General features: G+C 51.5%; 50 protein-coding genes, 6 tRNA genes, 1 pseudogene and 1 riboswitch. Of the genes and pseudogenes, 39 read left to right on the top strand and 18 right to left on the bottom strand.

The genetic code is table 11. The features are described from left to right. Window positions 1-87 precede the first annotated feature (87 nt). Window positions 88-1,053: a cation diffusion facilitator family transporter gene (locus CBW46_RS08185; protein WP_089199530.1), complete on the bottom strand. Its 966-nt coding sequence runs from the start codon at window positions 1,051-1,053 to the stop codon at window positions 88-90. Window positions 1,054-1,566: 513 nt separating this feature from the next. Between CBW46_RS08185 and CBW46_RS08190 the strand changes: the two genes are divergently transcribed. Continuing rightward, entirely contained in the window at window positions 1,567-2,304 is a 738-nt protein-coding gene (locus CBW46_RS08190; RefSeq protein WP_089199531.1) for a tRNA(His) guanylyltransferase Thg1 family protein, read from the top strand. A 1-nt stretch (window position 2,305) separates the two neighbouring features. After that, entirely contained in the window at window positions 2,306-2,746 is a 441-nt protein-coding gene (locus CBW46_RS08195; RefSeq protein ID WP_089199532.1) for an ATP-binding protein, read from the top strand. A gap of 395 nt (window positions 2,747-3,141) precedes the next feature. On the opposite strand, the gene CBW46_RS08200 is transcribed toward CBW46_RS08195, so the two are convergent. After that, window positions 3,142-3,993, bottom strand: a complete 852-nt coding sequence (locus CBW46_RS08200; protein ID WP_089199533.1) for an AraC family transcriptional regulator — start codon at window positions 3,991-3,993, stop codon at window positions 3,142-3,144. Window positions 3,994-4,142: 149 nt separating this feature from the next. Next, entirely contained in the window at window positions 4,143-5,012 is an 870-nt protein-coding gene (locus CBW46_RS08205) for a UbiA-like polyprenyltransferase (protein ID WP_089199534.1), read from the bottom strand. A 501-nt stretch (window positions 5,013-5,513) separates the two neighbouring features. Between CBW46_RS08205 and CBW46_RS08210 the strand changes: the two genes are divergently transcribed. From CBW46_RS08210 to CBW46_RS08245, 8 genes are all read left to right on the top strand, one after another. Next, window positions 5,514-6,287: an SDR family NAD(P)-dependent oxidoreductase gene (locus CBW46_RS08210; protein ID WP_089199535.1), complete on the top strand. Its 774-nt coding sequence runs from the start codon at window positions 5,514-5,516 to the stop codon at window positions 6,285-6,287. A gap of 312 nt (window positions 6,288-6,599) precedes the next feature. Continuing rightward, window positions 6,600-6,676, top strand: a tRNA-Met gene (locus CBW46_RS08215). 203 nt (window positions 6,677-6,879) lie between these two features. Beyond that, window positions 6,880-6,952: transfer RNA gene (locus tag CBW46_RS08220), tRNA-Lys, on the top strand. A 14-nt stretch (window positions 6,953-6,966) separates the two neighbouring features. Next, window positions 6,967-7,050 (top strand) — tRNA-Leu (locus CBW46_RS08225). Window positions 7,051-7,058: 8 nt separating this feature from the next. Beyond that, a tRNA-Gly gene (locus tag CBW46_RS08230) sits at window positions 7,059-7,133 on the top strand. A gap of 7 nt (window positions 7,134-7,140) precedes the next feature. Continuing rightward, window positions 7,141-7,214: transfer RNA gene (locus CBW46_RS08235), tRNA-Arg, on the top strand. Between the two features lie 110 nt (window positions 7,215-7,324). Next, window positions 7,325-7,401, top strand: a tRNA-Pro gene (locus CBW46_RS08240). Window positions 7,402-7,630: 229 nt separating this feature from the next. Further along, window positions 7,631-8,050 carry a tellurite resistance TerB family protein gene (locus tag CBW46_RS08245; protein WP_089199536.1) on the top strand — a complete coding sequence of 140 codons (420 nt, stop codon included), beginning with the start codon at window positions 7,631-7,633 and terminating at the stop codon, window positions 8,048-8,050. 189 nt (window positions 8,051-8,239) lie between these two features. Here CBW46_RS08245 and CBW46_RS08250 read toward each other — a convergent pair whose 3' ends face one another. The 4 genes from CBW46_RS08250 to CBW46_RS08265 form a co-directional block, all read right to left on the bottom strand. Next, window positions 8,240-9,088: a sugar phosphate isomerase/epimerase family protein gene (locus CBW46_RS08250; RefSeq protein WP_089199537.1), complete on the bottom strand. Its 849-nt coding sequence runs from the start codon at window positions 9,086-9,088 to the stop codon at window positions 8,240-8,242. 44 nt (window positions 9,089-9,132) lie between these two features. Then, window positions 9,133-10,296 carry a Gfo/Idh/MocA family protein gene (locus CBW46_RS08255; RefSeq protein ID WP_089199723.1) on the bottom strand — a complete coding sequence of 388 codons (1,164 nt, stop codon included), beginning with the start codon at window positions 10,294-10,296 and terminating at the stop codon, window positions 9,133-9,135. 465 nt (window positions 10,297-10,761) lie between these two features. Further along, window positions 10,762-11,241 carry a ferritin-like domain-containing protein gene (locus CBW46_RS08260; protein ID WP_089199538.1) on the bottom strand — a complete coding sequence of 160 codons (480 nt, stop codon included), beginning with the start codon at window positions 11,239-11,241 and terminating at the stop codon, window positions 10,762-10,764. 259 nt (window positions 11,242-11,500) lie between these two features. Continuing rightward, window positions 11,501-12,826, bottom strand: a complete 1,326-nt coding sequence (locus tag CBW46_RS08265; RefSeq protein ID WP_089199539.1) for a pectate lyase family protein — start codon at window positions 12,824-12,826, stop codon at window positions 11,501-11,503. 386 nt (window positions 12,827-13,212) lie between these two features. Between CBW46_RS08265 and CBW46_RS08270 the strand changes: the two genes are divergently transcribed. The 3 genes from CBW46_RS08270 (at window position 13,213) to CBW46_RS08280 (ending at window position 16,504) form a co-directional block, all read left to right on the top strand. After that, window positions 13,213-14,229, top strand: coding sequence for a zinc-binding alcohol dehydrogenase family protein (locus CBW46_RS08270; RefSeq protein WP_089199540.1), 1,017 nt, complete (start codon window positions 13,213-13,215; stop codon window positions 14,227-14,229). A gap of 311 nt (window positions 14,230-14,540) precedes the next feature. Next, the gene (locus CBW46_RS08275) at window positions 14,541-15,665 is read left to right on the top strand and encodes a sensor histidine kinase (protein WP_089199541.1); all 1,125 of its coding nucleotides are present in this window, start codon (window positions 14,541-14,543) and stop codon (window positions 15,663-15,665) included. A gap of 287 nt (window positions 15,666-15,952) precedes the next feature. Further along, window positions 15,953-16,504 (top strand): glycerol-3-phosphate responsive antiterminator, encoded by a 552-nt coding sequence (locus tag CBW46_RS08280; protein ID WP_089199542.1) that lies wholly within the window; start codon window positions 15,953-15,955, stop codon window positions 16,502-16,504. 68 nt (window positions 16,505-16,572) lie between these two features. On the opposite strand, the gene CBW46_RS08285 is transcribed toward CBW46_RS08280, so the two are convergent. Continuing rightward, a complete protein-coding gene (locus CBW46_RS08285) occupies window positions 16,573-18,246 on the bottom strand; it encodes a glycerol-3-phosphate dehydrogenase/oxidase (protein ID WP_089199543.1) in 1,674 nt (557 codons plus the stop codon). Window positions 18,247-18,528: 282 nt separating this feature from the next. Between CBW46_RS08285 and glpK the strand changes: the two genes are divergently transcribed. After that, window positions 18,529-20,007, top strand: coding sequence for a glycerol kinase GlpK (glpK, locus tag CBW46_RS08290; RefSeq protein WP_089199544.1), 1,479 nt, complete (start codon window positions 18,529-18,531; stop codon window positions 20,005-20,007). Between the two features lie 294 nt (window positions 20,008-20,301). On the opposite strand, the gene CBW46_RS08295 is transcribed toward glpK, so the two are convergent. The 3 genes from CBW46_RS08295 to CBW46_RS08305 all read right to left on the bottom strand — a co-directional run bounded on the left by CBW46_RS08295 (window position 20,302) and on the right by CBW46_RS08305 (window position 22,737). After that, a complete protein-coding gene (locus CBW46_RS08295) occupies window positions 20,302-21,108 on the bottom strand; it encodes a histidinol-phosphatase (protein WP_089199545.1) in 807 nt (268 codons plus the stop codon). A gap of 5 nt (window positions 21,109-21,113) precedes the next feature. Continuing rightward, window positions 21,114-22,016: a LysR family transcriptional regulator gene (locus CBW46_RS08300; RefSeq protein WP_089199546.1), complete on the bottom strand. Its 903-nt coding sequence runs from the start codon at window positions 22,014-22,016 to the stop codon at window positions 21,114-21,116. A 169-nt stretch (window positions 22,017-22,185) separates the two neighbouring features. After that, entirely contained in the window at window positions 22,186-22,737 is a 552-nt protein-coding gene (locus CBW46_RS08305) for a Chromate resistance protein ChrB (protein WP_089199547.1), read from the bottom strand. Between the two features lie 324 nt (window positions 22,738-23,061). Between CBW46_RS08305 and CBW46_RS08310 the strand changes: the two genes are divergently transcribed. Beyond that, window positions 23,062-23,688, top strand: a complete 627-nt coding sequence (locus tag CBW46_RS08310) for a DedA family protein (protein WP_089199548.1) — start codon at window positions 23,062-23,064, stop codon at window positions 23,686-23,688. A gap of 95 nt (window positions 23,689-23,783) precedes the next feature. Here the strand turns inward: CBW46_RS08310 and CBW46_RS08315 are convergent, their stop codons facing one another. Next, complete coding sequence (locus CBW46_RS08315) at window positions 23,784-24,575, bottom strand: HAD-IIA family hydrolase (RefSeq protein WP_089199549.1); 792 nt, start codon at window positions 24,573-24,575, stop codon at window positions 23,784-23,786. A 348-nt stretch (window positions 24,576-24,923) separates the two neighbouring features. Between CBW46_RS08315 and CBW46_RS08320 the strand changes: the two genes are divergently transcribed. From CBW46_RS08320 to CBW46_RS08345, 6 genes are all read left to right on the top strand, one after another. Continuing rightward, window positions 24,924-25,634, top strand: coding sequence for a class I SAM-dependent methyltransferase (locus tag CBW46_RS08320; protein ID WP_089199550.1), 711 nt, complete (start codon window positions 24,924-24,926; stop codon window positions 25,632-25,634). 518 nt (window positions 25,635-26,152) lie between these two features. Continuing rightward, window positions 26,153-26,920, top strand: coding sequence for a hypothetical protein (locus tag CBW46_RS08325; RefSeq protein ID WP_133253946.1), 768 nt, complete (start codon window positions 26,153-26,155; stop codon window positions 26,918-26,920). Next, window positions 26,917-27,264: a hypothetical protein gene (locus CBW46_RS08330; RefSeq protein WP_165842233.1), complete on the top strand. Its 348-nt coding sequence runs from the start codon at window positions 26,917-26,919 to the stop codon at window positions 27,262-27,264. The genes CBW46_RS08325 and CBW46_RS08330 overlap by 4 nt, the downstream gene beginning before the upstream one ends. Beyond that, the gene (locus CBW46_RS08335) at window positions 27,257-28,555 is read left to right on the top strand and encodes an O-antigen ligase family protein (RefSeq protein ID WP_165842234.1); all 1,299 of its coding nucleotides are present in this window, start codon (window positions 27,257-27,259) and stop codon (window positions 28,553-28,555) included. The genes CBW46_RS08330 and CBW46_RS08335 overlap by 8 nt, the downstream gene beginning before the upstream one ends. Window positions 28,556-28,861: 306 nt before the next feature. Continuing rightward, the gene (locus CBW46_RS08340) at window positions 28,862-29,320 is read left to right on the top strand and encodes a chemotaxis protein CheX (protein ID WP_089199554.1); all 459 of its coding nucleotides are present in this window, start codon (window positions 28,862-28,864) and stop codon (window positions 29,318-29,320) included. 87 nt (window positions 29,321-29,407) lie between these two features. Beyond that, window positions 29,408-30,184: an SDR family NAD(P)-dependent oxidoreductase gene (locus tag CBW46_RS08345; protein WP_089199555.1), complete on the top strand. Its 777-nt coding sequence runs from the start codon at window positions 29,408-29,410 to the stop codon at window positions 30,182-30,184. Between the two features lie 136 nt (window positions 30,185-30,320). Here the strand turns inward: CBW46_RS08345 and CBW46_RS08350 are convergent, their stop codons facing one another. Further along, window positions 30,321-30,578 carry a DUF2573 family protein gene (locus CBW46_RS08350; protein WP_089199556.1) on the bottom strand — a complete coding sequence of 86 codons (258 nt, stop codon included), beginning with the start codon at window positions 30,576-30,578 and terminating at the stop codon, window positions 30,321-30,323. Window positions 30,579-30,809: 231 nt separating this feature from the next. Here CBW46_RS08350 and CBW46_RS08355 point away from each other — a divergent pair, with 231 nt between their 5' ends. From CBW46_RS08355 to CBW46_RS08365, 3 genes are all read left to right on the top strand, one after another. Then, window positions 30,810-31,727, top strand: coding sequence for an alpha/beta hydrolase family protein (locus tag CBW46_RS08355; RefSeq protein ID WP_089199557.1), 918 nt, complete (start codon window positions 30,810-30,812; stop codon window positions 31,725-31,727). Window positions 31,728-31,753: 26 nt separating this feature from the next. Further along, window positions 31,754-33,190, top strand: coding sequence for a DEAD/DEAH box helicase (locus CBW46_RS08360; protein ID WP_089199724.1), 1,437 nt, complete (start codon window positions 31,754-31,756; stop codon window positions 33,188-33,190). Window positions 33,191-33,508: 318 nt separating this feature from the next. After that, window positions 33,509-34,048, top strand: coding sequence for a hypothetical protein (locus CBW46_RS08365; protein WP_089199558.1), 540 nt, complete (start codon window positions 33,509-33,511; stop codon window positions 34,046-34,048). Window positions 34,049-34,108: 60 nt separating this feature from the next. Here CBW46_RS08365 and CBW46_RS08370 read toward each other — a convergent pair whose 3' ends face one another. Then, window positions 34,109-35,713 carry an FAD-dependent oxidoreductase gene (locus CBW46_RS08370; RefSeq protein ID WP_089199559.1) on the bottom strand — a complete coding sequence of 535 codons (1,605 nt, stop codon included), beginning with the start codon at window positions 35,711-35,713 and terminating at the stop codon, window positions 34,109-34,111. A 315-nt stretch (window positions 35,714-36,028) separates the two neighbouring features. Here CBW46_RS08370 and CBW46_RS08375 point away from each other — a divergent pair, with 315 nt between their 5' ends. Together CBW46_RS08375 and ilvA are read left to right on the top strand one after the other, a co-directional pair. Then, window positions 36,029-37,027, top strand: a complete 999-nt coding sequence (locus CBW46_RS08375; protein WP_089199560.1) for an S-layer homology domain-containing protein — start codon at window positions 36,029-36,031, stop codon at window positions 37,025-37,027. Window positions 37,028-37,335: 308 nt separating this feature from the next. Then, entirely contained in the window at window positions 37,336-38,592 is a 1,257-nt protein-coding gene (gene ilvA / locus CBW46_RS08380) for a threonine ammonia-lyase IlvA (RefSeq protein ID WP_089199561.1), read from the top strand. On the opposite strand, the gene CBW46_RS21240 is transcribed toward ilvA, so the two are convergent. Together CBW46_RS21240 and CBW46_RS08385 are read right to left on the bottom strand one after the other, a co-directional pair. Next, complete coding sequence (locus tag CBW46_RS21240; protein WP_165842235.1) at window positions 38,576-38,737, bottom strand: hypothetical protein; 162 nt, start codon at window positions 38,735-38,737, stop codon at window positions 38,576-38,578. The two genes, ilvA and CBW46_RS21240, sit on opposite strands and share 17 nt — an antisense overlap. Before the next feature lie 184 nt (window positions 38,738-38,921). Next, the gene (locus CBW46_RS08385; protein WP_089199562.1) at window positions 38,922-40,229 is read right to left on the bottom strand and encodes an aminotransferase class I/II-fold pyridoxal phosphate-dependent enzyme; all 1,308 of its coding nucleotides are present in this window, start codon (window positions 40,227-40,229) and stop codon (window positions 38,922-38,924) included. A 285-nt stretch (window positions 40,230-40,514) separates the two neighbouring features. Here CBW46_RS08385 and kduI point away from each other — a divergent pair, with 285 nt between their 5' ends. Then, entirely contained in the window at window positions 40,515-41,348 is an 834-nt protein-coding gene (gene kduI / locus CBW46_RS08390; protein ID WP_089199563.1) for a 5-dehydro-4-deoxy-D-glucuronate isomerase, read from the top strand. Window positions 41,349-41,696: 348 nt separating this feature from the next. Here kduI and asd read toward each other — a convergent pair whose 3' ends face one another. Then, window positions 41,697-42,479 (bottom strand): archaetidylserine decarboxylase, encoded by a 783-nt coding sequence (gene asd / locus CBW46_RS08395; RefSeq protein WP_089199564.1) that lies wholly within the window; start codon window positions 42,477-42,479, stop codon window positions 41,697-41,699. Between the two features lie 815 nt (window positions 42,480-43,294). After that, window positions 43,295-43,401, top strand: a riboswitch (TPP riboswitch). Window positions 43,402-43,524: 123 nt separating this feature from the next. Between asd and CBW46_RS08405 the strand changes: the two genes are divergently transcribed. The 6 genes from CBW46_RS08405 to CBW46_RS08430 all read left to right on the top strand — a co-directional run bounded on the left by CBW46_RS08405 (window position 43,525) and on the right by CBW46_RS08430 (window position 49,552). After that, window positions 43,525-44,112: an ECF transporter S component gene (locus CBW46_RS08405; RefSeq protein ID WP_089199566.1), complete on the top strand. Its 588-nt coding sequence runs from the start codon at window positions 43,525-43,527 to the stop codon at window positions 44,110-44,112. Further along, entirely contained in the window at window positions 44,112-45,656 is a 1,545-nt protein-coding gene (locus tag CBW46_RS08410) for an ABC transporter ATP-binding protein (RefSeq protein WP_089199567.1), read from the top strand. Before CBW46_RS08405 ends, CBW46_RS08410 begins: the two co-directional genes overlap by 1 nt. A gap of 312 nt (window positions 45,657-45,968) precedes the next feature. After that, entirely contained in the window at window positions 45,969-46,766 is a 798-nt protein-coding gene (locus CBW46_RS08415) for an energy-coupling factor transporter transmembrane component T family protein (protein ID WP_089199568.1), read from the top strand. A gap of 14 nt (window positions 46,767-46,780) precedes the next feature. Then, window positions 46,781-47,449 carry a thiaminase II gene (gene tenA / locus CBW46_RS08420; RefSeq protein ID WP_089199569.1) on the top strand — a complete coding sequence of 223 codons (669 nt, stop codon included), beginning with the start codon at window positions 46,781-46,783 and terminating at the stop codon, window positions 47,447-47,449. Between the two features lie 252 nt (window positions 47,450-47,701). After that, complete coding sequence (locus CBW46_RS08425; protein WP_207802262.1) at window positions 47,702-48,016, top strand: DUF485 domain-containing protein; 315 nt, start codon at window positions 47,702-47,704, stop codon at window positions 48,014-48,016. Window positions 48,017-48,031: 15 nt separating this feature from the next. Beyond that, window positions 48,032-49,552 (top strand): solute symporter family protein, encoded by a 1,521-nt coding sequence (locus tag CBW46_RS08430; protein WP_089199571.1) that lies wholly within the window; start codon window positions 48,032-48,034, stop codon window positions 49,550-49,552. A 417-nt stretch (window positions 49,553-49,969) separates the two neighbouring features. Here CBW46_RS08430 and CBW46_RS08440 read toward each other — a convergent pair whose 3' ends face one another. After that, window positions 49,970-50,722, bottom strand: a complete 753-nt coding sequence (locus tag CBW46_RS08440; RefSeq protein ID WP_089199573.1) for an EcsC family protein — start codon at window positions 50,720-50,722, stop codon at window positions 49,970-49,972. A gap of 207 nt (window positions 50,723-50,929) precedes the next feature. Here CBW46_RS08440 and CBW46_RS08445 point away from each other — a divergent pair, with 207 nt between their 5' ends. The 6 genes and pseudogenes from CBW46_RS08445 (at window position 50,930) to CBW46_RS08470 (ending at window position 57,313) form a co-directional block, all read left to right on the top strand. Beyond that, a complete protein-coding gene (locus tag CBW46_RS08445; RefSeq protein WP_089199574.1) occupies window positions 50,930-52,537 on the top strand; it encodes a spore germination protein in 1,608 nt (535 codons plus the stop codon). Window positions 52,538-52,542: 5 nt separating this feature from the next. Next, complete coding sequence (locus CBW46_RS08450; RefSeq protein WP_165842236.1) at window positions 52,543-53,730, top strand: Ger(x)C family spore germination protein; 1,188 nt, start codon at window positions 52,543-52,545, stop codon at window positions 53,728-53,730. Beyond that, a complete protein-coding gene (locus CBW46_RS08455; RefSeq protein ID WP_089199576.1) occupies window positions 53,727-53,945 on the top strand; it encodes a hypothetical protein in 219 nt (72 codons plus the stop codon). The genes CBW46_RS08450 and CBW46_RS08455 overlap by 4 nt, the downstream gene beginning before the upstream one ends. Window positions 53,946-53,959: 14 nt before the next feature. After that, complete coding sequence (locus CBW46_RS08460; protein ID WP_089199577.1) at window positions 53,960-55,033, top strand: GerAB/ArcD/ProY family transporter; 1,074 nt, start codon at window positions 53,960-53,962, stop codon at window positions 55,031-55,033. Between the two features lie 194 nt (window positions 55,034-55,227). Beyond that, entirely contained in the window at window positions 55,228-55,800 is a 573-nt protein-coding gene (locus CBW46_RS08465; protein ID WP_089199578.1) for a DNA-3-methyladenine glycosylase I, read from the top strand. 290 nt (window positions 55,801-56,090) lie between these two features. After that, a pseudogene (locus tag CBW46_RS08470) lies at window positions 56,091-57,313 on the top strand (CynX/NimT family MFS transporter). Window positions 57,314-57,671 lie beyond the last annotated feature (358 nt).

Genomic DNA, 57,671 nt, shown 5'->3' on the forward strand with positions numbered 1-57,671 from the left:
TGACCACTGGTCGATGCGTTGGTGTTACTTGCATGGTTGGCCGTGAAGAAATGTGGTCATGACTGCGGGCGGCCAATCACTATATGTTTAATGGTACTGCGTAATTTCTGGTTTAATTCTTGTCTCTTCCCGGTGGCGCAAGAACTCTTTGCCGTAGTCCCCGTGAGGGTGAATGTTGGCATGCTCCATCTGGATGGTGGAATGCTTGATGCCATATTTTTGCTCAAGTGTCTCGTTGATTGCAAGAATGATACAGAAAGGCTGGATCTTCTCGTCGATGAAAACATGCGCTGTGAGCGAGTAATGATCGGAGGAAATAGCCCAAAGATGCATTTCATGCACGTCTTCCACACCTTCGACTGCGGCGATCGCCGCACGTATCTCATCCAGGTCATAGCGGGAAGGCACGGATTCCATTAGTATCATGTATGCTTCTTTGATAATTTTCCATCCGCCGGCAAAGATGATCGCACCAATCACCATACTGATTAACGGGTCGAACCATAGTAGGCCGGTAAAATAGATAATGACGGCTGAGACGATAACCCCGATCGAACTTAACAGGTCACCGATAAAATGCCACAAGGCGCTTTGCACGTTCAAGTTTTCTTCTTCTTTGATGCTGCGACTCAGCACTAATGTCAGGACCAGGTTGACCACCAACCCGACCGAAGCGATTAGCATCATCAGTTGGAAACCGATTGGTTCGGGATTGAAGACACGGCGTACAGCTTCGATAAAGATACCTATCGCTATGATCGCGAGAGCCAGCCCGTTCAGGAATGACGCTACGATCTCGAACCGCAGGTAGCCGAATGTGAATCTCGCATTGGGCGGCCGTGTCGCCAAATATATGGCCAGCATGCTCAGGCCCAGAGCGAACACATCGGATATCATATGCGCTGAATCGGACAACAGAGCCAAAGAGTTGGAAAGTAGTCCGCCGATAATCTCAACAATTGTAAAAAATAAGGTCAACAACAGCGTTATCCATAAAGTCCTCTTGGATTTCGTCTGCTCTTTGACGTGATGCAGATGGTGGTAATCATACATAATGGTTCACCTCAGTATGCAATTTGCTATTATGCTTCGGATTATACGTCAAGGTCGGAATTTTGGCAAATACTTTAATTGAAAGCGTTTATCAGTGTTTTGAGAGCAATTATCACTCGTTTGAGAAGTTTTATCAGTTATTTGAGAGTTTTTCTCAACAATACAAGCCGGGGAAGGAAAACGCTTACAAATTTGTTACATAACTGAAACATACGTGTTACGGATTTAACATGTTGTTTGTGTAATATAATAAGCAAGACCCCCTTTTTTAATATAAAACCTTTCAGGCCCGCCCCGTTGGCGGGTCTCTTTTTTTGTCCCCGCCCACCGCCATTAACGTCACATTATCGTATGACTGCGAACGTCATCGGGTGAAAAGTTGGCGACGATCACGACTCTTCTAAAATAACCTAAACACATCAAAAATGTTTCCAGGTACACACACGCCTTGATTATGAGATAGGAGCAGTTGGCTTACACTAGTAATATTCGAATCAGGAAGGGGACGGTTGCGTGAACAGAGACGAGTTCGGCAATCGCATGAAGGGGTATGAGAATGTGTTTCGGCACAGCTTACCGCGGCGGCTGCCTGTGCTGCTTAGAATCGACGGCTCGCATTTCCACACATACACGCGCGGTATGGGGAAGCCTTTTGACGAACGGTTGACGAATGCGCTATGGGAAACCTGCAAATACCTTGCGCAGAACATTATGGGCTGTAAGATCATTTACCACCAAAGCGATGAGATTTCTGTTCTCATTACCAACTACGACAAAATTAGCACGCAATCTTGGTTTGATAATAACATTCAGAAAATGGTGTCCGTCTCAGCATCCCTGGCCGCGGCTAAGTTCAACGACGAGATCAAAAAAATCTACCCGGACAAAGAGCTTGCTGTTTTCGACAGCAGGGCATGGGTGCTGCCTCAGGACGAAGTTACGAATTACTTCATATGGCGCCAGCAGGACGCTATGAAGAATAGCATCTCGATGGTGGCTCAGGCGCATTTTCCGCATCAGGAGCTGCAGGGGCTCGGCGGCGGGGCCATGAAGGCAAAGCTGCTGAGGGAGAAGGATATTATTTGGGAAGATATACCCATATGGCAAAGGCGCGGAATCTGTGTAACCAAACAGTTTTATTTTAAAGGGGAAGCGCAGAGGAGCCAGTGGGAGGTCGACCCGCAGACACCGGTGTTTTCGGAAAACCGGGACTATATTGACCGTTACGTATACCTCGATAAGGGTGAGTAATATGGAGTGTGTCATTTTTGTAGGCATTCAAGCTTCGGGCAAATCCACTTTCTATAAAGAGAAATTTTTTAACACACATATGAGGATTAATTTGGACATGCTCAAGACGAGGCATCGGGAGAACATCTATTTGGCAGCGGGTTTTCAGGCGAAGCAGCCTTTTGTGGTGGACAATACGAACGCAACCATCGAGCACAGAAAAAAGTACATTGAGCTGGCCAAGCAGCAAAAATTTAAGATAATCGGATATTACTTCGAGCCGGATTATGCGCAATCTATTAAACGAAACAATGCTCGCACAGGCAAGGAGAAAGTGCCGGTGGTGGGCATCAGCAGTGTGATGAAAAAATTGCAGGCACCCAATTGGAACGAGGGTTTTGATGAGTTGTATCGGGTGACGAGCGAAAATGGACAGTTTTATGTCGAGCGGATGGGAGAGTGAGAGTTATGCTGTAGCTCTCTTTGGCGCCGCCTGAGAGCGGCTGAACGATTCTCGCAGGTGCAGCTGATCTGAGGTTATCGCAATAATGCTGTGCGGAGCAGGCATCAGAAGCAAGGTGCGACGACGTCGCGCTACCGTTGTCTGGAAATAGCGAACGCCAGCGTGGAAGAAAACTGGATCGAAACACGGCAGCTGAATGTGGAGGCGCCGTTGGGATGCCACTCATCGCATCCTGGGGCTGAAGTAGGCCTAGGCACGGCCTCTGCTTCCGCCTGCGTGACGTTCCACGCAGCGGTGGGCGTGTGCTCCCAACACGACGTTGCAGTACCGCGATTGCGCTCCTGGGAACACCCATCGGGCAGTTGCGGTTGGCGCCGGACAGCGTCACAGACGGACTAATGCGCTGGAGTTCGCACCGACTTTTTATACTGCTCGGGGGTTAAGCCAACCTGTTTTTTGAAGATGCGGCTGAAATGTGCAAGATGTTTAAATCCGACCTGGAAACACACTTCAGTGACCGAAAGCGCAGGGTCGAGTATGAATTGGATTTTGGCCTGGTTGATCCGACGCTGGTACAAGAAATCGAAGATGGTCACGCCTGTAATTTCTTTGAACATTTTGGATAAATAAAATTTGCTGAGATGCAGATGCTGCTGCAGCTGTTCCAGGTGGAGGTCTTCCGTATAGTTGCGTTCGATGAATGAAATAATGCGTTGGACGGTTTTTTCTTTTTCCGAAGGTAAATCGACCAAATCTTTCAACGGTGTCTGGCAGTGCTCGTAGATGAAGTAGAGGAAGTCAACGAACGCAAGAAGAAAGCGGTTATAGCCGATCTGATCGCGTCTTATGTACTGGCTGTGCATGCCTTGGAGCATCTGTTCCGCCTCATCCTTCGCCGAGCCGCGGAAGCTGATCCGGTAATTTCCAAGCTCTTCGAACGGCTGCAAAATGTTTACCGCATGCTGGGGCTCCAAGAATGGTTGCAGTGCGGCCGGATTGTAGTGCACGATGGAACGGATGTAGTCCACGCAAGGATCGGTTTTGGCACAGTGCAGCGTCATCCCGTTCATCAAAATGAGATCCCCCGGAGACAGGGAATAGATTTTGTCACCGATGAGATAGTTGCAGGATCCTGAATGGAAATAGTATACCTCGTATCTCGAGTGCGAGTGGAAAATGGGTTCAATCGGGCTGTTGTTTCGATAGTTGAACTGGATGGAGTCTGTATAGGCCGCAAAAAGGGACATAGGCTCGCTCTCCCACCAAAAATGTATGATGATCCCAGCATACCATGCCTGTCGGGGCAGGACAATGCAAGCGCTGCCGAAAAAATCATTTATACTGCAGCACATGGAAAAGACCCCGCAGCGGCAGGGTCTTACGGAAAACGTCCTTTTTACAGTATGTTTACCAACACATTGGCAAAAGTGAAAATGAACGCCACTGATGCGATGTAGCTATTAATTGTAAAGAACGCCGTGTGAATGTTAGACATATCGTCCGGCTTGACCAAGCGGTGCTCCATTATGAGCAGAATTGCTATTAACACGACCCCTACGTAATAAATCCAGCCTAGATCGATGACTTGTGGCAGGCTGAGGAACAAAATAATAGTCAAGATATGAAGTGCTTTTGCGATAAGTAAAGCATTTTTCACGCCGAATCTGGCAGGGATGGAGTGCAGTCTATGGGCCCTATCGAACTCTACATCCTGACAGGCGTAAATGATATCAAAACCTGCAATCCATACGGCCACAATGCCGCCTAGAATCCACGCCGCCGGGTGAAAATCTCCGGTAACTGCAATCCAGCCGCCGAGAGCGGCCAGAGCATCCGTGACGCCGAGCACGATATGGCATGTCCATGTGTACCGTTTGGCATACGAATAACCGACAAGAAAAACTACGGCAATCGGCAGCAGCTTGAAGCATAAGTCATTCAACGCCCAAGCTGAAATCATTAACACAACCAGAGATACGGTCGAAAAGATGACTGCTTCCGTCACCGACACAATCCCTCTTGGAATTTCCCGGTTTGATGTTCGCGGGTTCTTTGCGTCAATCGCACGGTCTATCAATCGGTTCAACGCCATCGCAGAACTTCTCGCACCGACCATCGCCAAAGTCACCCAAAAAAATACACGCCAGGACGGCAGAGTGCCATAGGCTTGAAAACTGGCTAAAATCATCCCCAGATATGCGTAGGGTAAAGCAAAGATCGTATGTTCGAACTTGACCAGACGTCCGAACTTTACTAGTACATTCACAATTACTCCTCCTCTGACTCCACTCAATTTGACTATACAACAAATTTATTCTTATTGCGCTATGCCGCACCACAGCATTAAAGCGACAAATGTCTATACAGCCTGCTGTCCAGTGTCAAGGCTTATCGTCCGAGCAGCTCGCGTCGATCTCAGGTGTGGTGACGATTATCTCAGGATTTATTCCATTCTGACGGAAAAGCGTGAAGTCCGCCACGGCGATGGTGACGAAGGGCTCGATTATTTTGCTGTATCCATTCGTGCAGCGATATTTTATCAATGGGCTTATGATGGGCACAAACAAAGGTTGACATAGGGCTGCCTACTCTACACCAGGTCAAATGTCATTTTTGGAAGGCTGCTCGCATATGTTTCGTAAAAATGGATGTCGGGATTCATCCTGCTGACTGCGCTTTCGACGTTGCTCCCCGCTTCTCTGAGGCGGTTGTCACATGGCTGAACTGGGTATATGAAAGTAAAGAAAAATGAGGAGGGCATCAAACAATGAGCAAAAGACTATTGGATAAAGTTGTCGTGATAACCGGAGGAACCAAAGGCATCGGCAAAGGTATCGCGTATATGGCCGCGGCGGAGGGAGCCAAAGTTGCTATCAATGGGCGGAATGAACAGGACGGCCAGAGGGTCACTAGCGAAATCGGCGAACGCTACGGAACGGAGGCCATCTTCATCAAAGCCGATATCAGCAGGGAGGCGGCGTGCAAAGAGCTGATGGACCGAACGGTGGCGAGATTTGGCAGAATAGATGGTCTCGTCAACAACGCCGGCATTTTTCCACGGGGTACGATGGTGGATACGGCGGAAGAGTTATTTGATTCAATCTTCACGGTCAACATGAAAGGCGCGTTCTTTTGTTCGAAATATGCAATTCAGCAGATGCTGAAAAACGGTGGAGGCTCCATCGTGCAAATCGGCTCCACCAATGCGTATAAAGGCGCGAAAGACCTTGCGGCCTACTCGTGTTCCAAGGGCGCCATGCTTACACTAAATCGTCATATCGCCGCGCATTACGCTGGGTACAATATTCGTTCCAATTGGATAACGGTCGGCTGGGTCGCTTCAGAGGGGGAAATAGAACTGCATCAAGATCACTATGGAAGAAGTCTTGAGGAGTTAAAGGAGTTGGCTAACACACACGTCCCTAGCGGACGCATGCAGACACCGGAAGACATGGCGTACGGCGCGATCTTCCTGCTGTCCGACGATGCCAGTCAGGTGACCGGCACGGAGCTTGCCATCAACGGCGGGTTAGGTCTGTAAGTGAAAGGCGATACATCTAATTTCTGCGCGGGCTTATAGCACATGAGGCGAATCACTAAAAGCAAGGCAGCTTAGAAATATTCTCGCCAAAACCTCAACTCCCCGATCACCTGCGAGAGCATACCTGCTTGGGATATGGATTGAGTTTTCCTACTTGACGTTGACTCAATCCACTATCAACATGGTAATAATTTCAACTTGTTTGATACAATAAAATATGATAAATTAAATTTCTGGCTGTAAATTGATTAATGCGAACATTTAGTTGATTTGGTTCGAGCCAGTTTTCAAGGGAATAATGTTCACAACTGACGCGGGGTGGAGCAGCCCGGTAGCTCGTCGGGCTCATAACCCGAAGGCCGCAGGTTCAAATCCTGCCCCCGCAACCAAATCATTATCGAAGCGGCCAAGCGTGGAGCCGTAGTGTAGAGGCCTAACATGCCTGCCTGTCACGCAGAGAATGTGGGTTCGAATCTGGCTGGCTGCGCCATTGTAACAACGGACAGGCTCGGGATAGAGCAGAGGACTGAACATCCTCATGTCGGTGGTTCGATAAGGCTCTCAACACCATAATGATATGGGACAATATTATGAGCCATTAGCTCAGTTGGTAGAGCACCTGACTTTTAATCAGGGTGTCGTAGGTTCGAGTCCTACATGGCTCACTTTTTCCAGGTATGCGTTCGTGGCGGAATTGGCAGACGCGCTAGATTCAGGTTCTAGTGGGGTAACAGCCGTGGAGGTTCGAGTCCTCTCGAGCGCATATTCTATGCGGAAGTGGCTCAGCGGTAGAGCATCGCCTTGCCAAGGCGAGGGTCGCGGGTTCGATTCCCGTCTTCCGCTCCAATTACCTGTTCCCTTAGCTCAGCTGGATAGAGCGTTTGACTACGAATCAAAAGGTCGGGAGTTCGAATCTCTCAGGGAACGTAGAACATTACGCTGGTATAGCGGAGGTTCACAGCACAGCACGCGGCTGAAAATAGGAGAGAACCGCCGCCGTGTCTGATTGCACGCTCCACCGGCATGTATTGATATTTCGGGACGTAGCTCAGCTTGGTAGAGCACCTGGTTTGGGACCAGGGGGTCGCATGTTCAAATCGTGTCGTCCCGACCAGTATATGACACTATGAATCGCCACATTGGTCATACATAAAATTCGATCCGCAAAAAATTGCGGATTTTTTTTTTCGTAGCGAGGCTCCGTGCGTGCAGCGGAGTTTTTTGTCTGCGAATATGCAGATATGGAACACTCAATCCGTTGTATTTTTCTAAGATATGGGCACCTTAGTATAGACCGCGCTTTAATTTAAATAAATGGGTGACAACCCGTAGGAGGTTTCTAAGTGGACATTCCGCAGCTGGATGAACGACGAGAAAAGCAACTGCGAGAGACATTTTCCGGGATGAAAAAGGCAATTGATGACCTGCAAAATCACATGAATCGATTCGATTACACTATTGTGTTTCAACTTGCTCACCGCTTGAAGAGTAATCCTGACTTGTTACATGAGTTTATGGATTCACCAGCGGCCGTATTCGAACGGGAGACTGGAATGTCACCTCCTCCAGCAACGCAGATACATTTTGTAAATAACCAAAATCAATATTATCCCGCGGAAGGCAGCGCTGAAAAACAAGATGGACAAGCAGATGATACGCCATGGGGGCGAGTGGAATATCGTTTTGCAATGGGCCCTGGTTGCATTGCTATAGGTAGCGTCTACCATGGTCATGGTGATGGCGGCGGAAATGCACCGGCATGAGAAGCATTGAACCGTATTGATCACGTTATACATTATTGCATTTCGCACAAGACAAGGCTAGAGCTGTTCTTTCGCTGGTCGAACGCAAAAAGGTAAGCGGACATTAGACGTCTAATGCCCGCTTGCCTTGTTACGCATGTCTGGCCTCACTAATAAAACGGTCAGCCTCGCTGCAGCTATCCTCCATACCTACATTAGGCTCCGCATGTATGAGGCGAACTGTTGGAGCATTTCCCGTGAAGCATACTGCTTGCTGAAGTCTTCCACGCCCAGATACCCGTCGTACCCGACAGATTTTAAATCGTCGATAACCTGCTGCCAAGGCACGACGCCCTGGTTTATTCCGGTCCAGCCGCAGCTCCAAGCACTGCTTCCATCTTCTGTAGTGCCGTTCGACTGCCAGGCTGCGTTCTTCACGTGGACATGGGCGAGGTAGGGACCGAGAAGCTCCATGCCCATACGGTAATTCTCAAACCCTTCGTGCACCATGTTACCGGGATCGTACAGGACGCCGATGCTGTCCGGATCAAAATGCTCACACAGCCGGTACGCAGCGCTGGCGCTGGCGGCGATCGTCTTGTGATGTGTCTCCAATAAGCCCTTCACGCCGTACTGCTTGCACAAAGGCGCCACTTGTTTCAGGTATTTGATCTGTTGCTCATACAAATCGTTGAAGTGTGTGCTGCCATCGTATCTCGCCACTGCCAGCCGAATGAACGCCGCTCCCAGCTTTTTGGCGGCGCTTAGCACCTGCTCGGTGCCTTCGACATCGTTAACGGATAAGTAAGGCGTGACACTGATCACGCTGAGCCCTTGTTCACCGGCGGCTCGTTGGAATTGATCCAGCTGCCCGTCGCCCAAACCAGGCTGTATCGTGCAAATGTTGTTTCCCCAGAAAGAGGGAGGGTCGCCCAGCACGGACGGGTCCGTATCTTTGTACCGCCATTCGATGCCGTCGATTCCTGCTTGTTTCGCTGCTGCTGCAAGCTCCTCAGGCGTAAGGTCGGGCGTGGAAACGGTGAATACGGATAACTTCATTGGCTTTAGCCTCCTTGTCCCAACGGGCACGTGCTCCGCCCAAACTAATGTGTGCCGCTGAGATCCAGCTTCCTGTATTCATCGGCTTCTTTGGCCGTGCTCGATTTACTAATTCTTTCCTGCAGCAGTTGGTAAAATAGATCCTCGTCAAGCGGAAGGTCGACCCAGCTATCCGTCCAGGAGGACAGCAGCATAGCGTTTGAAAGAGTGAGCCCGTGGATGCCTTCTTCCCCGGATGCGAGAAGCGGGGTGCCCTGACTGATTGCATTCACCCAATCCCGCATAATGCCCACATGCTGCGTGGCCGTCCCGCGCACTGGCACTTCGCATTTCCAACATTCCGGCTGGCCAAATCCGCCTTGGTACGTGCGGTTAAACTCGGGTTCCGGCACACGGAGCCGCCAAAACGTGAGCTTATCGTCCTCGACCACAATCTTCCCGCGTTCACCGGCTACTTCAAAGCGGTTGGTTCCCGGTGCTTCCCCGGTGGTTGTGATAAATACGCCGGTACCCCCGTTATCGTACTCCACGTAAGCGGTTACCTCATCCTCCACTTCGATATTGCGGTGCTTGCCGAAGTAACAGAATGCCCTGACCCGTTTCGGCATGAGACCTGTCGTCCATTGCCATAGATCAAGCTGGTGCGGAGCCTGGTTGATCAGGACGCCTCCGCCTTCGCCCGCCCATGTCGCACGCCAGCCGCCGGAATCATAATAGCTTTGGGCGCGGTACCAGTTGGTGATGATCCAATTGGTACGCCGGACCTCGCCCAGTTCTCCGGACGCGATCAGGTCCTTTAACTTCACATAAAGCGGATTTGTCCGCTGATTGAACATCATACCAAACACTTTGCCAGATTTGGCTGCTGCATCATTCATCAGCCGAACCTGCTTAGTGTATACGCCGGCCGGTTTTTCCACCAGCACGTGAAGCCCTTCCGCAAAGGCCTGCATTGCCATGTCGGGATGATAGTAATGCGGTGTAGCGATAATGACAGCATCGACTTGTCCTGAATTTATAAGCGCTTCCATGTTCTCGTACAAGGCAACATCTCCGCCGAGTTCCTGCCGGGCCCAATCCAAACGCTCGGCTCTAGCATCACAGACCGCGGTCAATACTGCGCCTGGCACTTCATTGTTAATTAAATTTTTGGCATGGGGTGTTCCCATGTTGCCAAGGCCGATCACTCCGATGCGTACGTCGGTCATAAATTCAGCTCCTTTTTCAGAAACAAAATGCATTGTGTGTCCACTTTCGATTCTAGCACAGGCGCACGGATGATCACTTCACCCCGGTTAATCAATATTACAGTTGTATTTAACTCTCATTGCTGTGAAGTATGTTAAACGCACTATGATTAGTAGGTATAGCCGGCACGTGAGACGGCAGTGAGGCTCGTCCGCTTCAGGAGAAGTCGGACCTATGCTGAGGCCCAGGCGGCGGATGGAAGCGAGCCTCTTGCGGCTCCGGGGTAAAATAAAACTATTGTGATGAGTACCGCACAACAGGTACAAACCGTCCGTCATGCATTGATTGACACGGGACCTCGTCGAAAATGCGTATCCGGGGCCAGGGCACTGCCGGTATTCTGACCGCCGGTCCCGTGTACTCTGTGAAGCTCAATCCGACGAAGCCGTTGTGAGCCGGGCACAAGCGAATGAGTTATTGTGCAGCTACTCGTGGCTGCTTAGCAAGTTCAAAGTAAACAGGTAATTATACTGGCTTGCATGCTTCAACTCATCCAGTATAATGCCGAACACAGTATCACGGTAAATGCCAACGGGCGCACCAAACCAGATCCTGCGGTACGTTTCGACGGCGGCTAACTCACCCTGCAACGCCTGCTGCAGGCCGGCGACATAAGACGTTACATGCTCATACTGCGCAGCATTGACAGGCTGAATGTCCTGCCCGGTGAGGTCGCGGAACATGTCACGGAACATACGGCGGTGCCCCCGTTCGTCATCTCGTATTGCAGCGATGACCTCAGCTTGCTCAGGTGACGGTGCCAGTGCAATCAGTTCTTCGTATAACAACTCATCGTGCCGTTCTCCCTGCACTGACTCCTTAATTAACTGCAGTGTGTTCCGCAAGTTTTCCGCCCAAATCGGCTGCAGCGCCGGCCGGTGATAGTTGGGATTTGTCCAATACATCCGAGAATCCTCCAAATGAGCCGTTTAACTCATCTTATGGGCGACAGCTTGGTTTGGTGCTATAAAAAAACCGGGATAAGCTACTCCCGGTCTGTTGGGCTATGCTATTGCGGAGTGGGTGCAGCGGCCCTGTTGTGTGCATCGCGTGGACTTAGCCGCATACATAACGCAGCTGCTCCTGCAGCAGCGGCGGTGCAGCTCGCTTCCCTGCGCGCGCCTTAGCCCCGGCTCACTGCAGCAGCAGGCTCAGAGGCACGGATCAACGCAGCTTGCCGGCGCCTGCTCGCGCTCGGACTTTACCACGCACCGCATCAGTGGTATCAATGTGATCGTGCAGGGTTGGTTCCCAGCCTACGTTTTCGTTCAGCTGCACGCTGTTTTCATCGTTATACGCTTTTACGAGATCAACATCCCGCTGGACACCGCCCGGTGTTTTCACGATCGATCCGGTTTCAAAGATAGAAGTGCCCTTGAACTGCCCGATCACCTTCGAGATATCCGCCTCGTAGTCGAACTCGAAAAAGTTGTTCTCCGCGTAGGTCTTTGAGTTCACCCCCACACCCCAAGCATAGCTGAAATCATAATCGGACCCTTGGTTGTATTGGTAATAATTATTGTAAATGTGCACTTCGCCAAAACGGACACGCGGCGTGCGCTGGCTTAAATTTTTCAAATGATTGTGGTGGAACGTGACTTTCAAATGCCCGCCATCGATTTTGCTTGTGTCGCTGGAGCCAACCAGAGTGACCTTGTCGTGATCCTGGAGCAGATTGTGCGACACAGTCACATAGTCTGAACCGTTTTTGATATCCAACAGACCGTCATGCTGCATAAATTTTCGCCCGAAATAAGTACCGGATTCGGTATCCGTATGATCCCCGTCGCCAAAAGTGTTCTGATTCACCCACACATGCGTAGATGCATCGATTGTTAAACCGTCGTATTCTGAATTCCAATTCCCTTCATCACCATCCAACGGATCCCACGCCGGGAAGTAATCGATTGGAGCGACAAACTCAATGTTGCGAACAATGACGTTGTCCACGCCTTTCACGGAAATCGCCCCGCCTATGATTTTCGCATTGTCCTCGACACCGATAAGTGTGGTATTGGAGCCAATGTTGATCACAATGTGATCCTTTTGGTTTTTTGCGGAACGCGCGCGCGCATCTTCCAGCGGGCCCGTCACTTCTGTCTTGCCCCACGCCTCCGGCGCGTACGTACTGAGATACTGCTGGAAGTCATAGCTCGGATCCTTATAATCCTCCATGCCAAGCGGTTTGCCGCTGTCATCCGTGTTAATGTCAATAGTGCCCTTCACGTAAATGATCTTCGGCGTACTGTTCATGCGGTTGGTTGCATTGTCGCCACCCAGAGCTTGCATAAGCTCAGTCCTATTCGCAGCGGTGAATACATGGGCTTCGTCCGCTGCTGCGCCTCCTGTCGTTCCGCTGGCGAAGGACGCCCAGCCATCGGTTTTCCCCAACACTTCCCGTCCGTGCCGGTCGGAGTTGCCCGCCAGAACCGGTGTAGAGCTGAACAACAGTACACTGCAGACTATCATTGACACTACCTGCTTGTTCATCAGCACGACTCCTTTAAGTGCAATTTTTCATGCTGCAAAATATGCCCCACCTAATTAAAAGACAAAATGTAAGCGTTGTCAATTTAATTCATGAGCGCGCACTTCGGGCCGGCGGCCGCTAGAATGGAGTATCGCTGTGTAACGCCGACGGGGGTTTGCGTTTTCTTTTTCACCGCGATTGCTGCTTCCGCAAGTTGCAGTTTAAAATCAGAACCGACATATCTGTAAGGGCGGAAGTATAGCCGGTGGTCAAAAAATAATTATCCGGATGGACCTTGGAAAGGAATAGTTTTTTACATATAATGAGAATTGTGTATTAACAAAATTTAATCGTTCGGGGACAGCATCGTTTCTGAAGAACATAGGATCCATAGGAGGCACATTGAATGAAAGCGATTACTTGCCAGCGCCCTCACCATTTTGCTATGACGGACATGCCAATGCCGGACAGGGCGGAGGGAGCCGCACTGGTTCGTATCCGTCGCATCGGAATCTGCGGCACCGATTTGCACGCTTACCGCGGGAATCAGCCCTTTTTCTCATATCCCCGTATCCTTGGGCATGAATTGGCCGGCGAAATCGTTGAGATAGGCGACAATGACAGCGAACTGCGCCAAGGTCAGCCCGTCACGATCATCCCCTATCTTGAATGCGGTGAGTGTATCGCCTGCCGGAGCGGAAAGACCAATTGCTGCGCCAAGCTGAGTGTCCTCGGTGTGCATGAGGATGGCGGCATGCGTGAGTTCTTGGCAGTCCCTGCCGACCATCTACTGAATGCCGACGGCCTAACCCTGGATCAGGCGGCCGTGGTGGAATGCTTCGGTATCGGCGCGCATGCGGTTCAGCGGGCTTGCATTGCCCGGGGAGAATTCGTGCTCGTCATCGGTGCAGGTCCAATCGGCTTGGGTGTGATGAAGTTTGCCAAACTGGCTGGAGCAAAAGTGATTGCTCTTGATATCAACGCTGAGCGCCTCAGGTTTTGTGAATCATGGGTGCCTGCAGATTTCACTGTCAATGCGAACGACGACGCTCTACGGAACGTACAAAATATCACTGGGGGAGACTTCCCGACCGTTGTGTTTGACGCGACGGGAAATGTGAAGTCGATGGAGCAGGCCGTGCGGTATACCGCGTATGGCGGCAGGCTGGTCTATGTAGGTCTGGTCAAAGCAGACATTACGTTCAACGATACCGAACTGCACAAACGGGAATTGTCAATCATACGCAGCCGCAACGCAACACGCCGCGATTTGGAACATGTGATTGACACCATGCGGGATGGCCGGATTGATACGGGTGGCTTCATCACCCATCGCGTACAGTTTGATCAGATGATCGACGCTTATGACGGCTGGCTGCGGCCGGACAGCGGAGTGATTAAGGCGATGGTGGAGCTCGAGTAGACACAGTGAGCACTGTAAAACAGGCCATAAGCCTCAATGCAAGTAATGATTTGGTAAAAAAAACGAAACTATTGTCTCATTCAATATGATACAATGCGATTTATAGAATAGAATTGTAAACATTTTCAAAACTACCCATCAGCCTGTCGAAAGATTGAGACACAGAGCTGAGGTCTCACAGCAAACTCCGTGTGTCGGCTGGCTACCGCAATCGTATCCATACCGGTAAGATTGCTCGGGGCTGGCAATGTCGGACAGTAGCTTTCTGTCCCTCGCACGCCAATACTTTTTTACAGGAAGGTTATTTCATCATGGAGAATGATCCCCTAATAGCACAATTTCGTGAGATGCGTCATGAGTTTGTCAGCACTTGGCTGAGCAACGTCAGTGAGCGCCTGCCTGATCGGTTTGACACGATCGAATTGTATCAACAGGGCACAGCTTATTTTACATACATAACGGATTTGCACATCCCTGCGGAGCTGCATCCTGCACTGCACTCGGCAGTAAATTGGTACATTCAATCGGATCAAAAAGAAATTCAATATTTTCAAATCATGTACAGCTCCCATTCATGGCGGCGTGCACTGTTAGAGGTGGGAGAACTGTGGCTAACCGTCAGCTTATTGAAGCAGCTGTTCGCCCGAATCGATTATTTTGAAATGGAGGTCTGTCGTTCCTTTAGACAGCATGAAGTGGTACGGTTTAAGCAGAGGGATGTAGCCATGGATGAACTGCATGAGGACCGGATGAACCTGGTGGGCAAAATGGCGGCCAGCATGGCGCATGAGATTCGCAACCCGTTGACCTCTATCAAAGGCTTCTTAAAGCTGCTGCGGTCTGGGATACAAAACAAGGTCGTGGATAAGCCGTTGAAATATCTCGATTTCATAGAACACGAGTGCGACAACATTCATATGCAGGTCACGGGCTTTCTGAGCTTCTCCAAAAAACCGATCATGGAAGAAGAATTGGTTAGTATATCCGTGAAACAGGTGCTAGAACACAACCTGTCGCTTCTGGGCCCGCGCCTGATCAATGAAAATGTAGACCTTACATTGTCCGTTCCGGCTGAGACTACGCTGCTGGTGCAAAAGCTAGCTATTCAGCAAGTGTTGTCCAATCTGTTGAATAATGGCATTGATGCCTTAACCGCGCTCAAATCAGAGAGGAAGATACACATCAGCGCATACGAGGACGCGAACCATGTCTACATCGAAGTGAGCAACAATGGGCCACGCATCCCGGCAGCGCTGCAGAAGACTATTTTTAACCCGTTTGTCACGGATAAAGCAAACGGCACAGGGTTGGGCCTCGCGATCTGCAAACAGATTATGGCCAAAAATCACGGAGATATTTCTTTTACCAGCAATGATACGGAAACATCATTCTTGCTGACCTTTGCGAAGACCGAGTCCGGCGTATGCGCGTCGTGAGTATTTGTTTCGGATATGGCTGTTGATCGGGGCGCAGCTGCTATCCGGCTGTCCCGGACAAACAGTTGTACAATAGAAAAACGCCTGGTTGCAGGCGTTTTTTTGTCAAAGGCGGCTGCTGTTCCGGAGTGACAGACTCACCCAGCCATATAACGTTTTCCCAGAAACTGTTATCCCCTTAATTGGTATTATTCAACTACGTTCCCATGTGGGCGGAAAATAATCGCGTGTGAACCGAGAAACTTTGGTAAAAAGCTCGGACTGTGAATGGATGAGGGGGCAAATCAATGAATTTGTTTGGGCAAAAGGTGCTTCCTGCGGTACGCAAGATGAGGGACTTGGAGACACTGGTGGACAGTCGATTTGAATACTTGGTGCTGCTGGACAGCCACATTTCACAGCTGATGAGTGTCTCGCAATTGGCTCGGAGCCGGGGGAAAAAGCTGTTGATCCATGCGGATCTAATCCATGGGCTGAAGAACGACGAATACGCTGTCGAGTTTCTTTGCCAGACGGTGCAGCCTGCGGGAATTATATCTACGAAGAGCGCCGCTATCGCTACCGCCAAGAAGAACAAGCTGCTAGCCATTCAACGGCATTTTTTGCTCGATACGATCGCACTGGAAATGACCTATAAATTGACGGAAAAAAATCAGCCCGACTTCATTGAAGTCCTGCCCGGGGTGATGCCGCATATTATAGCCGAAATGTGTGAGAGGCTTCAAATTCCCATTCTTGCAGGAGGTCTGATTCGGACCACGGAAGAGGTGGATTTGGCTTTGCAGGCGGGAGCAGTTGCCGTGACCACCTCCCGCAAGGAGATTTGGAGCCGATATTAGCCGTGACTGAGCGCGACGAAATGGCGAGCAGGAAGGGGCCGGCCTGTGAAGGAATAGACCGGCCCGACTTAGTCCGTCTCCTCAGGCAGCGGCTCGGTCGCGTCAGAGATAGACCGGTCCAGCACAGCTGTGTGCCGGGCGGTTTGCTGTCGGTCCCACCCGAATCGCTGCGCCATATATGCGGTGACAGGATGCTTCCAGCGCCTTACTGCGCTGATATCGAAGTAGAGCGCACCTGTGCGGCGGATGAAAAAATCTACCGGCGTAGCAGCCATTTCTTCCTCTATGCTATAGAGCAGCGAGGCGTACCATGCCGACGGTAGCCCATACCGACCGGCTTCGGCCTGGTGCGCGAGATACAGCTCCAGCACACCATCCGTGTTGGAGCCGTAGCGGCGCACCCACATACGCGCGTCGGCTTCGCTTATACCGTTGCGTGCACAGGCGTTGACCTTCTCCTCCATGTACTCGGCGAACCCCCGGGAACCCCCGACCTCGCCGCCCGACAGGCGGATACGTTCGGTAGCGCACGGAGGATAAGGTGCGTGCCCTTCCTGTTCCAACTGCTTGGCCGCGAGATCGACGATACGCTCGGCCATTTTGCGATAGCCCGTCAGCTTCCCCCCGGCAATGGTGATCAAGCCCGAGGGTGCGATGAAGATCTCGTCTTTGCGGGACAGCTCCGACGGCGATTTGCGGTCTTCATGAATAAGAGGCCTAAGCCCGGCCCAGCTGGATTCCACGTCTTTCGGGTGCAGCTTAAGCGATGGGAACATAAAATTCGCCGCGCGCAGTATATAATCCCTGTCCTCCACGGTCATCCGCGGACGGGCAATGTCACCGTGATAGTTAGTATCTGTGGTGCCAATATATGTTTTACCGTCACGCGGGATGGCGAAGACCATACGCCCGTCCGGCGCGTCGAAATAGACGGCTTGATTTAACGGGAAGCGTCCAGCGTCGATGACGAGATGTACGCCTTTGGTCAAATGCAGCCGTTTGCCTTGTTTGGAGCCGTCCATCTCGCGAATGGTGTCGACCCATGGTCCGGCAGCGTTGATGACACGCTTGGCCCGTACTGCAGCAGCAGTGCCGTTCAACTGATCAACCGCTTTCACCCCAACCACTTTGCCCTCCTCGTACAGCAGCTCTTCGACTTTTACGTAGTTCACTGCTTTAGTGCCCCGACGGACTGCTTCCTTGATTGTTTCAATTGTTAAACGCGCGTCATCCGTCCGGTATTCAACATAATAGCCTCCGCCCTTCAGCTTGTCCTTGCGCAGCAGAGGTTCCATTGCCAGCGTTTTGTCTTTGCTGAGCATGATACGGCGTTCTTGCCGACGTACTCCGGCCAATAGGTCGTAGATGAGCAAGCCCAGCGAAGTGGCTAACCTGCCATACGTGCCCCGTTCAATGATCGGCAGCAGCATCCATTCCGGTGTAGTTAGGTGCGGGGCATTATCGTATACGATAGCGCGCTCTTTGCCGACTTCGGCCACCAGCTTGAATTCCAGCTGCTTGAGGTAACGGAGCCCGCCGTGAATGAGCTTTGTCGAACGACTGGAGGTGCCCGCGCCAAAATCCTGCATCTCGATCAAGCCGGTGTTCATGCCGCGGCTCTGCGCGTCTAAGGCGATGCCCGCACCTGTAATTCCTCCCCCTATAACAAGCACATCAACTGGAGATGCACCCAGCTCCGTCAAATATTGCTGCCGCTGCACTGCCGAAAATGTATTAGTCATCGTTATCCCACCTTGTTTTGTCGTGTGTAGCATGTGACGAAGAACAAAAAAGACCGCAAACATGACCCAGCGTGTTGACTCCACAGGGTATGTTCCGGTCTGCTCTCATTCTCTGACCAAGATATTAACTTGTGATGATTATTGCTATCATAGCACGGTGGTTCGGTTTAAGCAACCGGCTGGAGCAGTGATGGGTTGACAAGAAAAAACATAGTGTGTTAGATTGCATCTGTGAAAGCGCTTGTAACGTAACGGACACCGTTGTAGGGAGGGAGACATAAGGTGAACAAGTCCCGATATGTTGTCGCGATCGATCAGGGCACGACAAGCTGCAGAGCCATCGTGTTCGACGCGCACGGAGGTATAGTGAACACGGCGCAGCAAGAGTTTACACAATTTTTTCCGCAGCCGGGGTGGGTGGAGCATGATGCGGATGAAATATGGAGGGTACAGCTGGCTGTGCTTCGTGAGGCGGTTGCAGCCGTAGATGTAACGGATATTACTGCGATCGGCATCACCAATCAACGCGAGACAACGGTAGTGTGGGACAAAATGACCGGTAAGCCAGTGCATCCAGCCATCGTGTGGCAGTGCCGCAGAACCAGCGGGATGTGCGAGGAACTGAGGCAGCGCGGTTGGGAGACGACGATTCGCGGCAAGACAGGGCTCGTGCTGGATGCGTATTTTTCCGGTACGAAGCTGAAGTGGCTGCTGGACACTTATCCGGATATCCGGGCAAAAGCGGAGCGGGGAGAAGTGTTGTTCGGTACGGTGGATTCATGGCTCATTTGGAAGCTGACGGAAGGCCGCCAACACGTGACGGATGTCACAAACGCGTCAAGAACGATGCTGCTTAATATACATAGCGCCCAGTGGGATGACGACATCCTGACTGAATTTAACATACCCAAGGCCATGCTGCCTGAGGTTAGATCATCGAGCGAGATTTACGGCCATACAGGGCTCCTGGGCGGGGGCGTCAACGTTCCTATCGCCGGCGCCGCCGGCGACCAGCAGGCCGCCTTGTTCGGTCAAGGGTGCAGCAGCGAAGGTATGGCGAAAAACACATACGGAACCGGATGCTTCGTTCTAAAATGCACCGGAGCCCAGCCGATACGGTCCGAAAAAGGGCTGATCACCACGATCGCCTGGGGCTTAAACGGCCAACTGACCTACGCTTTGGAGGGCAGTGTTTTCAATGCCGGCGCGGTGGTTCAGTGGCTAAGGGACGGCCTCGGCATTATTCAGCATGCCTCCGAGACAGAGGCTATCGCCAAGTCGGTGCCGGATACGGGAGGCGTTTATTTTGTGCCCGCATTCACCGGTTTTGGCACACCCTACTGGGAACCCGATGCCCGGGGTATGATCACCGGCTTGACGAGAGCATCCACGAAAGCAGACATCGTTCGCGCAGCATTGGAATCTATCGCGTTCCAGAGCCGCGACGTGTTAGAAGTGATGGAGGAGGAATCCGGCATCCGTCTGAAGGAATTGCGGGTGGATGGCGGTGCTGTGCGCAACGATTTTCTTATGCAGTTTCAGGCTGATGTGCTGGGCGTAGACGTCACCCGGCCGCAAGTCATCGAAACCACAGCGCTTGGTGCCGCGAGCCTTGCCGGGTTGGCAGTAGGCCTGTGGAGCGACATGTCCGAATTGGAGCAGCTGAAGGGGTACGACCGGACGTTCCACCCGGAGAAGGATCTTAGATATCGGGAGCAGGCTGTCGCAGGCTGGAAGCGTGCGGTCTCGTATCAGTTGTAGGCGCGCGGCGGCATCCACCCACAGACCGTATACCGCAGATCGCTGGAGCAAACTCGTAAGATGTGCAACAGACACAGGGTTCGCCGCGCCAAGCAGCGAACCCTATTATTTTCATCAATGCATGCTAGTGAGCCTATGACAACAACAGCCATCGCCTACGCGGCTCCAGTACAGCACGCCATCGCTCTGCTCGTGGGAAACAAGGTGCCAGCATGTGCATTTGTCGGCCACCATCGCGAACGACTTGCCGTGCACGGAGGCAAGAACCGCGCCTCTTTTGTCAAGTACGAGATCTTACAGCGGTACGACTTGGCGCTCTTTCTGCTTGAAATACACCCATTCCTTGAAGCCGATTTCCTTCAATCGTGCGCTTACCTGATCCCACTCGTCGCCCACACGTTCCGGCACATGGGCGTCGGATCCGAAGGTCACGCGAACCCCATAGTGCAGCGCACGCTCCAAAATGGCGTCAACCGGATACCACCCGCCGCAATCTTTGGTCTTGCCGGAAGTGTTGATTTCAATGGCTATGTCGTACTCAGCGATCGTCTTCAACGTCCGGTCTACCGCTTCGGTCGGAATATCCGAAAAAGGTGCGTAATACGCGCGCATGGCATCGATATGTCCGAGAATTTGAAACATGCCGCTGCGAGCTGACTGCTCGATCAAATCGTAGTACTCTTCCTTATGCTGGATTTTCTGCTGCTCCGTCAGCCCGTTAAACCGCTTTTTATTAAAAATGCTGATCCCGCCCGACAAATGCACGGAGCCAATGATATAGTCGAAAGGATACTGCTCATACACCGCACGGTACACATTAGCATGCTCGGGGAAGAAATCCGACTCCAGGCCAAGCAGCACGTGAATCCTTCCGCTGTACTCCTCCTTCAGCCTCAGCACCTCATCCACATAACGGGAGAATTCACTTTTGGCCATCGCGATACCCGGCTGTTCCCGGTCATTAGTGCTCGCAAAATAGGGGGAATGGTCCGAAATGCCTATGACAGACAGGCCGTGACGGATACCTGCCTCTACGTAATCGCGTATCGTGCCGATCGCATGACCGCAGCGTTCGTGATGCGTATGCAAATCGAATTTCATCGTAATCACTCCGATCCAACGAATTGTATTTCCTGCATGCCTTTGAGATCCTGCAAAAATTGGTGAAGAGCCGAGCTCAAATATCGGCCGGACTTGTAAACCACTCCAACCGGATGACTGATCTCAAGCTCATTTACCTTGACCATTTTTAATGTGCCCAACCTGAGCTCATTGGCGATGGACAATTTGGAAATAATTGCGGCACCCAGGTTCAGCTCGACCATCCGTTTGACTTCTTCGCTGCTGGGCAGTTCCATCACTATCTGGGGCGCTATGTTTAATTGCTTAAATATCTGATCGACAAAACGACGGCCCGCCGTTTCCGGCGAAAGCATGATCAACGGGAGACCCTGCAGTTGTTCAATCGGTACATGTGCGTGTTTACTCAGCGGATGATCGGGTGCAACGACCAGCTCGAACGTGTCATAGTACAGCACGGAGCTTTCTAGGGAAGGATGCTTTTCGAACAGGTATGTGATGCCGATGTCGATGGTGCCGTTGTCGACGCTATTCATAATTTGCGATGTGGTCATCGAATGAATAGATGTTTTAATCAATGGAAACTGGTTTTGGAAATAAGACAGGACGCGCGGCAAAATCTGGATGGCTATGGAAGTAGTGGTGCCTAGGTGAATGTGGCCCTGCGGTGTTTGATTCAAATCGTTCAAACGCTGCTTGAGGTCTTCGACGGTTTGTAGGATCATCTCGGCATGCTCGAGAAATACACGGCCGCTGTCGGTAAGTGTGACAGGCTGATTCCGGTCGATCAGCACCGTTTTGAATTCATCCTCAAGACTCTTGATTTGGGCGGACACAGCGGGCTGAGTTAAGTTCAACAGTTCGCCGGCTTTACGAAAGCTCATGGTTTTGGAAATCGTCAGCAGCGTCTCTAATTGATTTAAGTTCATTCCAAACCCCTCCTCTCCAAAAAGGGCAAAAAAATCATAACGGGCGGTCAAATAAAAGCGGTTACGTGAAAATAGATATATTTTATCAAATTAAAAAACAGTATAAATACATTTTCTCATGAACGCCAGTAAATGACAAGGGAAGCGCGGAGTTTTCATACAATCATCCTTAACCTTCTTCGCCTGATACTCCTTCTTGCAGGTATACCGTTTCAATAAATTCTTCGAATGCTTTGTTACATGTTTCAAAAATTTCAATTGCCTGCTTTTGCAACTCGCATTGAAAGAAATCTCTTTTTTTAATTTTGATTAACCAATGTTTAAGTCTGCGTAATTCAACTTCATTTTCTTCGATTTCTCGAAAACAAAAATTCAACTTTTTCGTTTCCTTTTCAATTTCTTTTAGAAACTTTTCTGATTCCTCAATAAACTCTTTATATTCTAGTGTACGTGCCTTATTAAATTCTGATATTATCTTTTCTTCAGAAACGGTGGACATTTTTTCAACTTCAAGTAGTGAGGTTTCGCCCCCATTTTCACTGATAAGAAGGTTCAATTTCTTTAATTTTTTTTGCATTTCTTCAGTATTGGGACCGATACAAACCGATTGCTGAATATAATTGACTCCTAGCGTTTTAAGGTTTCTCCATACACGAACTCTGATAGAAGAAGGTTCAGAAGGAATTTTATAGGAAAAAATGATCCATCCTTGGATTTCCATCTATTTCTAATCTCCTTAAGTGAACTTTTTTTGTTATAAATGTAACACTTGTTGCATTATTAGTAAACCGAGATTAGACTGTCTATATACAGAGATTACTCATTGGAGGAGAATAAAATGGGGGAAACAGATGCTAATTTAAAGACACGAGCAAAAAATAAAACAAGATATACGTGTATTAGCGGAAGCCTACAAACATCCTAAAAGGGAAAAACGAAAAGCTGGACAGCTGGAATTATCATTATATTGATTTGGATTGCTGTGCTATATTGGATTGCTTCATTGTTTTTTAATAAATAATAACTTAAATGTCGGAGGTTTTAAATGGCAAACTGGATTACAGAGATAATCAATAGTTTTGGTTATATAGGGATTTTTCTATTAATTGCTTTGGAGAATATTTTTCCACCCATTCCATCAGAAGTCATTTTGACATTTGGTGGATTCATGACTACAAATACAAAATTGAGCATAACCGGTGTAATATTGGTTTCTACCTTAGGATCTGTTACCGGAGCTATTGTTTTATATATTATCGGTATGCAGCTAAGCACTGAGCGACTGGAGAGGCTTGTAGATAAATGGGGACGCATTTTCAGAATAACAAGAAAAGATGTTCACCGTTCGGAGAAATGGTTTCAAAAGTATGGTGCCTGGACAGTATTCTTTTGCAGATTAGTCCCCTTAGTAAGAAGCTTGATCTCCATTCCGGCTGGTATGGCACGGATGAATTTTTGGAAGTTTTTACTCCTTACCACAACAGGAACACTCATTTGGAATTCGGTGCTGGTTAACATAGGTGCTGCTATGGGAAATTCGTGGGAAAATGTTTTACACTATATGGATATGTATTCCAACTTTGCATATTTAGCTCTGGGACTATTGGTTGTTTGGATGGCAGTTCGTTTCTCAACAAGAAAGAATAAACATAAAGAGGAGCATTATGATTAACAGAATTCTCAGGCGGCCGCCGCGTCACACAAGCGCTGCGCATACGGCCAATGCCTGCGGCCGGTCGCCGCAAAACAACGGCTTACCGGGCCCCGTTAAGCCTGCGACAGCGCATCGGCCAATTCCATAAGATGGCCGCACACCAGCTCCGGCCTCACGCCGGTGCGCTCCAGCTGCGCTTGCAGCGTGGCGCGGCTGGCAAGGCCGGTCAACACAAGAGCGGTGCGGCAGCCTGCCGCGATGCCGCCTTTAATATCGGTCTGCAGGTTGTCGCCGACCACCCAGACTTGCTCCCTCGGCAGCCCCAGCCTCTCTATCGCATAATTCATGATGATCGGCGACGGCTTGCCGATAATGACAGGCTCCGCCTCACTTGCCCGCTCGATGGCCGCCGCAATAGAACCTGCTCCCGGGCGCAGCTCATTGTTCCACGGCAGCAAATGATCCGGGTTAGTCACAACGTAAGCGGCCCCGCTGCGGATATGGTGCACGGCGGCGGCAAGCTTGCCGTAATTGAACTCCCTGTCGATACCTTGTACAACGAAATCAGCACGCACCCCGTCCTGCACGAGTTCAAAGCCCGTGGCCCGGAGCGCCTGATACAAACCGTTCTCACCGATCGCATACACCTTGTTGCCGGCAGCATTATGCTCCTGCATATACAGCGCAGAAGCCTGAGATGACGTGAGCACTTCGTCAGGGCTTGCGTCTATTCCGGTTTTTTTCAAATGGGCCACCACCTCATCGGCAGTCCGGGATGAATTGTTGGTTACGTATAAATGGGGATAGCCTTGCTGGCGGAGCCATTGAATAAATTGGGGCGCATGGGGAATCGGAGCATCTCCGTGATATAGTGTGCCGTCTAAATCAAGCAAAAAACCTAACAAATCGCGTCCTCCTCTGTGCTTCTCTGCTTTGTTCAACATGCGTTACGCTCATGCAAATCATTTTAGCAAATTTTTCGCCTGTCTCCTATTGCGCACTGCCGTATTGGTCCAGAGGGCACCTACGTTTTCATTATCGCACGGCTCCGACCTTCATTTTTTCGCTGTTTGGAACCCGCGGCGTAGTGGTAAAACATCTTAAGTTGCAAAGCACACCGTGTCTCAGCGACTGAGATAAGTGTTAGTCACGCTGTGATCAATAAATCCCAGCAGCCGGGCGAACCAGGCCGGCTCGGTTTTGCCTTCCTCAGACGCTGCTGTAAAGCCATTCGCGAAAAGGAGGATACGCACATGGATACATCCCGATTGGAACTCATACGTAAGGAAGAGAAAAAATACCATGAGAAATGCTTTGAAAACTATAAACTGTACGAGAAGGGCTCGTGGCTCCACCAGCCGGTGCCCGTGATCATGGAATACGCCTCCCGCCTTAGCCTTGGCCAGCCTGTGCAGATACTGGATCTGGGATGCGGAGTGGGCAGAAACAGCATTCCGCTGGCGAAAATGGCGATGCCGTCCGGCGGCAGGGTGCATTGTGTCGATTTGTTGGAGGTGGCGGTCGAGAAGCTGCGAGAGTACGCGAAACAATTCCAGGTTCAACCTGCGATCACCGCAGACACCGCCGACATCGGTGAGATTGCGATTAGGGAGGATACGTATGACTATATTGTAGCCGCTTCGAGCTTGGAGCACGTGAAATCCCAAGAGGTGTTTGAAAAAGTGCTGCGTCGCATGGCTGAAGGCACGAAACGCGGAGGCATGAATTGTATTGTGATGAACACCGATATTGAGGAATATGACAAACAGAGCGGACGGCCGCGGAAAACGCTGATCGAAGTGGTCATGCGCAAGCCGGACGTTCTATACCGGCTCAGATCCAATTATGCCGATTGGGAGCAATTGCATGTTTCTGTGCAGCCGATGGAATTGGAAATAGACCGCGACGGCGAATCTGTAATTATGCGTGCTCAAACGGTCAGCTTTGTCGCACGCCGGCGGTGAAGCAGTCTAAGCACAGGAGTGTCTGGGTATGAACCGATTTGACGGTCAAGAAAAAAAGCTTGTAGTCGTGTGTTTGGTCGTGGCTGCATTGCTGTTAATCACGCTGCTGCGGAATGCGCTGCACTAAAATATGCCGCTGTCTTTGAGGCGCCTTTCCGGGTGCGGATGCAGATTCACGATAATGTTCCAATCGCGCTCAGAATCGCTTTCGTTGCGGTGACACGTGGCTGAGCGGCACATACAGGCGGTATACCACGGCACTGTACAGAACTGACCAAAGGAGAGATTTTCAGAGAAAAGGATTCTGTGCTGGCTCGAAGTCGAGCGGAGACAGGCACCCTTTCTCTTTTTCTTGTTAAATTTTGTAACTTTATCGGGTTTTATATCGTCTATCAATTTAAAAGCACTTTGTGGGCGGAGGTTAAATGATGGCTGCTGGTCCAAGCTATTCTTACAAGGCGGAGAGAGAGCGCACTCTTCAGACTGCGTCGGGCAAGTCGGTGATCTATTAGTTGTGCATGCTGTTTATACAGCTATTCTTATTCATATTCCTTTTTGAGGCGGCACTGTTCTACGGATATAGCGTGCACTATGAAAAGCCGATCAATTCTGCGGTGATCTGGGCTGGAATCATCCTTTTTTTGCTTAGCATCTATTATTTTTACAATTGGAAGATAGAAGAAATGCGGGATTTCATGACTGCATGGGTATGGGCCATTCCGGTCTGCTATCTCACCCCCGTTTCCGCCCACCACGCAGCATTCATGGTACGGCTCAGCCTGCTGTACGGCATCTTTTTCGGGCTCGCGGCCGCCTTCGCGAGAGAAAAGCGCGGAGCGGCGCTCATTCAGCAAGGAATTGTGTTTGCAGGCTATACTGCCGTGATTTACTGTTATATGAATATGTTCGGCAATGCCTATCACAAAGATGCGGTTATGCTAACCGGAGAAGGACTGCGCTTAACCTCGGTGTTTCAATACGCCAATGCTTATGCGGCCTACTTGCTCGCCATTCTCCTGTGCGCGGTGTGGATGGTGATGCGTTCCCGCAAATGGTATGCCGTCCTTCTGCATGCAACCATGGTCGTGCCCACGCTGTTATCTTTCTTTTTAACGCTTTCCCGAGGCGGCCTCGTGATGCTGCCGGTGATCGTGCTGCTTGTACTGCCTTTTTATCGGTTTGTGCAGCAAATCAGCTTTTTTGTGTATTTACTTGCCGGTTCTTTCGCCGCACTGCTGATCGTAGAACCTGTCAAAGAGTTGACCACTTCTGTGTTCAACAGGTGACCGCAGGAGGCGAGTCTAATCCTCTTACGATTAGCGTGTTAGACGCACAATCGCTGAAGGGATGGCTGCTGCTGGTGTCGGTGTCGGTCTGCGTGGGAGCGCTTATTTTACTGAGTGAAAGGTACTTGGTTCCAGCGGTGGAGCGCCGCACGGAGAAGCTGGGCAGAATGCGCGCGGCGAACACGCTGATTCCTGCGGTCCTGATGATGTTTGGTTTCCTCGGCTTTTACGTCATTTCTGATAATAATGCGATAGCCAAGCTGCTGCCCCCGGAGATGCAGGCGAGGGTTCAGTCCATCAACTTTCAACAGCATAGCGTTCGTGGAACGGCTCACTGTGTATAAAGATTCACTCAAAGTGTTTCAGGATTATCCGCTCACCGGCGCAGGCGGCGGAGCTTGGTTCAATCTGTATCAGCAGTACCAAAACAACCCATATACCGTGAAGCAGGTACATAATTTTTTCTTACAGTATCTTAATGAGACCGGATTAATCGGATTTTTTGCTCTGATGGTGCTGCTGATCTCAGTGTTCGTCCTGTATGCACGGCAGTTTTTCAAGCAGGACCACAGCGAACGCGGCACGCATCAAATATTTTATATCGTAGCGGTATCTTTGCTAGTGCACAGCGTCCTTGACTTTGAGATGAGCTACGCCTACTTGGCCGCGCTGGTCTTCCTTTGCTTGGGCGGTATGGCGGCAAGCATTGGTCAGCCGGTGCCTTTGCTCAGTTCACAGCATATTGCTGCATTGAATAAAGGAGCATTTCGATTAATATATCCGTCTGCAGTAGGTATCTTGTCTCTTGTTATCATTTTTGCAGCAGTCAGAGAATTGCAAGGCAACCGGTATTATGCAGAGACCATGCATATGTTGACAACGCAGCAGGACTTAGCCATGGACGATGTTTTCCGTCCTCTCGGCGCCGCGCTCCATGTGTCAACCGAGCATCCAGAGTATTTGAATCTCAAAATTCAGCTGCTTTATCAAGGCTACAATCAAACTAAGGACGCCCGCTTCGAGCAGCAGGCCAAGCAATACCTGGCTGAGTTGGATCACAGCTCACCTTATGACAAACAGCGGTTGGAATTCGAATATAACCAGTATGTATCTGAGGATAAACTGGATGAAGCGCTCGCCGTAACGGAGCGAAGCTTGCAGCAGGGGATTTGGGGAATTAACGCCTCGCGTGGCGGCCCCAACTGGTATACGCGGGCGATCGCCTTGTCTTATGAGCTGGGCGAGAGGGCCCGCGCCGACAGGCAGCCGGAATTGCAAGCCAAGCGCTGGGACCGGGCGGAGGAGTTGTATCAGACAGCAGTTGCCAAAAAAGAATCGTTGAAAGCACTGCCTCCAGGCCAGCTGCAAGGGGAGCTGTTCGATATCGCTCCTGATATGTCGCTGTTCGTCGGACAGATCAACTTCCAACGGTCGAACCATGAACGGGCGGCTGAGCTGTTCAAACAACATGTCTCGGATCAGACTGACGATCCGTTAAATCGCACATTAGTGCGGTGGTATCTGGCTGCACTGCAAAAACAGGGTAAAAGCGATTCAGCGGTATATGACGCGTTCGTCACCAAGCATCCAGAGGAGCAGGAGCAAATTGCGAAACTAGTCAGTGACAACAGCTAGCTGACTCAACCAGCCCTGGTATGCAATACAATCCTGGACAAAACTGTCTGCCGTTCGTGAGCGGCAGAACAAGTGACCCCCCGCACGATGACGGTACCTGCCTATCCGCCGCACGGGGGCTTTTTGCCTGTGCCGGAGCAGGTCAATGAACCCTAGGGAGCCTCGTGCGGCGGTAATATTACTAGCTAATATTTTTGGTAGGGCTTCCAGAACTATATACTTATTAGACATATTTAGGTATAATGATGTGAGATTAAAGACCCATGCGCAATGCGTGCGTGTTGTCGAAAAAGGGGACCGATGTTTATGAAGGCAGAATATATCAATCCATTTTTGGAGTCTGCTAGATTTGTCATAGAGCAAGTGGCTAACGTCAGACCTTCCACCGGACAGCTGGGACTGAAAGAGATTAAACTTATAGAGAAATATGTATGGATCCAGATTGGAATGACCGGAGAAATGCAGGGAGATATTGTGTTCGGCTTGCATGAGCAGGTGGCACTAAAGATGGTGTCGGCCATGATGGGTGGCTACGTAATCACCGAGATGGACGAGATCAGCGCCAGTGCGATATCCGAGCTCGGCAACATGATTAGCGGCAACGCCAGTACGATGTTGTTCAATCAAGGCGTAACCGTAGACATCTCACCGCCCAAGCTGGTGCATTCCGCCAATTCGGCAGCTTTTGTCTCCAGGAAAGCACTGACCATACCGTTGATCATGGATGGAATCGGTGAGCTTGACATACAAGTTTTGATCGCGTGAACGAATTAGACTACAATACTAGTGGAGGCCCCTCTCTTTAGTCGGCCATCCACTTTTTTGTTGGCATTTTTGTTGGGGGTATGAACGATGTTCAGTGGAAAAATTGCCGTAATCACGGGAGCTTCAAGCGGCATAGGAGCTATGATGGCGAAGCAGCTGGCACTACGGGGCGCTACACCGGTGTTGATGGCGCGCTCGGAGGACAAACTGCGGGAGGCAGCGGATGGGTTGGAGGGTAAGCCGCATGCAGTGTACGTACTGGATGTGGCATCTACCGAGCAGGTTATGGCAACCATGGAACAGGTGATCGAGCGGTTCGGGCGCATTGACATTTTAATCAATAGCGCAGGTTATGGCGTTTTCCAATCGTTCATTGATGCAGATATCCTCGAGATCCACAGTATGATGGATGTCAATTATATGGGCACCGTACGATGCACTAAAGCGGTTCTGCCGCATATGCTGCGGGCACAGAGCGGGCACATAGTGAATGTTGCCTCAATGGCCGGCAAGATCGGGACTGCCAAATCCAGCGGCTATGCCGCGGCCAAGCACGCTGTGCTTGGCTTCACCAACAGTCTCCGACAGGAGCTGGCGGGCACAGGGGTTCATTTGACTGCAATCAATCCTGGACCTATCGACACTCCGTTTTTCGATCGAGCAGACCCAACGGGCAACTACGTGAAAAATATCCGCTGGTTCATGCTAAAGCCTGAACAGGTTGTAAACAAGGTGCTGTGGGCGATCGAACGACGTGTGCCGGAATTAAACCTGCCTTACACAGCTCATTTGGGCGTTAAGCTGTTTCAGCTGTTTCCCGGAGTATTTAATAAATTGGCGCACAAGGTGCTGAATAAAAAGTGATGTCGACAAAAAAGCCCGCCATCACTTGGCGGACTAACGCTGAGAGCGGCGATAGTTGTCGCCCTGTGCGGTTGCGGTAACATGTAATCGCTGCAGCATGCAAAGGCAGCAATATGGGTAAACATAGTTGTGACGGCTAATCTGTGCTTTTATTTTTCGCTTTCAATTCCATGTTAAGCCGGCGAATTTCTTCATACAGCCCGCGGATTGCCGCCTTGCCTTCAGGATGAGTTTGGTTCCAATGGCTTGCCAGAGCGGGCATGGTCTTATGGATATGATTATATATCGACCATATTTTGATTTTTTCCACCATGTCAGGAGAGTCGCTGTCCGTGATCAGCTCCGCAAATTTTTCAACTAAACCGTCGAATTCAGTTGTGAATTCGGAATTCATAGAAGGTCCACCTTTCAGCGCATAATAAATGGCAATTGATCCCGTTTGGTTGTCGAAGCGGACCTGAGCGGCTGGCGAGAGAAGTTTAATGACCGACGTGGGGTTGGCTGCAGCTGCCTGTGTCCGGGACTATAAACGGCAAAGAGTTTTTCATAAGTCTAGCGCACGTGGTGGTTTCTGTCAAAAACGGGGATGCCGCTAAAATCGCCAGGCGGGAAGGAGCGGAAGTGTATGCGGACGGACAGTTCTGATGCTGGACAAGCGGAGGTCAGAGCGGGCGCGCCCATAGAACCGCCCCCCGTGGGAGGAGATGCACAGGCGCCTCTTCCGGCGAATGGCGAATTGCTTGAACGTGTCGCACTGCGAAGCCCCTACCAGGGCATCCTGCTCTATCTTCTAACTTATATTAGCGAGGGATTGAAGGTCAAAGGCTATCTTGCTGTGCCTGAATCGGCAGTGCCCTGTCCCGCGCTCATCTACTGCCGTGGCGGCATCCGACGCGTCGGCATGGTTCGTAAGCGCCGTATCCTGTCGATGGCAACGCGGGGGTACGCGATATTCGCCCCTTTTTACCGAGGGAATGAGGGAGGCGAAGGCCGGGAGGATTTTGGGGGCGAGGATCGTTTCGATGTGCATCATGCGATCACACTGGTACAGACACTGCCGGAGGTAAAACCGGGACCTGTGCCGTTGATTGGTTTTTCGCGCGGTGCCGTGATGGCTATGCTCGCTGCCAAGGAATGCAAGTCGGCCGGCCCGGTTGTGGTGTGGGGCGGAGTGAGTGATTTGCTGGACACCTATGAGCAACGTGTGGACCTTCGCCGAATGCTGAAAAGAGTCGTAGGGCATCCACGCAAACAAAAAGAGTCATACGTAGCGCGATCTCCCGTATATTGGCTCGATCAGGTGAGGGTGCCTGTCTTGATCGTTCACGGCACGGCGGATTCCCAGGTGAACGTGTCCCATGCCCGTAAGCTGGCGGAAGGCTTGGAGCAGGCGGGCAAAGAATACGCGATGGAGCTGTATGAGGGGATGGATCACCGTTTTCCCCGGGAGCAGGACGAGAAGGCGCTGGATTCCGTGTTTCAGTGGATTTCTCAGCAGCTGGAGCGCATGGAGCAATGCTCGAGTGCCGCCCATGGGCATTAGGGAATGAGATGTGGAGGGGGAGTATGATGGACAGCGGTTTTTCAGCTTTACATATTGATGAGATATACGTCCGCAGGCTGCGGGAAATGAACATTACGTTACCGTCGGAGGTGCAAGCGGAGTCAATCCCTGCTATTTTGGACGGTAAGGACGTCGTGGCACAGTCACAAACGGGCACGGGCAAAACACTGGCGTATGTGCTGCCGCTATTACACAAAATCGATGCCGACGCTAAGGAAGTGCAGGCGGTTATTCTTGTGCCCACGCGAGAGCTGGGCATGCAGATCATACAGACCGTAGAGCTGCTGTCGCAGCACGGTGAAATTCGGGTGCAATCCCTGATCGGCGGGGCTGCCATCAGCAGGCAAATCGACAAGCTCAAGCAGCGCCCGCATATAGTAGTCGGTACACCGGGCAGGGTGCTGGAACTAATAAAGCTGCGCAAATTGACTATGCATTATGTACGAACTTTGGTCGTAGACGAGGTTGATCAAGTGTTTGAGCTGGGGTCGATGGATGAAGTGGAGGCGGTGCTGAAAGGCATGCAGCGCGAGCGGCAGGTTCTGTTCTTTTCCGCCACCATGCCTGACCCCATCCAGCCGGTTATTCAGCGGTGGACGCAAGATCCCGTGTACATCCAGGTGAACCCTGAGCAGCGAACCGCAGAGACGTTGGAGCACTTATATTTTGTGTGTGAACCAAGGGATAAAATCGATACGCTCCGCAAAATTGTACGATTATATAATCCGCCTGCTGCCATCGTTTTTGTCAACGAAGTGGATGATGTGGGCGAGGTTGTGGCCAAGCTGCAGTATGCTAACCTTTCTATCGAAGCTCTCTATGGGGATGCCGGCAAACAGGAACGGGCAAAAGTGATGCAGGATTTTCGGGCAGGGAAATTTCAGCTGCTGCTTGCTACCGATATCGCGGCGAGAGGGCTCGATATCCCACACGTGACGCACGTTATAAATCTGGATCCTCCTATTGATGCGGACCATTACGTGCACCGGGTCGGCAGAACGGGCCGGATGGGCAAAAAAGGAACTGCAATCTCAATTATAACGCCACGCGAGCGGTTTATTATAAACAAGTTCGCTAAGACGCTGGACGTGGTTATACAGGAAAAGGAAATGGCGTACGGCAAAGTATATGACGCGGGGCAGCCACCGCAAACGCCTGTCTCCCCAGGCCGCGCACGCCGGACGCGAACCGCATCCTTGCAGCGTGCGCAATCAGAGGCGGGAGCGCCGCAGGAAGCCGCCGGCGCGGCGAGGGCACAAGCCCAACCGGGGCGAACAGCGCGTTTCTCTCCTGCGCCTGCCAACCAATCGAAGCCCGCCAAGCCCGCAGTGAAGCCGGCCGCGGCTCCAGCCAAGAAGAAATCCGAGCGTGAATTGAAGCGGGAACGTAAGAACAAGGGAGCACCGCGCTGGTTGAAGGAAAAGCAAAATAAGTCCACTTAGCGTATTAACGGTTGATCATAAGACGAGCGTAGGCAAAGTGGCAGCCGGTCCACTGGTGTGGCCGCAGGGTGTGCACGGAACCCGCTGTCAACATGACAGTGCGCTAGTGAGGCAGCCGGTCCGCTGGTGTGGCCGCAGGGATATGCACGGAACCCGCCGTCAACTCGGCAGTGGGCTAGTGAGGCAGCCGATCAGCTGGTGTGGCCGCAGGGATGTGCGGGGAACCGCCGTCAACTCGCCAGTACACAGAGCTGCAGCTAAGCCGACGTCCACGTCGGTGGCAGCTGCGTGTGGCAGAGAGGAGCCGTTGACAATGACATGAGACAACTACTGCGGGCCCTAATCGGGCTGGCCATTATATTGGGATTAGCCGCCGGTGGGCTATACTATTACGTTCAGCCGGCTGAACCCTTGGATTTGAATTTCTCAGCAATATCGCTCCGCGATGAATTGAATCATATAATGGCGAACCGACGGCTGCAGGTGGAATTATCAGAACGGGAAGTGGACAGCCTACTCAAAATGGCTCTGGTCACCTATCCACCGCAGCAAAAGGATATAGAAATCACAGGTGCACGATTCCGGATATTGAATGACCACATGATAGCGGATGCCAACCTACTGTACCGTGAAAGGTGGGAAATAGGCGCGACGCTGCATTTCACCTTAGACTGGAAGGATCCGTACCTTATTGCCACGCACACCGGCACAAACATCAAGCAGCTCCAAGTACCGCCCGGCTGGTTTCAATTGGAGCCGATCCGATTCGCACCTAACGAGCATCTTCCTATGCCCTTAGCGGTACGAAATATACAGTTTTTGGAGCGCCGGGTGTTGGTGGATTTGAAGGTGCGATAAAAACCTCGAAATTGCCTGTTACATTGGCTCATTCCGAGGTTTTTTCGCGTTGCGGCGAGTTTATTTCTTGCGTTTATTTACATGCGAGGCATATACGATCTCACCGGTATCCAGCTTGGCTATTTCATCGCTTGTCCAACTGGCGATCTTATTTTTGCCGGTGACACCGGTGAGTTTGATCTTATATTTGTTCTCCAGATAGCTATGCAGTGCCGGCATATCAGCCTCCTGCAACTCACGGAGCTTTTTCTTGTCATGCAGTTGTCCCAACAGAACGCCAATCGTTTCCGCAGCTAGACTTGTGTTGGGTTGAATCCGGGCACTGCCGTACGCGATCGCTGATGCTCCCACATTTTTACCCGCGACAATGACATTATCGTAGTTTTTCAGCAAAAAGCTGCGAAGCGGCATACCGTATTTATCCGGCCGCCCCATCTCGATGCCCCATTTGTTGGCGCTCGTGCCCTGCAGATCGAGCGGGTAGCCGCCGATGCTGACGTTGTCCCAGAACATTTTGGCGCCCAGCATGTCAGAAGGTTTCAGCACGTAGTCCGTTTCGTAATGGTTGTATTCACGGATATACAAGTAGTCAGGGTAGCCGTTCAGTTCAGCATGCTCCCACCCGGTGATGTTTTTCCGGAAATGGTCGAGAATGAGCGGCAGCTCCTTCTTGCCGAGCTCCATGGCATCCGCGACCGATTTATCGTCCGATGGATCGACCGTGTAAATGAGAAATGCGTTGATGAGCACTTCACCATCGCGTTGGTTTACCGCGTTCAAGCCGCGGAGGAACACCCGATCATTTGTAGGCTTATATTTGCTTGTCATGCCGGTAAGGCCGATGGCAAAGCTGTCGTTTACGGACCCGCCACCGTATTTAGCGCTGCGCTCCGCCTTGCTCAGACTATTGAAGCTGGAATTAAACTTCGCCCAATCGACATTTTTAAATTTCATCATCATACCGGCACTCATATACTCGATGTTTTCCTGCCCGTAAAATTTCTCAAGCCCAGGCAGCCGGTTGACCTCCAGTTTACTGAGCAATGCGGCAAAATCTGTGTTGTCGACCCAATAGTCCGCCTTGATCGTTTTCAAGTCTCCATCTTTGGAGGAATATGTCACGGCGTTAATCGCATGAGGCCCGAATTGCCCGGGGGATTGCTTTATGTCTTGTATTGTGATCCCGGATTCGACCGGAATATCTTTGCTCAGCTTGTCAAAATACTGCGTAAACTCCGACAGCTTACGGATCTTTCCACTGCGGAAGCCGTCAAACAGCTCCTTGGCCCGTCCCTGGACAAGTGAGCGGTACTGATCGTCACGGGCTTCATCAAGAAACAGCATTTCTCCCTGCAGCACCTGACCGCCAAAAGCTTCATGCGGATCCAACACCTTCACTTTCAAGCCTTCATCGGCTGCAGCCCTTGCCAAATACAGCCCTTCCAGTTCGCTGCCAAAAACAACCACATCCACATCCTCCGCCGGCGTCGTTGGCGCGGGCGGTGACGCTTTGCCGTTCTCCTGCGGTGCTGCTGCCTGCGGAGGGCCTGCCGTGTCGCCGGTGCTTCCCTTGTTGAAGAAGGTCGTCGCGGAATATACCGCTCCCAGCGCTATTAGCGCAAACAGGGCCAGTCCGATCGACCATCTTTTTTGCCGCCTTTTCATTGTTTATCAGCCTCCCCGAGAACCCCACGTTTCGCTGCCGTGCAATCCCGTTTTTACTGCTTCATTCAGTAAGTCTACCATTTCTGCCGCGTGTGATCAAAAGACCCCCATAAAGATTTTTGCCCAGGCGAAACCATGTAGTAAAATGATGGAATCCTTCGCGAAGGTGCTCATTTTATGATCCGATAAATTACAAATCGGGGAGCGACACGGCTGATAAAATAGCGTCATAAGGTGCTCTGTGCACAGCACATTTGGTTGCGCTTCATCTTATTATGCCGGACCGCGCTTCACCTACAAAAGGAGAGTTTCAGGATGAATAATTCATTCAAAAAGGTAGTCGTATCCGGTCTAACGTTGGCTATGGTGTTAGGAGGCTCCAGTGCAGCGTTCGCTGATGGTAAGGGCCGAGGGCACGATGACGATAGAGACAACGTCAAAGGACACGATGGACGCAATACTATCCATGACGATTATGACAACGATTACAAAAACATGCATTTCAAGCTGTGGTTCGATGATGTGAAGGGTGCCGATGTAGAGTGGGCGTCGCGGTATATCGCGAGTCTTGCTTCCAAAAGAGTGTTCGAGGGCTACGAGGACGGGACATTCCAGCCGCGCAAAACGATCACCAGAATCGAAGCGATTACAGCCGCCGTGCGCTTGATGGGACTTCGCGACCAAGCCGAATCCAACGAAGCGAAATCCGCCCACCTGAACTTCAAGGATGCGGATAAGCTGAAAGAGAAATATCCGTGGGCGACAGGCTATGTCAGCGTTGCACTGAAAAATGACCTGTTCCAGGAGTCCGATGCCGAAATAAAACCCGAGCAGCCCGCGGACCGGTTGTGGGCGACTACGCTGCTGATCAAGGCTCTTAAGCTGCAAAATGAGGCCAAAGACAAAATGAATGTGAAGCTCTCCTTCAAGGATGCGGATAAAATCCCGGCCGGTTCGGTAGGTTATGTAGCTCTGGCTATCGACAAGGATCTGATCGACGGCTACGAAGACAATACATTCCGCCCGAATAATCCGGTTACCCGCGCAGAATTGGCCGCGCTGCTGGATCGTACTGGTATGCAGCTGCCGGACAACACGGCGGTTCGCGGGACAGTGAGCGCTGCGGTCAGCAACAACGTGCTGACACTCAGCTCCAATGATCAGCCGTACAGCGTTGAACTCGATAACGACGCGTTCATTTTCCGCAACGGTGAGAAAGTGTCGGCAGGTGCACTGAAGGCCGGTGACAGTGTGCTCGTGCGTACTTATGAAGGTAAAGCTATTTTCATTGACGTGATCAAAGCCGTAAATTAACTCACGAAAGCAGGATACGATAACAACATCAGATCAGAGAGATAACAGATAACAAATAGATCATACAAACAGAGACAAAGGTTAGATTTATAGCGATAGTAGTCCTTCCGCCTAAGCGCAAAGCCGGGTGGGGGGACTGTTTTGGTTTTATGTGTCCGGGGAAGATGGTGCTATGGTTTGACTTGCTGCCTGCCCCTTAGTAACTGGTTATGGACAATGGTGACTCACAGTGTATAATAAATAAAATTAGTTCGAGCCCGGCTTTCGCCGTGCGGTGGATACGTATTCAACATGGAGTGGGGGATCATATGAGCAGTCACAACATCAGATTGGAAGATATCATTGTTGCAGGCCATGTGTTGAAGGACGTCGTTCATCACACGCCTCTGCAGAAGAACTTCATACTATCTGAAAAATATAATTGTAACGTCTATCTGAAGCGGGAGGATCTGCAGGTTGTTCGGTCGTTTAAAATTCGCGGCGCCTATAATTTGATGAAAAGTTTACCAGAGGGAAAATTGGTGAAAGGGGTAGTATGCGCAAGCGCAGGAAATCATGCACAGGGATTGGCGTACTCATGCAAAGCGCTTCAAGTTCCGGGCAAAATCTTTATGCCTACGACCACCCCGAGACAAAAAATTTCACAGGTAAAACTATTTGGCGGATCGTTCATTGAAGTCATGCTGACCGGGGACACATTCGATGACGCTTTGAATGAGGCGTTGAGTTACAGCTCTCGTGAAGGAATGCAATTTGTCCATCCGTTCGATCACGAGAAGGTAATAGCAGGGCAAGGAACAGTGGGCCTGGAGTTGATGAACGATATGCGTGAGCCTCTCGATTTTGTGTTCGCCGGCATCGGCGGAGGGGGCTTGGCGGCAGGAGTCGGCACGTATATGAAGGGCATTACTCCCGCCACCCAAGTCATCGGAGTCGAGGCTACCGGTGCACCGTCTATGCGGCAGTCGATTGACCGGGGCGAGATCATTACCCTCACAGAAGAAATAGATAAATTCGTTGATGGCACAGCGGTTAGAAGGGTCGGCGAGTTGACTTACGATATTTGCCAAAAAGTGATTGACGACATTGTCGTCGTGCCGGAGGGTAAAGTCTGCACGACCATACTGGAGCTGTACAATGAAAATGCGATCGTAGCGGAACCCGCAGGGGCACTGAGCATTGCGGCGCTGGATTTTTACCGCGAGCAAATCGCCGGGAAAAATGTAGTATGCATCATCAGCGGCGGCAATAATGACATCGACCGGATGCAGGAGATCAAGGAACGGTCGCTCATCTACGAAGGATTGAAACATTATTTTACGGTGGAGTTTCCTCAGCGGGCTGGAGCTTTACGTGAATTCCTGGACGAAGTACTCGGTCCGAACGATGATATCACCCGGTTTGAATACACGAAGAAGACCAGCAAGGAAAATGGTCCTGCCCTGGTGGGCATTGAGTTGAAAAACAAGGAGGACTATACGCCTCTTATCGAACGAATGAACACCAAAGGGATCAAGTATGTCGAAATCAACAAAAATCCGCATTTATTTAATTTGTTGATTTAATCTCGATGAGAATGGTATCCCTGCCTTGCCGCTCCATATCCTGAATGGTTTGTATGAGTTTGATTGCGGCCTTCCATTTATTTTGCTCGACGGCTGAGTGGACAATTTCAATCAGGTCATTCTTCGTAGTGAGGTTATACTGCATCGGCGTCGCTCCTTCTGCTTGGTAACAATAATATTCTCCCTGATTGGTCGTTTTTAAACGTGTTCATCGCTGTCACTGCTGCATAAAGTGTCATACGAGCCAGCCGGTGTATGTTTTTCCGCCGGTGAACGACAAAAAAGCCGGATCTCTTCTTAACGAAAGAGGTCCGGCTTTCTATTTTGTTTTAATTTGCAGTCACTCGCTGTACTTCCTGTGCGCCTTGGAAGATAGTATCGAACAATTCCTGCAAGTTCTCTTCTTCAATGCAGGAAAACGCCACGCGCAAATCGGTTTCACCCAGTGCTATCGTGCCGACGCCGTACTTATCAAGCAGATGCAGGCGTAGCACTTCCGCATCTACCGTCTTCAGCTTCAAGCACATGAAATATCCGGAGTTGAACGGGTAATATTCCCATACTGCATCGTACTTTCCGCTGTCGAGAATCGCTTTCACCTTGTTGGCTCGGCCTTTCATAATCTCGAATTTCTCTTGCTTCTGGGCTTTGAATTCAGGCGATTTGAGAGCATGCAGCACGAATGTTTGGGATGGATGAGGTCCGCTAGAAATGGTCGCGCGCACAATACCCATCGTCTTTTGCTCTAGCGCGGCCAAGGTAGCTTCGCTCTGTCCGGTGTAGGTGATGAAGCCTACACGGAACCCCCATACGTACTCCTCTTTGGTAGCCCCGTCGATTTTGATACACAATACACGGGAGTTCAAACTGGCCAGCTGTCCAGCAAGCGACTCTTGCAGAGAATCCTCAAAAAACAAGCCGAAATACGCGTCGTCTGTCACTGCGACTACATTGATGCCTGCCTCCGAAGCTTCCTTGATAACTTCGACGATCTGCCGCCCTTCTTCCGGGTTTGGTGTGTAGCCGGTCGGATTGTTCGGGAAATTCAGTAGGACGATAGCCTTGCCCTTGTTTTTCTGAGCCAGGAGCGCTTCGCGGAATGCCGTTGTGTGAAATTGGCGCTCGTCGTTGTAAAGCGGATAGTTGACGATTTCGGCGCCGCGGCGGATACCAAACGTCAACTCGTAGTTTTCCCAGTTTTTGTCCGGGATGACAACTGCGTCGCCGGGGTCGGCGAATAGGTCGGCAACGATGCTGAGCCCGTGGGTCAGTGCATTGGTTACAATAGGGCTGCCGAGAGCGACGCCCTCCAATGACGGATTCTCCTCAATCATCTTGCTGCGCCAAGCGGCGCGAAGCTCTGGTTTCCCCGCAGGCGGGGCATACTCGTATAGATCCTTCGGATTGTACGCGGACAATGTATCTTGAATGACCTTCAGGTGCATTGGCTGCCCATTCTCGAGTGCCGTACCGATGGTCGCGTTAAATTTCTTAGCTTTTTGCTTCGCTTCAGCGGATTGGCTGAGGATACCGACTTTAGGAAAATAGATTTGCTTGCCCAACGTGGAAAGCATTTCGTAGACATGAGGACTTTCTTTTGCAATCGTGTCGTTCAGCTGTTGTGCAAGAGGATTCATGAGGACCCATCCTTCCGTAATCTAGCTTATCTTTTAATAGAACGTATGATGATATGAGGCCTAACTTTTAGGGTTCATTATACCATTATGGCCCGGGTGCGTCACTGTGCATTTGGTAAAACGCCTCACATTTTTTTATGCGGAATCCGCGCTGTAGCCGGGGAAATTAATTTATGTTACCATATACAGGGGATGGAGGCACGGGATTCCGGCTTTTTATTCATAGAAAGCGCTGTCACGGAATTCGGCTGTTCGCCCGAAATTTTTCTGGGGAGGAAATCATAGATGGAAGTGCGCTACGCAACAAATCCTGCTGCAACGAAAACATATGATTCGGAAACATTGAGAAGCGAGTTTTTGATCGAAAACTTGTTTGTGCCCGGCCAACTGAACTTGGTATACAGTCACGTTGACCGTTTTATTACGGGTGGTGTCATCCCAACTGCGGAGCCGATCAAGCTCGAAGCGGACAAGCGTGAAATGGGCGCAGACTTTTTTTTGGAACGCCGTGAAATCGGTATCATTAACGTAGGACCTAAGGGTTCCGTCACGGTGGACGGTACGGAATATGAGCTGGACACCAAGGATGGTTTGTACATAGGACTTGGAAACAAAGAGGTCATTTTCAAAAGTGCGGACGCGGCTAACCCGGCTCGGTTCTATCTGTCTTCCACGCCGGCACATAAGAATTACCCAACCGTAAAAATCGCTTTGAGCGAAGCGGAATCCGAGCATTTGGGCTCAATTACTTCCTCCAATGAGCGGGTAATTCACCGCTATATTCATTTAAATGGCGTTCAAAGCTGTCAGCTGGTCATGGGCATGACGCTGCTGAAACCGGGCAACATGTGGAACACCATGCCGTGCCATACGCATAACCGCCGGTCCGAGGTGTATTTTTACTTCGACATGCCGGAAGACGGCCTGGTGTTCCACTTGATGGGTGAGCCGAGTGAAACCCGTCACCTTGTCGTACGCAACGAGCAGGCTGTTATCTCTCCAAGCTGGTCGATTCATTCGGGAGTCGGCACCAACAACTACACGTTTATTTGGGCGATGGCTGGGGAGAACCAAGTGTTCCACGATATGGACATGGTTGCACCGAAAGATCTGCGCTGATATATTTGCAGTTGTACTATCAATAGACTTTGACACTGCCAGGGCGCCGCAAGGCGTCCTTTTTGCCTGAACACAAGAGGTAACCTGAAACCTGATGAGGAAGCTATGAGTGGCACTCGGGCATAAGCGAAGCTTCCTGCCGTTGCACATCTCATCGTTGTGTGAGCATGTGCAGCTGCGTGGAGCCAGCGTCGTACAGGAAGATGGAGCGCGTGAAGGGGGCGGAGAATTGGTAAGCGCCGGTACGGGGGAACAAAGAAAGGAAGCTGGTGCCACAAATCCCACACTCTCAGCTTCCTTTCGTGGCGTAAGGAGGGCTGCGCCTTACGGCGGTCACACGTTTACCGTTTACTTCAGTATACCTAAGCGCTCGCCCATCTTCACTTTACTGCCTACTTCCAGATCCGGACGGCTGTCAAAAGTATCTGTTTCCAACAGGAGCACCACGGTGGAACCGAACTCAAAGTAAGCCAGCTCGTCACCCCGGCCTGGCCGGTCGGACAGTGGAGACACGTATTTGATGCTGCTTACGTTCATCGCTCCGACTTTGACTACGGCCAGCTCGCCGGTTTCATGCTGCATGTAGGTAATCAGCCTCTCGTTCCGGCTCAACACTCTGCGCATGTTGCGAAGTCCGAACTCATTCACGGGGTAAACCTTGCCGGGAATATGTTCCTTTTCGATGATGTCGCCTTCGATCGGGGAATGGATTCTGTGGTAATCCGTCGGGCTCAAATACAGCACAAAATAGAACCCGTTCTTGTAGTTCACGGTACGCGGTGAGTGATTAAGCATTTCCTCTACCGTATAATCCTGACCCTTTACATTCAATATTAAGCCTTCGCGGATCGGGCCCATCCCGGTGATCGTGGCGTCGACGGGGCTGACTAGCACCTGATCCTCCGGATCGATAGGACGAAGTCCCTGTTTAAGCCGTCTGGTGAAAAAGTCGTTGAGTGAGACGTATTCGGTCCACGGTTTTTCCGCATCCTCCAACGGGATGCCGTATATTTTGGCGAAGCGTTGGATAAGCCCGCGGCTCGCTCTCGATTTTGCGAAACTGCCTGTTAATCTGGAAATGAATTTGCGGGATGATAGCTCCGTTAGCAAGCGGAAAAAAGATTTTGTCATGAATTCGCGTTCACCTGTTTCTTTCTTAATGTTGATCTATCGAATATCTTGACATATTACTTTCTGTAACGCAAGAAAAAGCCACCCTACTTGCACCGCGGTTGCGGGGCGCTGCACTTAGATCACAAAGACTGCATCGCCCCCTGCTAGGGGAGCACGGCGCATCACGCCCTGCTAGGGGAGCACGGCGGTGCTCCGCCGCCGGGTGGACGGGCCAATGCGAACGTCAGCCCGGTGACAGAGTCCAGTCCGGCTAGTTCAACCTCTCGTGCCGCTTATATTCACAGCATGAGAGGCACGCGGCTGCGTTTACCAGAATGGGGTGCGCGGATCCGGAATACTTGGTGCAATAAATTGGAGCTTTAGATTTCGGATCAACGGCGACCATAGTGCAAAAATAACAACCTGACAGCTGTTCGATCAGCTGTTCATCCGTAGTGGAGTGAAGGACTTGATTCACTCGTCAGAACCCCCTGCCATAATCAAAAATGCAAACACTCTGATCTATCTTAACATAAGTTTTTGTAACCGTTTACTAGTTTTTTGTTAGAACGGTTATAAAAATTTTTGTGCATGCCCCACCGTTTGCCTGTAGGCGGACGGTGGTGACCGGACAGCGCCCGCTGGCAAAGGGCAGTGCGGCAGCGACGTCCGATCGGTGGTGAACTGGCAGCGGCGGCACCGCTGGCCAGGCCGGTACGGCAGCTTCGGCGAACAAGCTGGCTAACACAGCTGCCGGGAACGTGCTGCCAAAACAGGTTAGCACAAGATGCTGTTTTTGTTATTGACATTTTTTACAATGGTGATAACATGAGGTGTGTCACTAGGGGAGCCCGTGCGGGCTGAGATTGGATCGATAGATCCTAGACCCTCTGAACCTGATCTGGATTGTGCCAGCGTAGGGAAGTGGAGAGCGTTATACGCGTGTATTCATTCACACATGCGAACCACTTCCATACAGGAAGTGGTTTTTTTGCATGGTGTTACCACTTAGGCTTCGCAGATCGACAAATATGACGCAAGAAGAAAGGAGTTGAGGTGTAACATGAGCAAAGGCCTGAAGCTAACGGACATCCTGATCACCATCGTTATCGCCGTAGTGTTTGCGCTTATCTATCGATTGTGGGCGGATGTTTCCACGGTGGTGAGGCTCGCCGGCTTGCAGTTGGATGAGCTGGTGTATGGTGTATGGTTCATGGCTGCCACCGTTGCATTTTTGCTGATCCGGAAGCCCGGAGTTGCACTGTTGGCGGAAGTAGCGGCCGCGTCCGGCGAATTGGTGGCAGGCTCGCAGTATGGAGTGGAAGCGATCACTTACGGCATAGGGCAGGGTCTGGGAGCAGAGCTCGTATTTTTGTTGCTCCGCTACCGAAGCTTTTCGGCTGCCGCGGCATGCTTGGCGGGCTTGGCCTCGGCGGCAGCATCCTTAATGTTCGATTGGTATAAGGGCTCTCTGTTCGCCCTGCAGCCTTGGAACCTGAGCCTGCTGGTCGTGTTCCGGCTGATCGGCGGTATTTTCTTTACTGGTTTGTGTGCATGTTGGCTGGTTAAAGCGCTGGAGGCGACCGGTGTTACACAGCTGGTACGCCCCGCGAACCAGGCAGACTACGATGCGCTGGAGCGGCCGCAGTGATGCGCACGGGTACGTCGGTCAGCGGTTTGCGGCTCAAATTTGCAGGCGCCCCTTCTCTTCAATTTCACGATCTGTCATTCGCGGTGGCGCCGGGGGAAAAGATATTGCTGCTCGGCCCCAGCGGCTGCGGTAAGTCGACATTGCTGCAGGTACTAACCGGTTTGATTCCCGGTGCGATCGACGTCCCGGTACGGTACGATCACATCGATATCCCAACATCGTGGGGTTATGTATTTCAGGATCCGGACACACAGTTCTGCATGCCCTTTGTAGATGAGGAGATGGCTTTCGTGCTGGAAAATCTCGGTGTGCCGCGTGAAGAAATGCCTGCGCGCATTCGGGAAGGTCTGACAAAGGCCGGACTTGCTCTGGACGACGCGCACATTCCGATTCAATCACTATCGCAGGGCATGAAGCAGCGGCTCGCCATCGCTTCTGTTCTTGCGCTTCAGCCGGATGTGCTGTTCCTGGATGAGCCGACCGCTTTGCTCGATCCGGAAGGCACGCGTCAAGTATGGGACACCATGAAAAATGTTAGCGCAGACAAGACGGTATTGATTGTCGAGCATAAGATTGATAAGGTCATAGATTTTGTAGATCGCGTAGTGCTGTTTACATATGATGGCACGATATTGGCCGACGGCGATCCGAATCGGGTATTCGCGGATTATGCGGCGGCGCTGCGGGAATATGGGATCTGGTATCCGGGAGTGTGGGACGATTATGCGGCCGGTGCTCCACAGCTAACGGCACGAATATCCGGCCAGATCAGTTCATCTGGCGAGCATGAAAGTTCCGGGCAGGAGCTGTGTGTGCTGCAGCGGTTTGACGGTTATCCTTACCGGAGTCGTCAACCAAATCCTTACCGGAGTCGTCAACCAAAGATTCATATCGAAGACGCGCGTGTGGGCAGCGGGGAATGGATTGCGGTGGTCGGTGACAACGGTGCAGGCAAAAGCACACTGCTGCAAGCGATGATGCAGCTAATTCCAACCTCCGGTGATTACACTTTCCTGCAGCGGCGTGTCCGTGGTTTTAAGGATGTATCGGCAGGCGCAGCGTATGTGTTTCAAAACCCTGAAATGCAGTTCGTGACCAATTCTGTATATGAAGAGGCCGCGTTCGGTTTCCGTCGGCACGGGCAGCCCGATGTCGAGCGGCTGACTCAGGCTCTGCTCTCGGACTTTGGTCTAGCTGACCTGAAGAATCAGCATCCGTACCAGCTGTCGTTGGGACAAAAGCGGCGGCTGAGCGTGGCTACGGCGATGGTGAGCCAGGAACGGCTGGTTCTGCTGGATGAGCCAACATTCGGCCAGGATGCGGCGAATACGTTTGCCATCCTGGAGAAGCTGGAGGCTCTGCGTCGAGAGGGCACAACCATCCTAATGGTGACGCATGACATGGAGATTGTGCGCTGGTTCGCTACCCGTGTGTGGCTCGTAGAGCGCGGTGAGCTTGCGATGGACGCGGACCCTGGGGCATACCTCCGCTCGGCTGGACTCACGCGGCAACCGAAGCGTGAGTTTGTGCAGCCAGTGGTGTGAACCACGTGGGGCGTGAGCACAGCAGCTTAGCTGCCGGCCTGGCGAGAGAGGTACCGCCGACTTGGTCACTGTGCACGCCGAAGCGAGACGGCCTGGCGAGAGTGGTACCGCGGAGTACCCGCTGTAAGCAGCTTAGCCGCCGGACGAGAGCGGTGCGGCCAACTTGGTCGCTGCGCACAGCGAAGCGGGACGGCCAAAGAAGAGTGGCACCGCGGAGTGCCCGCTGTAAGCAGCTTAGCCGCCGGCTGGCGAAAGTGGTGCCGCCGACTAGGCGCTGTGCGCAGACTCTATCACGAAACGGGGTGATCCACTATGTTCGCTTATCAAGAAACGTGGCTGCATCGCGTCAACCCAAGTCTCAAGCTGATCGTTTCGCTCGGAATGTTTTTTGTTGTGCTCCTCATAGGTAACATTAACGTGCTCGTAAACCTGACCGCGGCTCAGATTTTGCTGCTGATTTTGTTTTCCGGGCAGCCTCTGTCCCGTTTGCTGCTGTTTCTTTTGCCTTTCGGCCTGTTGTTCGTGTCATCCTCGATGTCGATGATCCTGTTTGGCAAAGGGGACAACGTCTGGCTGCAGTGGGGGCTGATACGCGTATCCGAGGAAAGCTTCTACCGGGGGCTCCATGTGGGCTTTAAGACCGCTAATATGTCAGTGATGGGGTTAACGTTTGCGCTTACCACGCGTCCTGTCGACTTGTTTTACTCGTTGATGCAGCAGTGCAAGCTGCCGGCTAAATATGCGTACAGCTTCATGGCGGCGCTGCGGCTGATGCCGATTATGGCGGATGAGTTGCGCACGCTCAGAATGGCTCTGAAGGTGCGGGGTGTGAAGCGCAGGGCGGGTATCGGAGGCGCTTATGAGACGCTGAGGCTCTACGCAATACCGCTGCTCGCACAAAGCATCCGCCGAGCCCAGCGGATCGCGGTAGCGATGGAGGCGAAGCGCTTTTCCTCGGAGGTGCGGCGCACCTATTATTATCAAATAAGCTTTTCGATGCGCGATGTTTGTCTGCTGATCTACCTTGTGATTTCCCTTGCCACTGCGTTATATCTTGGTCAGCAGATGCCTTATTTTCATATCGGGGACGTCCACTATCAAGCTATTTAAGGGGAGACGATAAAATGAAATTCTCAGAAGAACTGCGTCAAGCGGTTGACGCGAGCTGGAATGCGAGCTTCGAGCATCCGTTCATAAGAGGGATCGCGGACGGTACCCTTCCACTCGCTAAGTTCCGCCATTACTTACTGAACGATTCATATTACCTGTCTCAGTTTGCGCGGGTTCAGGCACTTGGCGCAGCCAAGGCAACCCATCTGTTCGACACCAACAGGATGGTGGTGCATGCACAGGGAACTTACAGTGCAGAATTGGCGCTGCATGAGCAGTTCGCCAAGCAGTTGGGTATCACTGACGAAGAGCGTGCTGCATTCCAGCCTGCTCCAACAGCGTACGCTTACACGTGCCATATGTTGAGTGCCGCCTATAACGGGCATTTGGGGGATATCGTCGCGGCAATCCTGCCGTGCTACTGGCTGTACTTTGAAATTGGCGAGCGGCTGCAGGGGCTAACGCCGGAGGAGCCGATCTACCGGGAATGGATTAACGCCTACGGCGGTGAATGGTTTCGTGAGCTGGTTCAGGAGCAGATTGACCGGCTGGACACCATAGCCGAGCAGGTCACCTCATCTGACCGAGAACGCATGCAGCGGCATTTTGTCATCAGCAGTCATTATGAGCATGAATTTTGGGAGATGGCTGACACTCTGGAAAGCTGGCCAACGTACGGTTAAGAGGAAGCGCCGCGCGGATCTCAGGATCTGAGCGGCTTTTTTCATTGAGATGAAAGGCAACAAAAGCTGCATGCGCAGTCTATGCAGATAGAAGTCACAGAAAAATGGGTGGCGTGAACTGAACGCAATTACTATAATGTAGGTACGGTATTGCTGGGGATAAGATCACGCTAAAAATGGAAGCGCTAACATGTCCGCGGCACCCAGTTGAGACAGTCCAGCGTGTTCACAATTTAAGGTTAGGAGGATGGTATGATGCAACAAACACAACCTGCTAAAGAACCTAATTACGCCCGCATTGCCGAATCGCCGAAGTTTAAAACACTGATGGCGAGGAAAAAAAGCTTCCTGCTGCCCATGTCGCTGTTTTTCTTTGCGTATTACTTCACTCTCCCTTTGCTGACCTCCTATTCAACGGCGCTGAACCAGCCGGCGCTAGGCCCTGTGTCTTGGGCGTGGTTGTTCGCTTTTTCCCAATTTATTATGACATGGGCGTTGTGCATTCTCTACTCCCGCAAAGCCAGGTACTATGATGCGTTGGTCGAAGAAATCAAAAGGGAACTGTGAGGAGGTCGCGTAAACATGGCTTTCATTTTATTTCTCGCTATTGTAGGTCTAACCTTGATCGTCACGTATTATGCGGCAAAAAAAACCAACACAACCAGTGAATTTTATACGGCGGGCGGGGGGCTGACCGGATGGCAAAACGGCCTCGCCATTGCAGGAGACTATATGTCTGCTGCGTCGTTTCTCGGAATCGCGGGGACGGTGGCGCTGGCGGGATTTGACGGTTTCTTTTATAGCATAGGCTTTCTCGTGGCATATTTGGTGGTGCTCTATCTTGTGGCCGAGCCGCTGCGAAATTTGGGCAAATACACAATGGCCGATATGATCGCCGCACGGTTCGATGATAAAAAAGTACGCGGAGTAGCCGCACTGAACACGATCACCATCTCGATATTTTACATGATCGCCCAGCTGGTGGGCGCGGGATTGCTCATTAAACTGCTGCTTGGGCTTGATTACACTATCTCTGTGCTGACCGTGGGCGTACTTATGACCATATACGTAGTATTCGGCGGAATGCGGGCTACTTCGTGGGTGCAGATAATAAAAGCGGTGCTGCTGATGGGAGGTACGTTTATCATTTCGGTGATCGTGTTCGCCAAGTTTAATTTCAATGTGGGCGACATGTTCATGCACATGAAGAGCGCGACGCCGTTAAAGGACAGTTTTCTTAATCCGGGAAACAAATACAAGGTTCCTCTCGATACGTTGTCGCTTAACCTTGCGCTTGTATTGGGCACAGCCGGCCTCCCGCACATCCTAACCCGGTTTTTCACCGTAAAGGATGCCCCGACGGCGCGCAGCTCCGTCGTGTATGCGACTTGGCTGATCGGCATTTTCTATGTGATGACGATATTCCTGGGCTTCGGCGCAGCGGCTTTTGTGGGCTACGACAATATTGTGGCGGCCGACAAGGGCGGCAACATGGCGGCACCGCTGTTGGCGAGAGCAGTTGGCGGCGATTTTTTCTTCGCATTTATTTCCGCCGTCGCCTTTGCCACCATATTGGCGGTTGTGGCTGGCTTGGTGCTGTCCGCGGCTTCCGCATTTGCCCATGATTTCTATACGCACATTGTCCGCCGCGGCCAAGCCGACGAGCGGGAACAGATGGCTGTTGCGCGTTGGGCGTCCGTGGGAGTCGCGGTAGTCTCCATCCTGCTCTCGCTGTTTGCCCAAACCTTGAATGTAGCGTTTTTGGTATCGGTGGCGTTCGCGATTGCGGCAAGCGCGAACCTGCCGGTCATGCTGTTCACGATATTTTGGAAGAGATTCAATACAACCGGAGCGGTGGCAGGAATGCTCACCGGGCTGCTCAGCGCGCTAATTCTCGTCGCGTTGAGCCCGAGCGTGTGGGCGCCTCAGCCAGGCGCGGCGATTTTTGTGGGCGAGGCGTTATTCCCTTACGCGAATCCCGGCATTATCTCCATTCCGCTCGGCTTCCTCGGTGCCATCGCAGGGACGCTGCTTTCCCGACCGTCCAATGAGGCGAAGTTCCAGGAGATCCTGGTAAAGGCCAACACCGGCATTGGCAGATGAGCGCAAGCAAGCACGATGGCGGTCACACGCCGATAGCGCCGGCGGTTGTGAATATGTCCAGCTTGCATTGCGAAGAAGTTGAAAGCTATCCGCAGCAATCCGGGATTCGCTATACAGTGTCCTGCAGCACAATTCTGAATCGCCATCCGCAGATGACATCAATTCAGGGTGTGCATGCCAGTCTGCATCCCAAAGAGGTGGCTGAAATACATCGGAAAATGCTGACAAGTAATATGGCATTCGCAGGACTGTCTCCATGGAACAGTCTCGCGAATGCCATTTTTTTACGCCATCAGGGGTGCTGATAGGGGGTTAGCCGTCATTGCGGCTTGTGCGGCATACCACGATGCATACGCGGCATGCGCTCGTCTTTCTGTACGCCGCTGCCAGAAGACGGCATCATGCCCGGATAGGAGGTCAATTTCTTCCCTCCCGGAGCCAACGCAGCCGGAAGCAGTTCATGCCCACTTGGCCGAGATCATCCAACAGCCCATAGTTGGCCCAAGCGCCGACCACGGCACCGATGCCCGGTACAAGCTGCAGCATTTTGCGAAAATCGATGGTGTCCCTGTATTCCTGCTGAAGCTGCTGCCAATTCACATGCTCAGCGTGGGACTCGGCAGGCGGGAGAGACGGTGCGGTCTGATGCCACTCAGCGATGGTCCGGAATAAGGCATGTTTTTTCGCCTGGCTTGAAAATGCGAGCTGAAACACATGCAAATTAAACAGCCGCTCCCGGTAATCGCGGGTCGAGTGGCCATACACATGTGCCAGCTCGAACAAAAACTTCATTTTGATGCCGATCAAAATCGGGAAATCCGCCAACCCCAACAAAATTCCGCCAGCCCCCGCACCGGCGCCCTCAGCCGCGGCGATCTTTTTATAAAGGGCCAACAGAGCCTCCGCCTTAACATCGCGATCAGCCAGCGTGAGACCGTGGATCGGATCACTTTTCGGCATGTACTCGATACTGAACAGCGCGGTTTGGACAATGCCTTTGACCGCCGCTGTAATACTTTGATGTACTTTCTCCGGTATGACGTGATTGACCCGCTGGGATACCGCCTTGGACGTGCGTTCCAACCAGCCCGGGGGCTTTAACAGCTCCCTTTCCCACAGCTTCAGCGATTTTGCCGTTTGCTGCTCATATATATTCCAGTCATGCTCCACGTGGCAGCACCCTCCCTTACATGTCTTCGTGATGAAAGATGAAAACGCGTTCGTCGCGACAGCCGCTCCTAGCGCAGCCGGCATTGCCCTGCTCGCTGTTAGCACTCCCCATATTTAAATACGCCGCTGTTCGCATAAGGAAACAAAGAACGGTAAAGCCTAAATTATGCAAGTTGAATGGACCACAGTTAACGGCAGGTGAGAGCCATGGGCAATTGGTATGGAAAATGGGGGAAAAGTAACAGTGACTCTGTCACTGATCCGGTCGCAGCCGCGTCACCGGAAGCCGGCCTGCAGTCAGTAGCAGAGGCGGAGCAGCCTCTGTCAGCCGACTTGGACGCTAACCTGCAATATCTCAAGCTGCGTTTCAAAGATTGCTCGGACGTTGTGTTTCGGAATGTAGTGGTTGAGTACGACGTGAGAGCAACAGTGATCTTCGTCGATGGACTCGTGAACACGGATCAAATCAGCGACCATGCCTTGCGCCCTCTGCTGTACGATGCCGTGAATGCGCGACCGGACAATATGCCCGATCCGCCGCCGCTCGAAGAGACACAGATTTCACTCTCTCAAGTCTCACGTGCATCGAATTACAACGACGTAATTAGAGATATTATGGGCGGAAATGCCGCTCTTTTCATCGACGGATATGCGGAAGCGATCATTCTCAGTGTTCCTGGCGGCGAGAGGAGGGGCGTCTCCGACCCTACCACGGAAAACGTGATACGCGGGCCCAGAGAAGGCTTCACTGACGCACTGCGGCCGAACACCGCGCTGGTGCGGGCGCGGCTCAGAACGCCGGCGCTGAAAATGGTACCTTTTGTGATCGGTGAAAAAACCAACACGAATGTCGTACTGGCCTACATGGACGGATTAGCGGACCCGGCCGTGATCGAGGAGGCAACCAAGCGTTTGCACGCCATCAAACTCGACGGTATTTTGGAGAGCGGATATATTGAGGAATTCATAGAAGACAATCCGTATTCGCTGTTTCCCCAACTGCAATATACGGAACGTCCGGACTCGATTGCGGCACATCTGCTTGAGGGCAGGTTTGCTATTTTTACGGAAGGCACGCCGTTCGTATTAGTGGCGCCGACAGTAATATGGCAATTATTTCAAGCCAGTGAGGACTACTATGAGCGCTATCACATAACCAATTTTATCAGGTGGCTTAGGTACATATTCGGGTTCATTGCGCTCTTTCTCCCGTCTATTTATATTGCCACCACCACGTTCCATCACGACATGCTTCCAACGACGTTGACCCTCAGTATCGCGGCGGCGAGGGAAGCCATTCCCTTTCCCGCGCTGGTTGAGGCGTTAATTATGGAAATCTCATTTGAGGCGTTGAGAGAGGCGGGGATTAGGCTGCCTAAAGCGGTGGGAGCGGCGCTCAGTATCCTTGGCGCCCTCGTGATCGGACAATCAGCGGTCGAAGCGGGCATTGTGTCTGCGCCGATGGTTATGGTGGTGGCAGTCACGGGCATCGCGTCCTTCGCTATACCTAAGTTTAACCTGGCTATTTCTATCCGGCTGCTGCGTTTTCCTATGATGTTTTTAGCAGGTTTGTTCGGGCTGTACGGGATGGTCCTGGGTACGGTCATGCTCATGGCTCACTTGTGCAGTTTGCGCTCCTTTGGCGTTCCTTATTTGGCGGGATTGGCTCCGTATAAGCGCGAAGCGAGAGACGATATTCTCGCTCGTGTGCCATGGTGGGACATGGAAAAACGTCCGGCCTCCATTTCCCGTCGGAATCGCAGACGTCTCTCTGAGGCTAGGAAGCCCCGTCCTGACCCTACAAGAAAGTGGTGACCACCTTGAGAAATACATGGTTGATATGCTTCATCTTAAGCTCGTGTGTATTGCTCGCAGGCTGCTGGGACCGACGAGAAATCAACGATATTGCGTTTGTTACGGGAACGGCTTTAGATAAAGACGGTGGCGAATATAGAACTTCGCACCAGATTGCTTTGCCGGGGCAGCTTGGCGGTGCGGGAAGCAAGGGCGGAGGCGGCGGGACGTCCGGGAGCAAATCATGGTACACGGTGTCTGAAACAGGGGTAACCATAAGGGAGGCTGCCCTACGGCAGCAGTCCGTTGTTCCACGGCTGTTATATACCGCTCACAGGCGTGTGGTTCTGTTCAGCGACGAACTGGCAAAGGAGGGACTCGCTCCTGTGATGGACGCGCTCGGGCGAATTCCGCAAAACCGGCTAAACGCGGTGGTGCTGATCACCAAGGGGCCAGCGAGGGAAGTGCTGGACTGCAACGTGCCAGTAGAGCGGCTCCCCTCGGAGACGGCTCGCGAGCTCGGCACCAGCACGATGAAGCAGCCGAGAACGATCCGATATTTGGTCCATACATTGTTGACCGACGGAGTCGACCCATCATTGCCGGTGATTGAGCTTATACCATCACAAACGCCCGGCGCAGATCAAGATCAAACAGACATGAGAGTCAGTGATATCGCCGTTTTTCGAGAGAGCAAGTTGGCGGGCATGGTGGAAGGTGACCTCGCTAAGTACCTGCTGCTTGCGTTGAATCAAGCGAGAAACGCGGAATACACGGTGCCGGCTCCTGCTGGTGCCGGGTATGTGATGGTGCAGATGCAAGAAAATGATGTGAACCTGGTCCCAAGGCCTGACAACGGCAATTTTTCAATGAAGGTTGAAATCAAGGGAAAGGCAACGGTAATGGAAAACGAATCCAATTACAACTTGGTCAGCAGAGACAATATTCCCGCTTTGGAACGCGTGCTCAATGAGCAAATCGAATCCCATGTCACCGAAGTGATCAATGAATTACAATCTGAACATAAATCCGATGCGCTTGGTTTCGGAAAAACGATCCGTGAACGTCTGCCTGAAGAATGGCGGGATGTCGCGAAGGATTGGCACGAGGTTTACCCTGATGTGAAGGTAACAGTCGAATCACGGGTGTATATCGAACATATTGGCGCGGTAGTTTCACCTTTTGGGCGAAAGGATAGGCATCTTGTACAATGATTAAATATACGGCACCGATTATCCTGATCATCATCGGCATTTTGCTGTTTGAGAGACGCAATCTAAAAGATATGAAGACTGCGCACCGATGGCTCGTATACTCGATGCTGGCCGTTGGGGGCGCGATCTGGATTTATGTATACGGCTCAGACCGGACCGTGCATCCAACCAGGTGGCTGCAGATGCTGCTTGAGCCGTTTGATCCCATTCGTTAACTTGGAGGACAGCTATGCAGGTTATTTCCGCCAGGCAATTAGTTTTGATTGGAACCATCTTCACGCTCAGTTCTACGCTGATCAGCGTGCAATCACAAATGATTCCCCACGCAAAACAGCATATTTGGTTGTCGCATCTACTTGGAATGGTGGTTATCGCCATTTCAATGTGGCTGCTTGCGAGAACACTTTCCCGCTTTCCAGACCATGATTTGTTTCAGGCTCTTTTGGCGCGTTTTCCGTCACTCGGGAAGGTCGCTATTGCGCTGTACGTACTGTTTTTTTTCTTTATTTTGACACGTGACATCCGAATGCTGATTGACTTTGTCAATGTCGCCTTACTGCCGACCACGCCAATGCTTGCGCTGGCTATTTTAACCATGTTCACAGTGTGTGTATCGGCGCGCGGAGGGATAGAGGTTATGGGGCGGGTGACCGAGTTATATGGCCCGCTGCTGATAGCCATGCTCTTCTTTCTCCCGCTGCTGTTGTTCAGAGAGTTTGATACGGCGAACATTATGCCTTTTTGGCGGTTAGATGTGCCTGGCGTAAGCCGGGGTGCCTGGTACATATTGCCGTATCTCGGTGAAGCCATCGTGATGCCCATGATTTTTATGGGCCGCACGTTCCGTTTTCGCCACGGGCTTATAGCGTTGGGACTGGGCACTTTCGTTTTGATAGCCCTCGCCATGCAAGCCATGCTTGCGTTAGGCCAGCCAATTATGGAACGAATGCTGTACCCTAACTATGAACTGGTACGGCAGCTCAGGATCACCGATTTTTTGGACCGATTTGACCTCCCGATGGTGGGAGTATGGCTGCCGACTATGTTGGCCAAGATTACGATTAATTTGTATGTGGTGTGCTACGGGCTGAGAAGGATGATTCCCGGGCTTTGGGGGGCAGCCATGGTGAACCCGGTGGGTTTCCTCGCGATGGTGTGCTCTATTTGGTTTTTCGAAGACGCCATCCAGTTGTATGAGCTGAATCGGGTGTGGCCGACGCTCGCGCTCTGCTTTGAGCTGCTGCTGCCCATTTTGTTTTACTTAATTCTCAGGCCGAAGAAGCAGGCAATTCAAAAAACTTGACGCCGGCTGCAGCGCTGTCATCGTGAATGTGGTTGCACGGGTTCATTGGGTCCACAGCAGCTGCGAGCACCGATAAACAGAAGCGCAATCAACGACTGATTTCCGGACAATTCTCGCGATAGGCATGGAATCCGTTGGCAAGCTGTCGTATGCTGGAGGTGTATTTGCGAAATATGTGAAGGAGGTCGATACAGTTGGACAAGCGGCGCTGCGGTTGGGTGAATTCAGACCCGCTGTATGTTTATTACCATGACCGAGAGTGGGGGGTGCCCGTGCATGATGATCGCAAGCTGTTTGAGCTGTTGGTGCTCGAAGGCGCGCAGGCCGGGCTCAGTTGGTACACCGTGTTGAAAAAGCGCGAAAATTACCGGCAGGCGTTTGACGGCTTCGACCCGGAGAAGGTGGCCGTTTACGATGCGGCGCGGGTTGAGCAGCTGCTTGGTGACTCGGGGATTATCCGCAACCGATTGAAGGTACAGTCGGCGATCACCAACGCTCAGGCTTTCTTACGCGTGAGGGAGAAATTCGGCCGCTTTGACGCGTATATTTGGCGGTTTGTCGGCGGCCAGCCGATTCTCAACCAGTGGCACACTCTGAGCGAGGTGCCCTCTGCCACACCGCAATCGGACGCGATGAGCAAAGATTTGAAAAAGCGGGGCTTCAAATTCGTCGGCTCGACGATATGCTACGCATACATGCAGGCGGCAGGAATGGTCAATGATCATACTAAGGAATGTATGATGTATCCGGGCGAAAACAGCATTTGATCGGCAGGGAGCTGCTGGGCAGGCTGATGACATTATTTTTTCCTTTTGAAAAACATTACGCTAGATCTTCATTCACGATTGTCAATAGTATTGAACTTTCGCTGCTCGAATGCTAATATCTTACTCACAGCTCAAGGCCGCAACAGCCAGACTCCTTTTCTAGAGAACTGAGGGAGATTGATTGTTGCGGCTTTCTTGTTGTCCGGCTGCGAGACAGAACGGAACGCCTTAGTGGGATCAGCAAGGGGATATGTTGTCAAGGGAAAGTAAATGAGCAGGAGGGGACTGTAATGTTTACTAAAAATTATGTTCAGACAACGGGGCTGCTGCGCATCAAGGGAATACTGCTTGTACTTGGGATTATATTGATGGCCTCTAACCTGAGAGCTTCGCTTACGGTGGTCGGGCCGTTAACCGCCACCATCCGAGCCGACACAGGCTTATCCAGCATACTGGCCGGGTTGCTGACAACACTTCCGCTCATCGGCTTTGCCATTCTTTCTCCGCTGGCGCCTATCATATCCCGCCGGATTGGCACGGAGCATACACTGCTTGCAAGTCTCGTAGCTCTCACAGCTGGCATCATACTGCGATCTGTGCCGACTGTTGCAGCGCTGTTCGCGGGGACGGCTCTGCTCGGCGCTGCGATCGCGGTTTGCAATGTGCTGTTGCCTGGGTTAATTAAACGTGATTTCCAAACAAAGTGGGATTGATGACAGGCGCGTACACTGTCGCAATGAGCACTTGGGCGGCAGTCGCGTCGGGTGTAGGCGTTCCGGTAGCGCAGCAGTTGAGTCTCGGCTGGCGCGGATCGCTGGTATGTTGGGCGCTGCTGGCAGTGCTCGCTATCGTGACTTGGATTCCCCAGTTATATACACGGCGGCCATTGGCTCCACCGCAACGTATGGAGTCGAGCACCGTAGCTGTATGGCGGTCCAGGCTGGCTTGGCAGGTGACATTGTTTATGGGTCTGCAATCGATGTTGTTCTACATCACGGTGGCTTGGCTGCCCACGATTTTATCCGACAGGGGACTTGACCCCGCCTCCGCAGGCTGGATGCTTTCACTGATGCAGTTTGTCGGTCTGCCTGCTACATTTATCATGCCCGTCTTAGCTGGACGCGCTTCTAACCAACGCTTTCTGGCAACGCTGACTGCGATGCTTCCTCTGATCGGCTACCTGGGGCTGCTCGGTGCTGGGACTCAGTGGTTGATACTGTGGGTGGTGCTGCTTGGTCTCGGTCTGGGAGCAAGTATCAGCTTGGCGCTCACTCTTCTTACGCTACGTACGGCGAATGCGGATCAAGCCGCACAGCTGTCGGGCATGGCGCAGTGCGTTGGCTATCTTCTTGCAGCAGCCGGGCCGATCCTGTTCGGTTATATGCACGACTTGACGAGTGCTTGGACTATACCAATACTGGCTAGCATTGCAATCGCAGCTGCTATGCTTATTGCCGGAATTGGCGCTGGGCGTAAGTCATACGTTATCAATACGGAAAATGAAAAAAGATAGAATTAATGTAACCGTTATCATATTTTTATTGACACTTTGTTTGCTGCTATGATAATCTAGGTTCAACGAAAAAAAATAATAATGATTATGATAAATTAAACTACATTAATATTTTATCCTTTGTTTATCTCAATGCCATAATTGCTGACATCCCCTCTCCTGTCGAGGTTTTCAGGTTTCATTTGAATGATAATCAAGTGAGAGCAGCCGTGAGTAAAACCGTCACCCTCTATCAATTCTGTTTTTTAGTAAGCCAATTGAAAGCGTTAACAAATTGCTGCACCAAACTCCGAGGTCTTATTGTTCGCAGCAACACCATATTTTTCAGTTATCGTGTTATGTTTGTGTTGTGCCTATC

It is taken from the genome of Paenibacillus xerothermodurans (genome assembly GCF_002220865.2).
Lineage (GTDB): Bacteria > Bacillota > Bacilli > Paenibacillales > NBRC-103111 > Paenibacillus_S > Paenibacillus_S xerothermodurans.

What these genes read in the sequence shown, in the direction of transcription:
- CBW46_RS08185 (WP_089199530.1), bottom strand. Translation starts at nt 1,053, where the DNA reads ATGTATGATTACCACCATCTGCATCACGTCAAAGAGCAGACGAAATCC.
- CBW46_RS08195 (WP_089199532.1), top strand. Translation starts at nt 2,306, where the DNA reads ATGGAGTGTGTCATTTTTGTAGGCATTCAAGCTTCGGGCAAATCCACT.
- CBW46_RS08200 (WP_089199533.1), bottom strand. Translation starts at nt 3,993, where the DNA reads ATGTCCCTTTTTGCGGCCTATACAGACTCCATCCAGTTCAACTATCGA.
- CBW46_RS08210 (WP_089199535.1), top strand. Translation starts at nt 5,514, where the DNA reads ATGAGCAAAAGACTATTGGATAAAGTTGTCGTGATAACCGGAGGAACC.
- CBW46_RS08250 (WP_089199537.1), bottom strand. Translation starts at nt 9,088, where the DNA reads ATGAAGTTATCCGTATTCACCGTTTCCACGCCCGACCTTACGCCTGAG.
- CBW46_RS08255 (WP_089199723.1), bottom strand. Translation starts at nt 10,296, where the DNA reads ATGACCGACGTACGCATCGGAGTGATCGGCCTTGGCAACATGGGAACA.
- CBW46_RS08260 (WP_089199538.1), bottom strand. Translation starts at nt 11,241, where the DNA reads ATGTATTGGACAAATCCCAACTATCACCGGCCGGCGCTGCAGCCGATT.
- CBW46_RS08265 (WP_089199539.1), bottom strand. Translation starts at nt 12,826, where the DNA reads ATGAACAAGCAGGTAGTGTCAATGATAGTCTGCAGTGTACTGTTGTTC.
- CBW46_RS08270 (WP_089199540.1), top strand. Translation starts at nt 13,213, where the DNA reads ATGAAAGCGATTACTTGCCAGCGCCCTCACCATTTTGCTATGACGGAC.
- CBW46_RS08275 (WP_089199541.1), top strand. Translation starts at nt 14,541, where the DNA reads ATGGAGAATGATCCCCTAATAGCACAATTTCGTGAGATGCGTCATGAG.
- CBW46_RS08280 (WP_089199542.1), top strand. Translation starts at nt 15,953, where the DNA reads ATGAATTTGTTTGGGCAAAAGGTGCTTCCTGCGGTACGCAAGATGAGG.
- CBW46_RS08285 (WP_089199543.1), bottom strand. Translation starts at nt 18,246, where the DNA reads ATGACTAATACATTTTCGGCAGTGCAGCGGCAGCAATATTTGACGGAG.
- CBW46_RS08295 (WP_089199545.1), bottom strand. Translation starts at nt 21,108, where the DNA reads ATGAAATTCGATTTGCATACGCATCACGAACGCTGCGGTCATGCGATC.
- CBW46_RS08300 (WP_089199546.1), bottom strand. Translation starts at nt 22,016, where the DNA reads ATGAACTTAAATCAATTAGAGACGCTGCTGACGATTTCCAAAACCATG.
- CBW46_RS08305 (WP_089199547.1), bottom strand. Translation starts at nt 22,737, where the DNA reads ATGGAAATCCAAGGATGGATCATTTTTTCCTATAAAATTCCTTCTGAA.
- CBW46_RS08310 (WP_089199548.1), top strand. Translation starts at nt 23,062, where the DNA reads ATGGCAAACTGGATTACAGAGATAATCAATAGTTTTGGTTATATAGGG.
- CBW46_RS08320 (WP_089199550.1), top strand. Translation starts at nt 24,924, where the DNA reads ATGGATACATCCCGATTGGAACTCATACGTAAGGAAGAGAAAAAATAC.
- CBW46_RS08325 (WP_133253946.1), top strand. Translation starts at nt 26,153, where the DNA reads ATGCTGTTTATACAGCTATTCTTATTCATATTCCTTTTTGAGGCGGCA.
- CBW46_RS08340 (WP_089199554.1), top strand. Translation starts at nt 28,862, where the DNA reads ATGAAGGCAGAATATATCAATCCATTTTTGGAGTCTGCTAGATTTGTC.
- CBW46_RS08345 (WP_089199555.1), top strand. Translation starts at nt 29,408, where the DNA reads ATGTTCAGTGGAAAAATTGCCGTAATCACGGGAGCTTCAAGCGGCATA.
- CBW46_RS08350 (WP_089199556.1), bottom strand. Translation starts at nt 30,578, where the DNA reads ATGAATTCCGAATTCACAACTGAATTCGACGGTTTAGTTGAAAAATTT.
- CBW46_RS08355 (WP_089199557.1), top strand. Translation starts at nt 30,810, where the DNA reads ATGCGGACGGACAGTTCTGATGCTGGACAAGCGGAGGTCAGAGCGGGC.
- CBW46_RS08360 (WP_089199724.1), top strand. Translation starts at nt 31,754, where the DNA reads ATGGACAGCGGTTTTTCAGCTTTACATATTGATGAGATATACGTCCGC.
- CBW46_RS08365 (WP_089199558.1), top strand. Translation starts at nt 33,509, where the DNA reads ATGAGACAACTACTGCGGGCCCTAATCGGGCTGGCCATTATATTGGGA.
- CBW46_RS08370 (WP_089199559.1), bottom strand. Translation starts at nt 35,713, where the DNA reads ATGAAAAGGCGGCAAAAAAGATGGTCGATCGGACTGGCCCTGTTTGCG.
- CBW46_RS08375 (WP_089199560.1), top strand. Translation starts at nt 36,029, where the DNA reads ATGAATAATTCATTCAAAAAGGTAGTCGTATCCGGTCTAACGTTGGCT.
- ilvA (WP_089199561.1), top strand. Translation starts at nt 37,336, where the DNA reads ATGAGCAGTCACAACATCAGATTGGAAGATATCATTGTTGCAGGCCAT.
- CBW46_RS21240 (WP_165842235.1), bottom strand. Translation starts at nt 38,737, where the DNA reads ATGCAGTATAACCTCACTACGAAGAATGACCTGATTGAAATTGTCCAC.
- CBW46_RS08385 (WP_089199562.1), bottom strand. Translation starts at nt 40,229, where the DNA reads ATGAATCCTCTTGCACAACAGCTGAACGACACGATTGCAAAAGAAAGT.
- kduI (WP_089199563.1), top strand. Translation starts at nt 40,515, where the DNA reads ATGGAAGTGCGCTACGCAACAAATCCTGCTGCAACGAAAACATATGAT.
- asd (WP_089199564.1), bottom strand. Translation starts at nt 42,479, where the DNA reads ATGACAAAATCTTTTTTCCGCTTGCTAACGGAGCTATCATCCCGCAAA.
- CBW46_RS08405 (WP_089199566.1), top strand. Translation starts at nt 43,525, where the DNA reads ATGAGCAAAGGCCTGAAGCTAACGGACATCCTGATCACCATCGTTATC.
- CBW46_RS08410 (WP_089199567.1), top strand. Translation starts at nt 44,112, where the DNA reads ATGCGCACGGGTACGTCGGTCAGCGGTTTGCGGCTCAAATTTGCAGGC.
- CBW46_RS08415 (WP_089199568.1), top strand. Translation starts at nt 45,969, where the DNA reads ATGTTCGCTTATCAAGAAACGTGGCTGCATCGCGTCAACCCAAGTCTC.
- tenA (WP_089199569.1), top strand. Translation starts at nt 46,781, where the DNA reads ATGAAATTCTCAGAAGAACTGCGTCAAGCGGTTGACGCGAGCTGGAAT.
- CBW46_RS08425 (WP_207802262.1), top strand. Translation starts at nt 47,702, where the DNA reads ATGATGCAACAAACACAACCTGCTAAAGAACCTAATTACGCCCGCATT.
- CBW46_RS08430 (WP_089199571.1), top strand. Translation starts at nt 48,032, where the DNA reads ATGGCTTTCATTTTATTTCTCGCTATTGTAGGTCTAACCTTGATCGTC.
- CBW46_RS08445 (WP_089199574.1), top strand. Translation starts at nt 50,930, where the DNA reads ATGGGCAATTGGTATGGAAAATGGGGGAAAAGTAACAGTGACTCTGTC.
- CBW46_RS08455 (WP_089199576.1), top strand. Translation starts at nt 53,727, where the DNA reads ATGATTAAATATACGGCACCGATTATCCTGATCATCATCGGCATTTTG.
- CBW46_RS08460 (WP_089199577.1), top strand. Translation starts at nt 53,960, where the DNA reads ATGCAGGTTATTTCCGCCAGGCAATTAGTTTTGATTGGAACCATCTTC.